The organism is Mastigocoleus sp. MO_188.B34, assembly GCF_030065675.1.
GTDB lineage: Bacteria > Cyanobacteriota > Cyanobacteriia > Cyanobacteriales > Nostocaceae > Mastigocoleus.
Genome location: NZ_JASJDK010000032.1, coordinates 1 through 49852 on the forward strand (window position 1 = coordinate 1; position 49852 = coordinate 49852).

A 49852-nucleotide genomic window follows, 5' to 3' on the forward strand; every position below is an offset into this window, starting at 1 on the left:
TGTAGAGCGGGTGAGGAGGGGTTGGGTTTTCCCCTCCACAAAACATAAAAGAAACTGACGCTCACAAAATCAAAAAGTACGGTTTTATAAGCTTTCGAGCACAAGTTTCTTAGGATAAGTTGCGGAAGCTAACGCCGACGCTGCAGGCTCTGCAACATCTCTACAGGATTGAACTGTTCAGAAATAAAATATGATTGCTATATCTATTTAGATAAGAATCAACCTATATCTATATAAATCAAATTAAATTTTATCCATTATTATCTTCATGACTACTTGAGAATAGAGCTTGAAGTTTAACTTAACAAGGGGTATTTGGGGGGATTTAGGAGGAGATGAAAATTACTAGCCTGAAATATACTACCCTACGAAATAAATTATGATTATTAAATGGTATATTTAATTGAATTATTACAAATACATATTTATCTTGATATAAGACGTTGGTTGTTAGTCAAACTATATAGTGATTAATCGTTTTGAAAGAAAATATCAATTAATTGTGTTAATTTACTTTTTTCACTAAAATAAGATTTTTGATATCGCTCTTCTTCAACAATTATTTTGCTAATTCGAGTTGACACGCAAAAAAATCATTCCTCCAGTAGTTGCACTGTATTTAGGAAGTTTGTTTTTAGTACTTAAAGGTATTTCATGTGATAAATTGAGCGAAGAAAGGCAGAGTAAAGAATACTTACTTATAATTAATACCAAATAGTCGTTCTAAGCTCAGTTCTTGATTAAAAGTAAGCCTTTCCTCCCACTCCCACATGTATTTATTTTGAGAGCAGATTGCAGCCTTTACAACCAAAAATGTGTTAGCAATTGGTCATAAACAAAGAAATCACACAATCTCGGAGCAATTCAGTTTTTGATTACTATTTTTTTGCACCCCGATTTCTACAGACAATCTGCGACAGAAGCAACTCCTACTTAGCTGCGACTCAACAACGTCCATGCCATAAAATTATGTACGTTCGTGTGAAGCTAACAACATTGTTTTCTGTTTTAACTCCCACCAATTTATTTGCCTTGGCTTGGAAACATCAAGACTCACGTCACACCTCTAAATCAAAGCTAATATTTTCCTGGAGGAGTAAATATTGTGTATCAAGGAACAGGAGATGAGTAGACACTATGTGACTATTTTCCACAAATCCCTGCACATTTACTGAAATAAAATTAAACTGTAAGTCTTAAGTAGAAAAAATTTAGAAATCATCTTTTTTCTCTAGCACTGGTGCCTTTATGTAAGGACAACAGTTAAAATCTACGAAATTACTCGTCATGAAAATGTTAAGAACACCTTGGTATCCTAAAATTCTTTTCTCATGTACCCTTACTTACATGCTCAAGTAGTAAAAGTTTGATTAAATATACATAACAAAATATTAATTTAATTTAACTTTTGTAAATGTTTTTGAATTTTATAGTCATTGTCATGGAGCAAAAATGTAAAAACTAAAAAAATTAATTTTTTGAATAATTATTCACCCCCATTCTTGCTGGCTAGTTAAATCCTTCTAGCTGGGTTAATATTGGGCTTTAATAGTTCGAATGTTAAACCAATCCAGATTGAAGAATTCAACTTAGATCCTTAGGGATTTCAAGGAAATTCTTCCGGGTATCTTACAGCGAACAAAGAGGTACCTTAAGGTGAAAGGGGACTTAAGTAATTACAAGCAAGTAAAGACAAAACATTCCAGTCAAGAAGCTTTTGGTTTATCTCTTTAACTTAACTTAATGAATTTATTATTTTGTGTAGATGACAGTCCTTCCAAAGTTGTCTCTAATCATTTATTTTCGATTAGAGCAACTTTTGCTACTTTACTTAAGATGACAATGATGTACTGAGGAGTCGTAAATTATTATGCAATTACTTCCACGACCTCAGAATGATAACCAACTATCCGAAAAGTTGGACGCTGAGCAACGTTTGGAACAACCAATGCTAAAAGTCATTGAAAAACCGGAGATCGCAACTAGTTCTAGTATGATCCCAGCTCCAGGCCCAGGTTTAGGTTACCCTGAGGATTCGAGACTGCGTCAAAGAGTAGCTATTTTTATCGACGGTGCCAACCTGTTTTATGCAGCAATGCATCTTGGATTAGAAATTGATTACACCAAACTACTACGTTGCTTGACTAGAGAACGGCATCTTCTAAGAGCTTATTTTTATACTGGTGTAGACCGAACTAACGAAAAACAACAAGGTTTTTTGTTATGGATGAGTCGTAATGGTTATCGGGTTGTAACTAAAGAACTTGTCCAGTTCCCTGATGGTTCCAAGAAGGCAAATCTAGATGTAGAGATTGCCATAGATATGATGAACTTTGCTAGATACTGCGATACTTTGATACTACTTAGTGGAGATGGTGATTTGACCTATGTGGTGGATAACATCACCTATCAAGGAGTTCATGTTGAGGTCGTTAGCTTATCTTCGATGACAAGTGAAAGTTTAATCAGGGTGGCTGACTTTTACACTGACTTGGAAAATATTAAGGGAGAAATCCAAAAAGAACCTGGAAGTTAGCTTATAACTTGGCAGTAATGTAAAAACTGCAACAAATAGTGAAAACTTTATAGGGGATTTATGCTAGGTTCTTATGTATCCATGGCAGAGTACTATATATGAATGCAGCAAATTTTTGCCGCATAGTAATAAATCATAAAATAGGGATTTATCAAAAATCTCATATTTTGCTTGTACGCTTGGGAAGAAATAAAAGCTAATATCCTTGAGGCTGTGAATAGAAATCTATCTAAATAAATTTATTTATCGACAACTGTAGACTGTTAGCAAAATAATGCATTATCCCCCCTCAAAAGCCAAAATTGCTATTTTCATAGTTATCTACGATGTGTATTTAATTACAACAAACTGTAGAAATTATAAAGACAAATAAGTTTTCAATCACTATGGGGTGTGCAGCGCATACTAGTTGAGAGTTAATTCATTCCTCTTATAAATAATCTGCATTCATTGGTAACCCGGAATCTCAACTCAGAACTACAGTTCAAGATAAATAAGTAGGTGGGTAAAGAAATTTGTTGTTCCTTATTTCTTCGTTTATTTCAATAACAGTTCTTAGGATTAAAAATTGATTTTCTACTGAGAGTGCTTTTACTTCACCAAACTATAAGAGTGTCATGGTAGTTAACTTCTCATTGTTAATCGCCAGCAAAAAGTGCTTGTACTCATCAATTTGTTTGGTATCGCTATCGCGACTAAACTTATTTGCCTAGATTCTAGTTCCAGAATGAGTACGTTCATAAATAAACATAACCCGGTTTTAACAAGTAACCGGGTGATAAAAATTTATTTATCGAGCGAGGATTTTCTGAGGAAATAGGTTTGAAAAAACCAGTAAATAAAGTCTAGTCAAGAAAACCCATTAAGTTATAGCTGTCATCAATTTCATTTGATGCTACTGGTCGGTTACCCATCACAGAATAGGTTTCTGATAATTGGATATTACTTGCAGCAATTGGACGAATTCCAGAAAGGTTCATTGTACTTACAACCTGAATGGTATTCGCAGCAATTGGACGAACTCCCATTAGATTAACTGTTTCTACTATTTCCAAGGAACTAGTACCAATAGGACGCGAACCGGCGATCGCCATAGTTCCTGCTACTTCGAGATCGCTGGTAGCAATTGGGCGAGTCCCAGCAACGATTAATTTACCATTTTCTTCGTTTTTGGGGTTAGATTCTTCATTTGTGGACATGTTAGCAGCTTTTCCTCCCTTATCATCTTTATTCAAAGCTTCACTTGAATTCTTTTCTACTTCCACTTTTAATTCTTCCTTATTTTGAGTCGGTTTTTGCCTAGAACTTGCTTTTTCTTCATTGCTGCTAACGCTCATAAGCTAATACCTCAAAATTGATAAATGAATTTTACTTAGGTTTTGAAAATGAAAATTTTGAAAGATTGAAATTTTACTTATTTATTAAATTTTAACTTTAAAAATCCTTGACTATATATAAGTATCTTCAAGTTTGATACATAAGTCAAACTTAATGATTAATATTTGTAAAGATTATTGTCTGTTTTTAGCATTTACAAGATGTCAATACCAATTGTAAATAAATTGGTTCGCTGAAAAAAATCAGCTTTAAGGGAGTCAGAGGTTAGAAAGTTAAGAATAGGAAAGAAGTCAGGATTCAGTTTTACTCTAAAGGGTAACAGTATTCGTTACGATGAGAAGGACTAAAAGCGTCTTAGAAATTTGATGGTAGACTTTTCTTTGCAAGCTCCTTTTCAACCAACAGGCGATCAACCAAAGGCAATAGCCCAACTTATTGATAGTATTAACTTTGGAAATCGTTTTCAAACTTTGCTGGGAGCTACTGGTACCGGAAAAACTCATACAGTAGCAAGAGTAATTGAGAATATTGGTAAGCCAACTTTAGTATTAGCTCACAATAAAACCCTTGCGGCTCAACTTTGTAATGAATTAAGGGGATTTTTTCCGAAAAATGCCGTTGAATACTTCGTCAGTTATTACGATTATTATCAACCAGAAGCCTATATCCCCGTTACCGATACTTATATTGAAAAAACTGCACAAATCAATGACGAAATTGATATGTTGCGACATTCTGCAACCCGTTCTTTATTTGAACGTCGAGATGTTGTTGTTGTAGCGTCAATTAGTTGTATTTATGGCTTAGGAATGCCAACAGAATACCTCAATGCAGCTATTCCCTTTGGGGTGGGAGTGGAAGTAAACCAACGTGAAGTTATTAGAAGTTTGGTATCAGTTCAATATAACCGTAACGACTTGGAAATGGGACGGGGACGCTTTCGAGTTCGCGGGGATGTTTTGGAAATTGGACCAGCATATGAAGATAGAATTATTCGAGTGGAATTTTTTGGTGATGAGATTGATGCGATTCGTTATGTTGATCCAATCACAGGAGAAATTCTTCAGAGTTTAGAAGCAGTAAATATCTATCCCGCACGTCACTTTGTCACTCCTAAAGATCGTTTGGAAGAAGCTTGCACTAATATTCAAACTGAATTAAAACAACACAAAGCCCAATTAGAAGAAGTCAGTAAATTACTCGAAGCACAGCGGATCGATCAACGTACTCGCTATGACCTAGAAATGTTACGGGAGGTCGGTTATTGTAATGGGGTGGAAAATTATTCCCGACATTTGGCTGGAAGACAACCAGGAGAACCACCAGAGTGTTTAATTGATTATTTCCCTAAGGATTGGCTATTAGTCATAGATGAGTCCCATGTTAGTGTTCCCCAATTGCGGGGTATGTATAATGGCGACCAAGCTCGGAAAAAAGTGTTAATCGATCATGGTTTTCGTCTCCCTAGTGCTGCTGATAATCGTCCTTTAAAAGCTGAAGAATTCTGGTTAAAAGTAAATCAGTGCATTTTTGTTTCGGCGACTCCAGGGAATTGGGAGATTGAAGTATCTGATGGTAATGTCATCGAACAAATTATTCGACCTACGGGTGTAGTTGACCCTGAAATTTTTGTACGTCCTACCGAAGGTCAAATTGATGATTTGTTAGGTGAAATTAAAGACCGGATTGACTTGAATGAACGAGTATTAATTACTACGTTAACTAAGAGGATGGCAGAAGATTTAACCGAATATTTAGAAGAGAAAAATATTCGAGTTAGGTATTTACATTCAGAGATTAATTCCATCCAAAGAATAGAAATTATTCAAGACTTACGGGAAGGCCATTTTGATGTTTTAGTTGGTGTTAACCTATTACGAGAAGGCTTGGACTTGCCAGAAGTTTCTCTTGTCGCAATTTTAGATGCAGATAAAGAAGGATTTTTGCGTACCGAACGTTCGTTAATTCAAACTATTGGTCGGGCAGCGCGTCATATCCGAGGGCAGGTTATTATGTATGCCGATCGCTTAACCGATAGTATGAAAAAAGCTATTGAAGAAACCGAACGTCGCCGTAAGATTCAAACTGAATATAATCAAGAAAATAATATTACGCCCCAACCAATTATTAAAAAGTCAAATAATGCTATTTTATCTTTCTTAGAAGTTTCCCGCAGAGTAAATCTACAGGACTTAGAAACTGTTGATGAAAATCTTAATGAATTACCTCTAGAAGATATTCCTGACTTGATTAATAAATTGGAAGCAGAAATGAAAGAAGCGGCAAAAAACCTAGAATTTGAGGAAGCTGCGAAGTTCAGGGATAGAATTAGAAAATTGCGTGATAAATTAGTAGGACGTTAAATAGTTCATTTTTTGTTTATGGCTTTTTTACTTTTAGTAGCAATTAGAGATAAATAATTGGGAATTGGGAGTCACTAAAATACATAAAATACAAATTTATAAGTCATATTTGTGTTTATGTTGGTTCTTTTTTTGTACAATTATTTAAATTTTTATTTTTCTATGTGCCTACTAATTTTATTATCATAATTAGTCTAACTCTGAGTTTTTATTTAGCTATTTGTGAATCCAGTTGTCATATTTTAAACAACTTAAATAAAATTATTTGTGTTATATTTAACTTGCTTTATTCCTAGTGGAAAGTGAGATTTTAAATAATGCTTAACACTATGATGTTTTGATATTAATACTTTTTAAGCTGTAATTAATGTTTACTCCCTGAATTGGACTCATCGATGAAACTTTAAAGTTCAGTCAAACGTCAATTGTGTCAAGCAATAATATAATGTGTGATTTAATCTAGATTGTGTTTCCATAGTCTAGATTAGTTGTTTGTAAAAATTAAAATCCAAATAGAAATACAAGTAAAAATAACTAAACTCCTAATTACTATGAAACTCCACTATCAGTTATCTAAACTACAAACACATTGTTTTAAGTCGCTTTTTATACTGTCATTTGCAATTGTATGTGCAATGTCTTTCGATACTCCGTTGCGCAATAAAAAACATCCCCTTCAACTGCCAAGTGCGATCGCACAACAATCAGGTCAAGGTCAACCACTACAAATTGATGGTGACCTAATACAATATGATAGTAAAACTCAGGTAGCAACAGCCCGTGGCAATGTGCAAATGTTGTATAAAGCACGAGGTATTCGAGCAACAGCAGCCCAAGCACAATTGTTTAATCGCGAACGTCGCATCGTTCTTAGTGGTGATGTGTATATTTTGCAAAATGGTGCTAATAGTATCCGGGCTGAAGTCGTCACATACTTAATTGATGAAGGGCGATTTGTTGCTCAACCAAAAGCGAACCAACAAGTACGATCTGTCTACATCGTAGATGATGCCAACCCTAATAGTAACAATACTACAGCAGCACCTTCCACTCCTGGTTTTAAACGCAGAAATTAGTATTGAAAACTCAATAAGGGGTGTATAAATTAGTTGTGAAAATTCTTTTAGATAATATACATAAATCTTACGGTAAGCGAGAGGTCGTCAAACGCGTTAATCTTTCTGTAGCGCAAGGAGAAGTGGTTGGTTTGCTCGGTCCGAATGGGGCTGGTAAAACAACGACCTTTTACATTACTTCCGGTTTAGAAAAACCAAATCAAGGAACGGTTTGGTTGGATAAGCAGGACATTACTCCCTTATCCATGCACAAACGAGCCAGACTTGGTATTGGTTATCTGGCACAGGAAGCGAGTGTTTTTCGTAACTTGAGTGTCCGGGATAATATCCTTCTAGTAATGGAGCAAACTAGCGTTCCATCGGAAGAATGGTCAATTCGCTTACAAACTTTACTAAAGGATCTAAGTTTAGAAAAAGTCGCTAATTCTAAAGGAATTCAACTTTCTGGAGGTGAACGGCGAAGAACAGAACTAGCAAGAGCTTTAGCTGCAGGAAAGGATGGACCCAAATTTCTACTTTTAGATGAACCATTTGCTGGAGTTGATCCGATCGCAGTTGCCGAAATTCAAGAAATTGTTGCTCAATTGCGCGATCGCCACATGGGAATTCTAATTACAGATCACAATGTTCGCGAAACCCTTGCTATTACCGATCGAGCTTATATCATGCGTGAGGGAGAAATTTTAGCTTCGGGAACTCCAGAAGAACTGTATGCAAATCCTTTAGTCAAACAGTATTATTTAGGCGATAATTTTCACGTCTAGCAAACACCGGATGAAAATTAGTTCCACATTTTGGTTAAAAATTTTGTCTGATGAGTAAGGGAAAAGGCAATGGGAAATGAAGAACAAATAAAAGGTAATATAACTCGATAGTAAATATCCAAACATTTTACTTGTCTGTCTATTTGTTTGTCATTTTTAATTAATTCCTATTGATTTACTTCCTCATTCCCAATACCCAATCTCTAATACCCAGAGGCTATGACTATAGCTACGCTACCTACGGAGCCGTCACCTGCGGATCTGCCGACGCCGCAGGCTCTATGCCGCAAGGCGGCGGCGGGCACGAGTGCTATCCCCATCCTCAGCAACTACTACTAATGGCTAAACAAAAGTCCTTTTATACCCTAAATTCGCTACTACCATTTTCGATAATGGATCGATACCTCGCAAGCGAATTACTACCACCATTTTTATTTGGTGTAGGGGCTTTTTCTTCTATTTTGGTATCAATTGGTGCTGTATTTGAACTAATAAGAAAGGTCGTTGAATCTGGTTTGCCCCTAACTCTTGCTGGACAAGTTTTTCTTTTAAGACTACCAGAATTCATTGTCTTAGCTTTTCCCATGTCCACGCTCCTTGCGACCTTAATGACCTATAGTCGCCTTTCCAGTCAAAGTGAATTGGTTGCTTTGCGTGGTTGCGGGGTCAGTGTCTATCGAATGGTTTTAACTGCAGTAATACTGAGTTTATTTGTAACGGGTCTTACCTTTATTTTTAATGAACAAATTGCACCAGTAGCAAAATATCAAGCAACAATAACTCTTAATAAAGCTTTAAAATCAGAAAGACCCACGTTTAAGCAAGCAAATATAATTTATCCGGAGTATCGCAGAGTCAAACAAGAGGACGGTAGTAAAGAAAAAGTTTTATCGCGTTTATTTTACGCCGATCAATTTGACGGTAACCGAATGAAAGGTTTGACAGTAATTGATCGCTCTCAAGAAGGTTTGGAAACTTTAAGTCAAATTGTTATTGCAGATTCTGGTAAATGGAATCCATCGGAAAATGTCTGGGATTTTTATGACGGTACTATATATTTGGTATCTTCTGACAGTTCCTATCGCAATATCATCAAGTTTGAACACCAAAAACTCAAATTACCCCGAACTCCGCTAGACGTAGCACAAAAAAGCCGAGATTATGGTGAGATGAATATTGCTCAAGCGTTGGAGCAATTGGAAATTGAACGTCTCAGAGGTGACGATAGAAAGATTCAGAAACTCAAAGTTAGAATTCAAGAAAAATTTTCTTTACCTTTCGTTTGTGTAGTTTTTGGGTTGATTGGTTCGGCGCTGGGAAGCGTACCCCAAAGAAGTGGGAAAGGTACAAGTTTCGCTCTTAGCATTGTAATCATATTCACTTACTATATAGTATCTTTTTTCGCTAGTGCCTTAGGGCAAGCAGGTATTCTTTCTCCGTTTATGGCAGCTTGGACATCCAACTTTTTGTGTTTGGGTATCGGTATCTTTTTATTGATGCGAATCGCAAAACGTTAGGTTCAGTTATCAGTTATCAGTTATCAGTTATCAGTTTTTGATTAGTGTTTCCTGGTTTTTATTTTCTGTTCACTGTTCACTGTTTACTGTTCACTGATAACTATTTAATCTTCATAATAAATACGACATTCTGGTGCATCTGGGTTTGCGGCACAGTATTCTTCAAAGGAAGCTTTGGTAGATATAATACTTTCAGCTTTTTGATTGATTGCTTGTGCTTGTAGTTCTTCAACCGCATCCCAAGCTGCAGTGCATACCTTAGAACTAGCACCATAAATTGCACAAATAGTGCGAGCTTCTTCTACTGCTTTTTGAATTACTTCTTCAAACAAAATAGCTTTGGGGCTATCAATAGTATCATTTTTAGTCAGAATATCTGTAACTGAAATTGTGCCTAATAATTCACCTTGAACTACAGGTGCGGTGTGGATACCGGTATTAGCGAACATTTTGGCTACATATTCTATACCCAGATCTGGATTGATGATAATACAGGGCTTGGACATAATTTCAAAGACCCTTACCTGTTTGGGGGATTTACCGTAAGCCGTTACCTTATAGATAATATCTGTTTCCGATACTATTCCATAAGCGTCATATTCATGACAGCGCTCGACAATCAAAGCTCGTATTCCATGATTTTTCATCAATGTAATTGCTTCTGCAACAGTCGCTGAACCCTTGATCGTAACTACCTCCTTGCTCATGATATCTTCGGCTTTCATCATTGCTTTAGCCTCCGGTTGTTAAACTAATTGGGGGTAATTATTAATTTGCTCAATCAATTACTTTTTTGATTGACAAGATTTAGGTGTTTACGATTTGGAGCTTAAGATTTAAAGCTTAGATTCAAAGTTGAGATTTAAAGTTGCAATTTAAAAATTACTGCTGCGATTATGTAAGTATTTTGAGATAAATATTTTTGAGATAATTTTGCCAGAATTTTACTAAAATTAACTAAAGTTTATAGATTTTCGCTATGAATTGAGCAGTTTGAAATATATGTTTTGAGTTTGAAATATCTATTTTGAAGTATGTAGCTTGGAGTTTTCTATTAAGTTTCCTCTAGCTGCAATATTTCTGTTTGACGATCGCTAGAGAAGATATAGACAAACTCACCCAAATATTAACCACATTCACATGGGGAATAAATTAAGAATGATGACATCTGTCTCAGGATTAGAGATGAATTATAAGGAATTGCAATTAAGTGACATACAACTAAAACATTGAGAATTAGCGTCAAGGAGTATTTCACTTCTAACTCCTGACTCCTGACTCCTGAATTTTTTATGTTTCCTATTTCCTTAGTTTGTTGAAACAGGAAAATACTATGAAAGAAAAAAGTAAAAACGGAGAGGGGGGGATTCGAACCCCCGTTGACGTTGCCGCCAAAACGCATTTCGAGTGCGCCGCATTCAACCACTCTGCCACCTCTCCAAACAAAAATATTTAATTGAAATAGACCTGAGTCTAGAAGAAACCAAAAGTTCCGCATTCTATTCTAACAAGAGTATCACGAGTTGAGAATAACCAACATATTCTTTTTTCTAATTTGTTCCCTATCTATATTTAATGCTTAACAAGAGTTAATTTTATACTTGCACTTGGTAGCAAATTCTGTAACGAGAACAAGATAAAAGGGAATTTAAGCCTAAATTTAAGAAAAAATAGACAATTATCCAAAATAAACATGTAATGCTTTTTCAAGACCTTAGAGACTATCAAATTCTATTCCTCACTTTGTTTTTAGTCTTGGGGATTGGGACAAGGGATTGGACTGTACGACCGGAATTAATTTTAATCGCTATTGCAACTTGCCTAATAACCCAATGGATCTTTAGTCGAGGAAATCAGTCTAAAGGTGATAGTTCAAATTCTTCTAACTCAAATTCTTCTAACTCAAATTCTTCTAGCTTGAATTTTTCTCACTCAAGTTTTGCTAACTTAGATTTCTTAAACTCCAATCTTTCCATCCGCAGCGCCTTAATTACTTCCCTAGGGTTAAGTTTGCTTTTGCGCGCTGACCATTGGACAACTATAGCCATCGCTGGATTTTTTGCAATCGCTAGTAAATTTATCTTTAAAGTAGGGAATAAACATTTTTTTAATCCAGCTAATTTTGGCATCATTGCAGCACTGATATTAACCAATGATGCTTGGGTATCCCCAGGACAGTGGGGGGAAGATTGGTGGTATGCAATGTTATTTCTTGGTGCTGGTGGAATAATTTTGCAAAAAGTTGGTCGCTGGGATACTACAGCAGCTTTTTTGGGTACTTATGCAGTTTTAGAAGGTATTCGTAATTTCTGGTTGGGTTGGACTTGGGATGTTTACTCACACCGTTTAATTAATGGATCTTTATTGCTGTTTGCTTTATTTATGGTGACCGATCCTCGTTCAATTCCTAATTCTCGTATCGGTAGGGTTATTTGGGCGATCTGCATCGCCACATTGACTTTTATTCTGAGGAATTATTTTTTGATGTCCACCGCTGTATTTTGGGCACTATTTTTACTTGCACCTTTAACAGTACTGTTTGATGCAATCTGGACTGCACAGCGATTTTCTTGGAGTAGTCAAGGAATTGGGGATTCAATCTTAGAGATTAGGGATTAGAAAGTATTAATTTTCTTTCCTATGTCCGTAACAAGTCAGCGCTTGATGGAGTAAGAAACAAGCAAAAGAACAAAATTAATCAATAATTGGGAATTGTATAAAAAGAAGTTTTTTCGTAAATATCAATCAAGAACTAAAAAATCAAAATGATACTCTCAATCAAACAAATATTTCGGGTATTAATTTCATTACTACTAAGTTTTGTCATACTGTTTTACTTTACCCCTGCAGCCTGGGCTTTTTGTGGATTTTATGTTGCTAAAGCTGATAGCAAACTATATAACCAAGCTTCTCAGGTTGTCATTGCTCGTAAAGACAATCGCACTGTGTTGACAATGGCAAATGATTATCAAGGTGATGTCAAGGATTTCGCTATGGTAGTTCCTGTTCCAACAGTGCTAAAAAAAGAACAAGTTAAAGTTGCAAAATCAAAAATTATTGAAAGATTAGATGCTTTTAGCGCACCACGTTTAGTTGAATATTTTGATGAAGATCCTTGCAACCCAATTTTATACGAAAGACAAGCATTAAGTGGTGCCAGTCGTGGTGCACCTAGACCAGCAGGGCGTTTGAAAAAAGCTGATAATTTAGGCGTGACTGTAGAAGCTAAGTTTAATGTTGGTGAATACGATATTGTTATTCTGAGTGCAAAAGAATCTAACGGTTTACAAACTTGGTTACGACGCAACGGCTACAAAATTCCTCGAGGAGCAAGAAGTTTACTGCAACCTTATATCCGTCAGGGGATGAAGTTCTTTGTTGCTAAAGTCAACTTAGATAAATTTGAGGAAAAAGGTTATCAATTCCTCCGTCCTTTGCAAATATCCTATGAATCTTCCAAATACATGCTTCCGATTCGTTTGGGGATGATCAACTCCACAGCAGAGCAAGACTTGTTGGTTTACATTATTTCCCCTAAAGGACAAGCAGAGGTTACTAACTATCGCACAGTAAAAGTTCCTTCAAATACTAATATCCCCGTATTTGTTAAAGATGAATTCAAGGATTTTTATAAATCTATGTTTAAAACAGCATATACCAAGGAAGACAAAAAAGTTGTTTTTCTTGAATATGCTTGGGATATGGGTACTTGCGATCCCTGTTCTGCTCAACCTCTCAACCGACAAGAACTCAAAGATGCTGGAGTATTTTGGTTAGACGAACCTGCTGTGGATCTACCAATCAATCCCAGAGGTCGACGTTTTCGTCGTCCTCACCCAAGTAACATTTTCATTACTCGCTTGCATGTCCGCTACACCCGCAATAAATTTCCTGAAGACTTGATGTTCCAAGAAACATCCAACAGACAAAACTTCCAAGGACGTTATGTTTTGCGACATCCTTTCAAAGGTGACTTAAACTGTAAAGCTGGTCGACAATATAAAAGGTCTTTACCTAGACGTTTTGAGAAAGAAGCACAAAATCTTGCCAAACTTACTAGTTGGAATATTCAAGATATTCGTAAGAAAATGAGTATCAATGAACAGCCTACTAACTCCTGGTGGCAAAGTTTATTGCAGTGGGTAGGATTTTAGTTTTTAGAATCCCCTAGCTACAGCTAGGGGAGCAATCAACTAAACACCACCACCAACTTGCTGTTGTTTTTGCTGATTAACCAGCGCAGCGTATAACCTATTGAGTGCATTAACATATGCTTGTGCTGATGCCACAATGATATCTGTATTTGCTGAGTGACCTGAGAAAACCCTTTCTTCGTATTGCAGACGAATAGTCACTTCCCCAATTGCATCTATACCCGCTGTTACTGACTGCACAGAAAATTCAATTAATTGATTGGGTACATTGATAACCCTGTTAATTGCTTTATATACAGCATCTACTGGTCCCGTACCAATTGCAGCATCAGTTAGTTCTTTACCATCAGGATTGCGAAGGGTTACTGTTGCTGTCGGACGACTGCGATCGCCACAGGAAACTTGTACTAATTCCAAACGAAATAGGTCTGGCGCTTGTTGAATTTCATCATTTACAAGTGCTTCTAAATCCCAATCAGTAATTTCCTTCTTTTTATCTCCGACTTCTTTAAATCTTACAAATGCTTTATTTAGATCGTTTTCTGATAGTTCAAAACCTAATTCTTTCAGACGAGTACGAAAAGCATTTCTACCTGAATGTTTGCCCAATACTATTTTATTAGTATTTAAACCTATCAATTGGGCATCCATTATTTCATAAGTTCGCTTATTTTTGAGTACTCCATCTTGATGAATTCCAGATTCATGAGCAAAAGCATTTGTACCAACAATTGCTTTATTTGGCTGGACTAATAAACCTGTTAAATTAGAAACTAAACGGGAAGTTTTATAAATTTGTTGAGTATCAATATTGGTTAATGGTTCTTCCGAGTTAGTAGGACGTCCTAAAAAGGGATTAAAATATTGTCGCCTTACATGTAGCGCCATTACTAATTCTTCTAAGGCTGCATTTCCTGCTCTTTCACCAATACCATTAATCGTACATTCTAACTGTCTAGCACCATTTTTTACTGCCTCTAAAAAATTAGCGACAGCTAAACCTAAATCGTTATGTCCATGTACAGAAATAATTGCTTGATCGATATTGGGAACATTATCTTTTATTCCTTTAATTAATGCTCCAAATTCACTAGGAGTTGTATAACCTACCGTGTCAGGAATGTTAATCGTAGTTGCTCCTGCTGCAATGGCTTGCTCTAAAACTTGATAAAGAAATTTTGGTTCGGAACGAGCAGCATCTTCAGGGGAAAATTCAATATCATCTGTAAAACTTTTGGCATAACTTACCATTTCCCCAGTAATTGATAGCACCTCCGATCTAGTTTTTTTCAACTTATATTCGAGGTGAATATCACTAGTCGCAATGAAGGTATGAATTCGTTGCTTTGCTGCAGCTTTGATTGCATCAGCGGCTGATTTGATATCTTCGTGACGTGCTCTAGCTAAACTGCAGATAACTGGACCATCGCTTGTTCCCACTGTTTCAGCAATCCTACTGACAGCTTCAAAATCTCCAGGACTAGCAAAGGCAAAGCCAGCCTCAATTATATCTACTCCCAAACGCGCTAACTGCTTTGCGATAGTAAGTTTCTCATCTATATTCAGAGTCGCTCCCGGACATTGCTCGCCATCTCTGAGGGTAGTATCAAAAATAATTATGCGTTCTGATTTGGTATCCATTATTGTATTTGTTTTTGTTTTTACTTGTTACTTAAAATACCTAATTCCTTAAGTTCTTTTTTATTTTTGTTAATAGTTATTAAGATTACTGACCTTCTACTTTCTCAATTGATTCTCTAACAGCATTCATATCTATATATCTATCGGTGGCATTACGTAATTCTCTTGCTATCATACCCTCAGTTGATACTACTGTAATATGAGTATTTTTTGAGCGTAATAGTTCAATAGCTCTTTCAAAATCACCATCTCCGCTGAACAAAACTACTCTGTCGTATTGGTCTACTGTATTAAACATATCTACGACTATTTCTATATCTAAATTTGCTTTTTGTGAGTAGCGACCAGAGACATCATCATAATATTCTTTAAGAATCTTAGTTCGGACTGTATATCCCAGACTAATAAGAGCATCTCGAAAACCTCGTTGATCCTGAGGGTCTTTTAAGCCAGTGTACCAGAATGCATTTACTAAAGTTGTACCTGGTTGCTCGTGTGCAAAGTATTCTAAAACTCTTCGGGGGTCAAAAAACCACCCATTCTTTTGTTGAGCATAGAACATATTATTCCCGTCTACAAAAATAGACAGGCGGTTGTGTGAGGTACCCATAATATATACACCTAAAAATATTTAAATCAATTTAGATTGAACAACAGATTATATCAATAATAAAATGGCTAATTTACTAATATATATAAAATATATTGTCATATAGAACCTTGATATAATTCATAAGGGCAAGTAAAAATAAAACTCAAACAATTTTTGTGTATCCCATAACTGCTTATACTTTTTCACATTTAGTAATCATAAAAAGTAGCTTGTAATCAAAATTGACTAATTTGGTTCTTCAGTTAGAACTGATTAATTACAGCATTAAGATGCTATACCTCAATCCAGTTTACTCTGAAAGCGGTATTCTCTTGGAACAGAGTGGAATTTACACTTTTTTGTCATGAGATGATCGTACTGCCACATAAGTTCATTTTTCCCACTTTGAGTGAGTATCATTCACTTGTAAGTGTTTTATTCAAGTCATAAAGCATAATATTTTCCTGTCCTAACTTCGACTAGAAGTTTAATGACTTACCTTGGTATGAATTAGGAAATTTTAAGTTCAAAACCTATCCAGGGAAGCTTATCTGACTTACCTTTAATTTTTTTGCCAAGATGATGACATCTCTGCATATTTTGTGTACATAAATTTTCTAAATAATCAATGTGTTGGATGAAACATGGTATACTGTATTTCAAAATTTTTCTGAGAAAATTAGGTAAAAAAATAAGCAATGTGGAGTAGATAATACAAATTTTTTTTCATTTGTATAAGATAATCATCTAAAATTAGAATATCAGGGTGTTTATACTAGAAAGCAATGTAAATAAAACAACAAAACATTAGCAGACCGTTCGAGAATCGCGGTATGGCAGAAGAACCTACATATACCTTAACCAAAGAAAATATCTCTGGTAGTAATCAAGCTGCAAATCAATCAGATAAGCCTATTACTAACCCAATATCGACAATTCAACCTCGGTTTATGAGTAAGTTGGGACATTTTCTTACGGTAGCTTGGACTATTGGTGCAGCGTTCCTGAGCTTTTCTGGGAATAGTTTGACCATTTCTCAGTCTTTAGAAAATCGTGCTCATGCAAGTTTTTACACTTTGCGCCAAAAGGAGACTCCCCCCAAAGAAATTATAATTTTGGAGATTGATGATAATTCTATCTCTTTACCAAGAGAAAGTTATCTACTTAACCCTAAAAACTATAGCCATTTAAAGGGACTTAAATCCTTTCCTTACAAAAGGGAAGTATATGCTCAGGTAATTGATAAGTTGATTGCTGCTGGAGCTCGTCATGTCGCATTACATATAGTCTTTGATAGCGCTAGTAGCTATGGAGCAAATGATGATCAAAAGCTGGCTTCTGCATTAAAACGCCATGGCTCGAAGGTAACTTTGGCTACTTTATATCAAGACAGTCAGTTCCTTTACGGTACGATAGATCGAATCATAACACCCTTATCTAAGTTTCAGAATTATCAATCATCAGTTAATATTGAAAATTTTCTTAAGGAGAAAGACGGTGAAATCCATAGACTATCTTACTCATTTGTTGAAACAGTAAAACAACAATTAAAAGAAGATGGTTTGCTAAAACAACAATTAAAAGAAGATGGTTTACTCGACGTTGATATAACTTCATTTGATCGAGCAGTGTTACGAGGTGCAAAAATTAATTATCCCGAACCCTTGGGCGATCGCATATATTTTTATGGTCCTCCAGGAACATTTGAGAGAAAATCATTTTGGGAAGTATTTGACCCGGAATTTTGGGATGCAAATTTCGACGCGGGAAAAATATTTAAAGATAAGATAGTTTTAATTGGAGCTACAGGTAAGCTTGCGAAGCAATTTCCCGTACCAGTCTCAAACAGTTTATTCTCTTCAACAAAAATGTTTGGGGTAGAAATTCATGCTAACGCGATCGCGACTTTGATGGAAGGAAAGGCGATTGCTCAAGGGATTGAAAGTAATGTAGGACGTGGTTTATTCACTTTATGTTTAGTGGGAGGAATAGCTTTATTTATTGCCAAAATTAAACGAGGAACAAAGAGATTTTTTGTAAGTATACTAGTTGCTACAACTTGGGGAGGAATAACCTACGCATTATTTTTTTATGGTAAGTTAATTTTTCCCACAGCAGTTCCAATAATAGGAATTATTGGTATAGGTTTTTCTTACTTAGGAGTAGAGCTAACAAGAGAATTGATACGAAAAAGCCAGCTAGTGGATATTTTCCGGAGATATTCCACAAGTCAGGTTGTTCGGGAAATTTTGAGTCAGCAAGAAGACCTCAAAGACTTGATCTACCAAAGACAGATGGAAATCTCAGGTAAAATTTTAGATGCTAGATACAGAATAGTTAAAGTTCTTGGCGCTGGTGGATTTAGCGAAACTTATATTGCTGAAGATTGCAAACGTCCTGGAAATCCCTTGTGTGTTGTTAAACAATTAAAACCAGTAAACGATAAACCCGCTCAATTGGAAGTCGCAAGACGACTATTTAATTCTGAAGCGAAAACTCTGGAAAAATTAGGTAAGCACAATCAAATACCTCAACTGTTAGCTTACTTCGAAGAAGAAGAAGAATTTTATTTAGTTCAAGAATATATCATGGGTCATCCCCTAAGCCGAGAAATTCCATCAGGCAAAATTCTTGATGAAAGAACAGTAATCCATATTTTAAAAGACTTACTACAAGTATTGGAATTCGTACATGCAAATGAGGTAATTCATCGCGATATTAAACCTAGTAATATTATCCGTCGAGAATCAGATAGAAAACTGGTATTAATTGATTTTGGTGCGGTGAAAGATGTAACGTCTCAATCAAAAGATGAGCTAGAGCAAACATCTTTTACCATTGGTATTGGTACCAAAGGTTATGCACCTAGCGAGCAATGTTTTGGACGTCCCCAGTACAATAGCGACATTTATGCAGCTGGTACAATCGCCATCAAAGCTTTGACAGGTAAAGCTCCCCACGAAATTCCAACCGATGGTTATGGAGAATTAAAATGGACAGATCGGGTGAATGTTAGTCCTGCTTTTGCAAAAATTATCAGTAAAATGGTGCTCAATGATTATAAAAGACGATATCAGTCAGTATCAGAAGTATTATCAGCGATCGCAAAGTTAGGAATGGGTAGACAAACAAACTACAATCACCACTTACCAACCGATAACATTACTTTAGCTGATACCGATATTCCAACTACACCTTGGGTAATTCCACCCGATGATGACGAGCAAAACTCAACTTCTATGTCCCCTACTGATGAGTGAATCAGTTATACATGTCCGGTAAAACACTTGCGATAAGGTTTCGTAGTAGCGCTTGAGCGCTAATATCTTTACTATGGCGCTAAAGCGCTACTACAAACAAAAGTATTTTTTCACAAGCAATTAAGCGGACATGATATTATCAGTTATCAATTACCTATTACCTATTACCTACAAACTAATCTTGGCGTAAACGGCTGGCAAAAATTGCTGCTTGAGTGCGATCGCGTAAATTTAAACGACTTAAAATACTATTAACATGATTTTTAACTGTACGTTCTGAGATAAAAAGTTTGCCAGCAATTTCACGGTTATTGAGTCCTTTGGCAATTAGTTGTAATACTTCTTTTTCTCTAGGTGTTAACTGCTCAAATTCTGGTGGAATTTCTACACTGGAAGTGGCAGTTATAACTTTTTCAAATAATCCAGGTCCCATTTGAGTGTAACCTTTATTCACCGCCCTGATTGCCTGCGCCAGTTCTTCAGATGGCGTGTCTTTGAGTAAATACCCCTTAGCACCAAATTTCATTGCTTGGGTAATGTAATCATCATCATCAAAAGTTGTCAGTACTAAAACTTTAATATTAGGTGCTTTTTGCTGCAAATTACGAATAGCTGCGACTCCATCCATAATTGGCATTCGCACATCCATAAGTACCACATCTGGCTGTAATACCAATGCTTGCTCTATCGCCAGCTTACCATTTTCAGCTTCGCCGACCACCTCAATGTCTTGCTTCGCTTGTAGAAGGCTACAGAGTCCTTCCCGGATAATACTTTGGTCGTCAACCAGTAAAACTCGGATCATGCTGTACTGATAGTGGAATCTCAATCTGAATTTTACAACCTTGATTGGGTTGACTGCTAAGTTGGAAACGACCTCCAAATGTTTCAACCCTTTCTCGCATTCCCCGGAGTCCAAATCCAGTAGTATTTTCATTGGGGTCAAAACCTTGACCGTTATCTTCTAATAATAAAGATATATATGTAATTCTTTCTCTTAAGTCTAATCTTACCCGTTCGGCATAACCATGTTTGGAAACATTAGTTAGTGCTTCTTGGACTACTCGATATAATGCTGTTGATATTTCATCTGGTAATGAAGATTGTAAATATATTTCAGATACAACCTTGGTTCCTGTAGTTCTTTCAAAGTCTTGGATTAAATTTATTAAAGCATCTGTGAGTGACTTACCTTGTAATGGGTTTTTTCTTAAAGTTGCAACTGAGTTACGAACATTTTGTAATGCTTCTTTCCCTAGTTGTCTGGCTTTATCTAAGTGTTGCTTTGCCTGTTCTAAATTTACATTAATCTGCATTGCTACATTCTCTAGCTGAATGCTTTGAGCTGTTAGAGAATGACCCACAGAATCATGAATTTCCCGAGCTATCCGATTACGTTCCTGCAAAGTAGCTTGATTTTCAATCAATAAAGCATATTCACGCAAACGTTGATTCGCAATGGCGAGCTTTTCGCGACTTTGTTTTTGTGCTAATAGTGTACCCACCAAAAGCATGACAAAAATCAAGACTAGACCAAAAAGCACTGCTGCATTGAGTTTCCAGTAAATCAGAAATTGTTGTGCTAAATCTGGTGATATCCTCCGAAATACTCGCGGTAATGGTCTACCCAAGGATACACCAAAGGGTCTAATCTGCATTACTGACATTAACTGCATGAGGATAAAAGAAATATAAGTAAATATTCCTACGGCTATACGTCCGCTCCAAGGAAACATTAAACAAGCGCGGATTGCAACAACTAATAACAACGCAGGAAAAACTCTTTCTCCTCTTCCTCCCCATAAAATAATCAGCCAACTTAAACCTAATCCCACACTGGTGTATACCCATTGCATGAGTCGCGACCCAAAAGGTAGTCGCAGTCCCATTAAAGCCAAAATTCCAAGACTTACTAAAATTCCAGGAGTAAAAATTATTGGTGGTTGATGAAACCGATGGGGTCTTAATAAGTGAGGTGGTGGTAAATATTCTCTAGGAATTTGTAATCTTGAAAATACTGCCAGAAAAGCAATCCCTAGTAATATTAATTCTAAATAAAATAAAAGACGAAACGGATGTTTTTTCCAACTCAACCGTTGCATAATCTAGTATAACCTAGCTGCAGCTATAGTTTGAACTTTATTACTATAAAGTAAATCATTTTTTAGCAACAGTAACCCTCGTCCTACTATAATTTACACCTCATAGGCCAAAAGTACTAGATAAATATAGTACCTCGGTAACTCATAGTTTAGGATTAGGGATTCATGCAGTTTATATAAGATATTTTATAGGATTTAATTGTTCGCAATCAAAGCGAATAAAGTTCAAAAAAGTAGAGTTCAAAACCGTAAAATTCAAAATCGTATTTTAACTATTACGAGGGATCTAATATGAATTGGCGTCAAATTTCTGTATTATTAGCAGCTTCAGTTATTCTACCAGCAGGTAGTGTTACTGCTAATCAGCTGAGTATTTCATCCACAAGTGTGAGTCAGAGCAATACATCTGTATATTCTGGCAAAATTGCTCAAGCTTCACCAGATGCTCCAAATTTCAAAAGGAGACGACGTGGTAAGGGAGGGATGAAGAAAATATTTCAGCAACTCAACCTAACTACCGAACAGCAAGAACGGATCAAAGCGATTCGTCAAGAATCCAAAGAAAATAATAGTAGTTTGCGTCAAGAAATGAGGCTAGCCAAAGAAGAAATGCGTAAACTGATGATACAAAATAAATCTTCTGATCGCGAACTCAGACAACAACATGAAAAAATTCAAAATCTGAAAAAAGAACTAGGAAATCAACGATTTGAATCAATGCTCAAAATTCGCCAAGTTCTTACTCCCGAACAACGTAGTAAAATGGCTGAATTAAAACAACAACGCTGGCAAAATCGTCGCAAACGTTGGCAAGGTAGACGTTACTAGGATGTACATATTCAGAGGCGTTACACCACAACGTCTCTAAATTTTTATTTACGAATGCAATTTCGATACTTTATAACTATTCAAATTAACACAGCTAATACAAAGCTAATAAATGTATTTAACTGTGGAATTACTGTTTAACTTTATTGGTTTTGCTTATCATATCCGCAAGGAATGCAAAAATTCCTAACTGCATAGAACTAAAAAATAACAAGAGCGTGAATTGCCTTAAGCTTTGGTGGCTAATAATATCTTGTATTAAAGTTAGGATAAAACCCCCAAATAATACACTTGCTATCGGTAATAAAAATCTTAAAGGTGCAAAGTAAATTCCTATGTAGATAATTAGTTGCATGAACTCTAAAGCATCTTGTATCGGATTAATTTCACCTTTTTTGACCTTATAGTGATAGTAAATAGGTTCGTAGTGCACAACATAGTTATTACTTAACATTGCCAAAGCTGTTGTAGTATTAAAACTACCTGTGTCGGGAATAGTATTGAGAAATTGTTCGACTACATCTTTACGAAAGACCCGTAAGCAACTATTTAAATCTGGTATTGAAGACATGGTCAGCCATTCAGCAATATAGGTTAAACACGAATTAGAAATTTGGCGAAATTTTGAGTCTTTCATCCCAACTCGAGCAGTTGCAACCATATCGGCTTGCAACATTAAACTGACCAGTTGGGGAATTTTTTCATTTGGATAAGTCCCATCAGCATCAGTTGTCACAATTAGTGGATACTTTGCTTGACTGATTCCGGTTTTAACTGCTGCACCATAGCCTAGGTGTCGCTGATGTTCAATTACTTTTACATCTAATTGCGATCGCAACAAATCGCCAGTACCATCACTAGAAGCATCATTAACTACAATAATTTCATATTCACAATTAGTGCGATCTAAATAGTCACGAAGGCTATTTAGGGTAAAACAAATCATATTTTCTTTATTGTAAGCAGGTATAACCACTGAAAAAGCTGGGTAAGCAATTTCATACCCTTGTGCTTGTATAGGCGATCTATCACGTAATTTCATAAAAGCAATGTCGCATAAAATATGTTGTTTATGATACAAGATAATTTCCGTTTGTGTATTTATATTTAGTAAAAAAATAAATTTTATGTTTACTGAACGTAGTGAAACTGTTTAAATACAGATAAGCTCGTTACAGGTAGTTCGCACATAACCTTCAAAGAACCAGAACGATTTTCATTTGAATATTCTTGGTTACTTTCACAAAATTAGATAATTTCAGTATATAAACTCACATAAACTTTCATGTTTGCAACTATTGAAATTTATCAGTTATATCTGAATCAAAGTATTTTTATCTGAAGAACTATAATTATTTATTATACATACTCCGAGTATGTTTACCAGAGTAAGATATCAAATCACAAACTATATGAAAACTCTTCAGTATAAAAAGATGCTATTGCTATTCAACCTCCCAGTTATTCCTCAGAATAGGCAATGCTATAAATAAAACAAAATACCAACCATACAAAAATGTGAGTGATAAAAGTATGATTTCTTAAAAAAATAACCCAACAAACTAGTATATCTGTCTTCAATTGGTAAAACCATAAATCATATGATTTACTAATAATTGTACTGTAAATATTTTCAAATAAAATTTAAGTTATACTATTTACATAATTTAGAGTTATGTTATTTGGGAGGGCTATTAAAATTGCTGTCAATAATCATACATCTAGCCCGATTATTCTCTCAAACAGCTATCTCAAACTTAAAAAAAAACCTTATTTTACAAGTTAAATAAACTTCAAGTTTACATAATCTTGCTTAATTGGTATGAAAGAGAAATAATAAATTTAAATTCATCTATAAAAGTGACTCAAGATAATTTTGATACAAATACTTCAAATACGATAAAAATAATTAAAGGAAACTCAAATATAGAATCATCAGTTTCAGAAAACCCAACATCAAAGCCTTCAATTACAGAACAGGCAATTACAGAACAAACTATTATAAAAACAATAGCAGAAACAGAAACAGAAACAGAAAAACTAACAAATAATTTAGATATTACTGATTCCTCTTCTCAAATTGAAAAACAAAAAGCCTTAGCAAGAGTTATTTCCCGTATTCGAGAATCTTTAGACTTAAAATCTATTTTCAACACAACTGTCACTGAAGTAAGACAACTTTTAAATGCAGATCGTGTTGGAGTATTTAGATTTTATCCAGGTAAAGATTGGGAAGGAGAATTTATTTATGAAAATGTAGGAGAAAAATGGAAATCAGGAACGGGAGAAAAAGTTTCTGATCGGTGTTTTAGCCTTCGATATGCCGAACTGTACAAGCAGGGAAGAGTCAATGCAATTGCTGATATTTATCAAGGTGATTACAAGCAATGTTATATCGATGTTTTAGAAAAATTTCAGATCCGTGCCAATGTTGTTGCACCCTTACTCAAAGGAGATCAACTCTGGGGATTATTGTGCATTCACCAATGTCGCGCTCCTCGTAACTGGCAAGAATCTGAAATTGAATTTGTTAGCTTAATTGCAGAGCATTTAGGTGTTGCGTTGCAACATATTGAATTATTCAGACATGCAAGACTTCATGTAGATTTACAAAAAGCATTAAATGGGGTGATTTCCCGAATTCGTAAGTCTTTAGATCTAGATAATATTTTTAAAATAACGGTAACTGAAGTTCGTCAACTACTTAAGACAGACCGAGTTGGAGTATTTCGCTTCGAGCCAAACTTGGACTGGGAAGGAGAATTTATTTATGAAGATGTGAGATCGCAGTGGTCTTCGGCATTATCTATCAAATTACGGGATACCTGCTTTGCTGCCGAATTTGCAGGGCTATATCAGGAAGGTCGAATCAGAGCAATATCTGATATATATGAAGCTGGCGTTAATAATTGCCACATTCAAATTTTGGAAAGATTCCAAGTACGTGCCAATGTGGTTGCACCTTTAATGAAAGGTGATAATTTATGGGGTTTGCTATGCATTCATAATTGCAGTAGTCCCAGAGACTGGGAAGACTTTGAAATTGAATTTGTGCAACAAATTGCCGAACACTTGGGCGTTGCATTACAACAAGCAGATTACCTCGAACAAGTAAAAGCCCAATCAGCACAATTAGCACAAGCAATAGAACGGGACAGAACAGCAAGATGGCAGAAAAATATAGCTATCACTGTTGAAAAAATTCGTCAGTCTCTCGACCTCGAAACCATTTTTCGGACGACCACCTCTGAACTCAGACAGCTGCTTAATGTTGATCGAGTAGCTATTTATCGTTTCAATGCTGATTGGAGTGGTGAATTTGTATCTGAATCAGTAGCAGATGGTTGGAATTGTTTGATACAGGAACAATCACAACTTTCGGACTTGCTTGCCGATATTAGTGAATGTAGCGTCAAAATATTTGCTAAGCCCCCGATGGTAGATACTTATTTACAAGATACGGCAGGAGGAAGTTTTGCGAAGGGCGAACTATTTCGTATTTGCAATGACATCTATAAGGCTGATTTTAAAGAGTGTTACATCAAAAGCTTAGAATTATTTCAAGCCAGGGCTTACATTATTGTTGCGATTTATCACAGTCAGAAACTTTGGGGATTGCTTGCAGTTTATCAAAACTCCGGACCTCGCGAATGGCACTCTGAAGAAGTCTACTTCCTTAACCAAGTTAGTACTCAGTTAGGTGTAGCTTTACAACAAGCAGAATACTTACAAAAATTAAAGCATCAAGCAGCAGAGCTATCAAAAGCAGCCGAACGGCAAAGAGCGCTCAAAACAACCGTAGAGAAAATTCGCCAGACCCTCGATATTGACACCATTTTTAAAGCTACCACCAAAGAAGTACGTCAATTATTAGACGTAGAGCGAGTAGCAATCTATCGCTTTTACCTCGATGGTAGTGGTGAATTTGTCGCAGATTCCATAGTTGATGGCTGGATGCCTGCAACTAAGCCGCAACCAGTAACCGAACGTTTATTGTTGCAAACTACGAAAGCTGGTAAATATCCACGTAATGAAGTATTTGTCCCGATTTCCCAAGGTGAAAAGCTGTGGGGATTATTAGTTGCTTACCAAAATTCCCAACCGCGTTACTGGCAAGATGAAGAACTTAGTTTGCTCGCACAAGTAGGCGTACAATTGGGGGTAGCATTACAGCAAGCAGAAGCATTAATACAGGTACAAGAACAAGCAGAACAACTAGCTCAAGCAGCGGAAAGAGAACGTAAAGCGGCACAGCGAGAACGAGCACTAGCAACAACGGTAGAAAAAATCCGCCAAACCCTTGATATAAATACCATTTTTGCCAATAGTACTCAAGAGAGCCAAAGACTTTTAGAAGTAGATAGAGTGGCAATTTATCGCTTCTACCCCGATTGGAGTGGGGAATTTGTTGCTGAATCAGTAGCTCCTGCTTGGAAGCCAGTACGGGAAATTATACCTGTAATTGCCGATCGCTTTTTGCAAGATAATCAGGGAGGCGAATATGCCAAGGGTAAGATTCTGGTTGTCAATGACATTTACAGCACAAATTATTCTGTTTGCCATATTGCTTTAATCGAGCAGATGCAGGCAAGAGCGTATATGATCGTACCGATTTTCCAAGGTGAAAAACTTTGGGGATTACTCGGAGCATACCAAAATACTGGACCCCGTGATTGGCAACAAGATGAGATAGACTTATTGCTTCAAGTTTCTACACAGTTAGGAATAGGTATCCAGCAAGCAGAATTACTCGAGCAGACCCAACAGCAAAAAGAAGAACTCAGCCAAACAATTAAAGAGTTACAGCGCGCTCAAACTCAGTTAATTCATAGCGAAAAAATGGCAGGCTTGGGTCAGTTAGTTGCTGGAGTCGCCCATGAGATTAACAACCCAATTAATTTTATTCACGGAAACATTGCCCATATAGATAATTATGTGTGCGACTTGCTCAATTTGCTCAACCTTTATCGAAGTGCTTATCCTCATCCAGAATCACATATTCAAGAACAAGCATCTGCAATTGATTTGAATCATCTGATCGAAGACCTACCCAAAATTACTGACTCAATGAAAATAGGTACGGGGCGGATTTTCTCTTTGGTGCAGTCCTTACGTACTTTTTCACGATTGGATGAAGAAGGAATGAAAGCCTTTAATATCCATGATGGTATTGACAGCACGTTATTGATTTTGCAACATCGGCTCAAACCTAGTATCAACGCGCCTGAAATTGAGATCTTTAAGGAATATGGCAATCTGCCCTTAGTGGAGTGTAATGGCGCTCAACTAAACCAGGTATTTACAAATATCCTCAGCAATGCTATGGACGCCATAGAAGCGATGTTAGTTGCGACTAATAATCGTAAACCCAAACAACCTAAAATTACTATCCGTACAGAAGTTATAGATGGAAATAGTATCCTAATTAGAATTGTGGATAATGGTTATGGAATTCCGGATGAATTGCAATCTCGTATTTTTGAACCATTTTTTACAACAAAGGAAATAGGTAAAGGTACTGGTTTGGGTTTATCCATTAGTTATCAGATTGTTGTTGAAAAACATGGCGGTCAATTTAGATGTTTTTCTGAACCCGATAAAGGTAGTGAATTTTGGATTGTGATTCCTATCAAAAGGTTAAATAGTTTGAATCATTGATAGTAAACCTTGAGGGGTTGGGAATTGGGAATTGGGGATTTGTGTAAGTTGATTTTGTGTAAATTATTTGTACGATTGCAATCGCTACAATTCTCAAGAAAACTCTTTGTTCTGTTCCCTGTTCCCTTTTCCCTGTTCCCTGTTTCCTGTTCCCCGTTCCCTTTTATTCTAAAAAAAATATCCCAACCAATATGCCCGTTGCTTCGCTATCAAACAACTCGACCATAGCAGGCGATAAAATTTTTCCCAGAATTTACTTGATTATTTAACCAAGCCCACATTTGGTCGCCAAAGGAAAAATGCCACCATTCTCTGGGATTACGGCAAAATCCTGCTTTTTCCATGATGCTACACAATAGTTTTCGTTTGGCATGATAGTCTTGCGATTGCGAATCATCACCCAAAGCATAGTAATCAGGAAGCGATCGGTCGGAAAGTTCATCGATGGGTGAGCCCATATTAATTATTTGTCCGCGTTCATTTACTAAAGTGACATCCACTGCAGCACCTGTGGAATGGGGAGGAGGTGTATTCTTGTCAAGGCTAGGTGTTGCCCAAATTTTGTATACTTCTTCCCACAATGCTTGAACTTGGATACTTGAAAGTTCGCTTTCTTCCAGTTTTCGTTCTTGCAAAGCTTGCTTGAAACTATAGTTGACCATAAATTCCTGCACCGCTACAGGACGATAAGCATCAAATATCTGAATGCGCCACTCTGGAAATAATTGGCAAAGATGATTTTGTGCAGTTATTAGCCTTTCAACAACACTTTTTCTTAAAAAATAGGGGGAATATTCTCCGTAGGGTGCACCTAACTTTATATAAGGATGGGGAGACTCCAATGCAAATTTTTCTAAGGGAATCTCAATCAAAGGTTCATTAGATTCAACGATAGGAATTTTATGATATGGTCTCATGTGAAGAAAAATAACTCTAACAATCTCTGAGATATTAGTTTTTCTAACTAAGAATACACTTTGATTTAGAGATATACGTATTGTTAAATTTACAAATGGGTTTTTAATTTGGTGACTGGCGCTGCAGTTTTAGGTTAGGACATTTTTTATTCCGTGTTCCCTTCTTGGCAAAATATAATGTCCTAACCCATAGGCTTACTGGAACTAACTTACGAGATCGGGGAATACTTCCCCTACAGCTGGATGTACCAGGCGGAAATTACTTACGTTTAAGCCTTTGGCTAATGCAGGATTACGATCCAAAGCTTTCATCCCCGAATTTGCTAATTGGAGAATATAAGGCAATGTACTATTATTTAATGCTTGAGTTGCAGTCCAAGGTACCGCCCCTGGCATATTGGGTACTCCATAATGTACCACTTCTTCTTCCAGATATATGGGTTTAGTATGGGATGTTGGGTGTAAAGTTTCGATACATCCACCTTGGTCTACAGCAACATCCACAATTACAGAACCAGGACGCATTTTTTGCACGAGTTCGCGGGATACTAATATTGGAGCTCTTTTTCCAGGTACCAACACAGCACCAATTAGTAAGTCTGTTTCCCTAACAGCAGCCTCAATATTGCTCGAATTGCTATAAATTAGTCCTACCCTAGAACCAAATAAAGTTTCTAGGTATGAAAGACGCTCAACATTAATATCAATAATTTCAACAGAAGCACCCATCCCAACGGCAATTTTTGCAGCTTCTGTTCCAACAACACCACCGCCTAAAATTGTCACTTTTCCTTGTTTGACTCCGGGGACTCCACCCAAAAGCACACCTCTACCACCTTGCTGCTTTTCTAGGAATCGCGCCCCAAATTGTACTGATAGGCGACCGGCAATAATACTCATTGGAGCTAGCAAAGGTAATTTATTGCTACCTGATTGTTCTACCGTTTCATAGGCGATCGCGCTAACTCCACAGTCAATTAAATGCTCGGTTAGTTTCCGGTCAGCAGCTAAATGTAAATACGTAAATAATATTTGACCTTTTTGAAGAAATTTATATTCTGGAACCAACGGTTCTTTAACCTTGACAACAAGCTCCCTATTCCATGCTTGCTCTGGATTTGGGACAATTTTAGCACCAGCGTCTACGTAGTCATTGTCCATAAAACCTGCACCAATACCTGCTGATGATTCAACAAATATGGTGTGACCTTTTTCTTTAAGTGCCCTAACACTGGAGGGACTCACCCCAACTCGAAACTCTTGGTCTTTAGTTTCCTTGGGAACACCAATTTCCATATATTTGCCTGCCTCTAAGTTTATTTTTCTTAAGTTTAGTTTGTCACTCTTGTCGGGATAATTACCGTATTCAAAATAGCCAACAAGATAATTTTTAATGGGTAATTTTTTGTTTTTTCTATCCCGTATATAATTATCTTCACCACCAATTTTGAATTTTCGTGCTTGACGACCCCGTTTAAATTTTTCAAAATATAAATATTATTTACTTTTTGTTAAGACTTCTGGCTGTGCTATGAGAGATACTAGTACCCAGGAGATTGCAATTTTTCTTAAATTTAATTAACAAATTGAATTAATTAAAAAATTAAAATTGTCTTTCTTAGCTTGCAAAAAGAATATTGTAGTGGTACCAAAAAGGAGGAAATAATGGTTTCAGATACACAGCCTAGCGTTACACCAAGACTAGAAGAACCAAAATTTGGTTTTAATGAGTATGCTGAGCGCTTAAATGGTCGTGCAGCAATGATTGGCTTTTTGATTATGATTGCAATTGAGTATTTCACCGACAAAGGTGTTTTAACTTGGCTTGGTCTTCAGTAAATTAATACCAAATGAATTCATTCTCGAATAATTCAAGGTAGCTAAGTTAACAAGTTGGTTAGATTGATGACTGTGATGCAGGCAAATATCTAGTTTGCCTGTATTCCAGATATCTATCTTTATAATGTTGACTTCACCAGTTGTCCGGAGAATTACACTCTCATGGTGAAGAAAATTTATAATAGTATATAGACTCTCATTAAAAGCACTGTCGAGCGGGTGAGTTATACTCAGTAAGTTTGCACACAAAGTGAACAAAAAAACAAATAAGCTGTGATGAATGCTGTATTACCTCGAGTTTTAAAATCAGCCTACCGAAAAGAACCTCTGATAAGCATATTTATGACTATTGGCATTGTGGATGCCGTAATTGGTGGATTTGATGATAGCTGGTCTTTGTTTGCTTTTGGTTTAGGGGCGTTGGGTGTTGCTCTAACATTTAAGTTGTGGCGAATGCAACAGCGTCCTCCTGTACCGGAAGAACCCCAAACCCAAGAGTATTATTTACCAGCGCAATCATCAAGCTCTGCTTTACCGATGCTGAGTATTGCGAAGAAAAAACCACCACAGTAAATTAGATATTTGAGAATTAGATATTTAATATTTGATGTTTGATATTTAATTTGATATTTGATATCCCAAAGTGGGAATGATAGGTGTATCGCCTTTCTTGTCAGCATTATGCAGGTAAGGCGAGTTTTTTGTTTTTATTTGACATGGTGTTGATATTAAACAGACATCAAGCCTATCATTTATATGAATAAGCATTACATTAAAGTTGCTCGAAGTATTCAACCTTTAAGAAAAAAATTTTTTAAGCACTCATTTACTAGGTATTTAGGCGTTATTAGTTTTATTGGTTGTACCGGATTATTCTTTTTTGGAGAAGTACTACCTGTAAGTTCTGCAAATGTTACACCTGAATTATTGCTCAAGTTGCGCAGGTCTTTAGCAAAACCTAAGTATATTGAATCTAACTTAGCCCAGCCTAAATTACTTTACACCTTAAAAGGACATACAGGTACTATAAAATCCTTAGCATTTGGTCCTAAAGGAAAGATGTTAGTTAGTGGTGGAGCAGAAAATGATGGTGTAATCCGTATATGGAATTTGAAAAAAGGTAAACGAATGGGGATCATTCGCAAAGCTCATCAAACTGCGGTATTATCCTTGCTAGTTTCGCCTGATGGTAACACTCTGGTTAGTTCTAGTAGCGATAACACTATTAATCTTTGGAGTCTTAATAACCTGAAATTTACCCGTTCCTTTGTCGGACATACAAGTAATATTCTTTCCCTTGCAGTATCTTCCAACAGCAAAATTTTAGTTAGCGGTGCTTTAGATGGAATTAAAATGTGGGATTTATTACAAAAACGTCCCTTGGGAACATTAACAAGATTTGGTAACCCCACGTACGCTGTTGCTATTAGTCCAAATAATCAAACCTTAGCTAGTGGTGACGATCGCGGAGAAATTCAATTATGGGATTTAAAAAGTGGTAAATTAATTCGTACTTTTGTCGCCCATTCTCGCTCGGTTACTTCTGTTGCATTTGCTCCTGGGGAAGGATCCCCTGATGGTATTAGTACCCTAGTTAGTGCTAGTGGCAATAATCGTACAATTAAACTATGGGACACCAAGACTGGTAAATTAACTCGTACTTTTCAAGAACATACAAGTAGAATTAACGCAATAGCCATTGACCCTACAGGAAATATAATGGCGAGTGCTCTTCAAGACGGAATTATGTTGTGGGATTTGAAAACAGGTAAATTACTTCACAAACTTCGCGGACATTCTGACTGGATAAGTGCAATAGCTTGGAGTCCAGATGGAAAAATGCTTGCTAGTGGAAGTTTTGATAAAGAAGTAAAAGTTTGGCAGTTTCAATAGATCAGTTAATTTAAATCATCAATAAACTCAATTAATGACTTCAATCAATTATATGAATTAATAATATTGAATCAACGAACTTAAATGATTAATGATAAAAACCTACTAAACCCACCGGAGCAGAACTATCAAATCTTTTTCCCACATAATTTAGCCACTGCTTGATGGTACCAATTGCTTCTGTAATCGTATTATCTGCGCCAATATAGTCCTGGTTTTTGATTTCCTCAAATGCTTGATAAGCAATGTTAGTTGTGATGTAGCCAAAAGCAGGGAGATCTTGAACAGATGGGATTGGTAAAGGTAAAGAACCATCAATCAATTTTACCAGTCGAAATTCTTTAACGATCCCCAGTTCTTCAAGAGCAAAATCTACTTCCTGTAGCCATTTGTAGGAACAGGGATAAAATGGCGCATTATTCAAAAAGTCCTCTTGAAAAACCTCACAATAAAGCTCGATCGCATAAGCATATATAGCCCCATATTTTTGATTTAAAGCTTCTCCTCGAATAATTTCTGCTAAAGCTTCAAGCAAAGAAGGCGCACCATGCTCAATTAACAGGCTAAATTCCCTGTTATATTTTACTATCCTGTTATGACACTGTTTTTGTACCAATGAAATCAATTTTTCATTACCAGAACCGTAAATAGAAGCCAGCTCGTCAATATTTATTGCATAAACTATTAAGCCGCAACTCAAATCGAGCATATTCTTTTGTCTTAGATAAATTCACCTTTTACTGATATTAGATAAAATTGGTCATTTCTCATACGGTATTGCATCACAATTAGAGATTGAAATAGGTCGTATCAATTCACCTCGACTAGCGATCGTCTATATGATTTTGTTTACTGTTTACTTAACGCCACATGACCCAAAAGTGATATTTGTTGAGCAACAAGAATGGAAATATTACTTTTTGGACGGGAGGACAAACATAATATGAAAGCGGTATTACTCGACTTTTATACATAGTGAGCTGAAGTAGTAAATGATACTTTAGCCCAGAGCCATATTTTGATTTAAAGGGAAGGATAATTGCAAGATAAATAGGAAATAAAGTACTGGAATTTTTGCATCAGTGAAGATAACAATTTACCCCTCAAACTAAAATTTATCTCGGAAAACTCCCAGAAGTTTTTTTACACTTGCGGATAAAAGGCTGTGAGAAATGAAGAATAAAGAATATGAGATTGCAAATAGGGGGCAAAATATTGATAAAAATTAAAGTAATTAGGATGTATATACTCACTTTCGCTGTATTTTTAGCTGTCATAACACAGGCAAATTATGCGAATTTTGAAAAAACTTTAGTTGAACTAACATCTAACAATTATTTTTATACATCATCAAATTTAGCTTCTAAGGTTCCAATTTATCAAAAGAAAGAGTTACCTTACCATTTAAAAGTACCTTCCCAATTTGAGAATATGTCTTTAGGAACACATCTGAATTATCCATCTACCCGTAAAGGAAATCAAATTGATGACTACCATGGTATCAAAGTTGCAGATCCATACCGTTGGTTAGAAGATCCAGATTCGGAAGAAACTAAAGCTTGGGTGGAAGCTCAAAATCAAGTTACGTTTGAATATCTTAATGGAATCCCAGCGCGAGACAAAATTAAGCAACGTTTAACCGCACTTTGGGACTATGAAAAATACGGCGTCCCTTTTAAAGAGGGAAATCGCTATTTTTACTTTAAGAATAACGGACTGCAAAATCAAAGCGTTCTTTACACCCTCAAGAATCTTGATGACGAACCCCAAGTTTTACTCGACCCCAACAAACTTTCAGAAGATGGGACAGTTGCGCTTTCTGGGTTATCAATTAGTGATGATGGTAAATTTTTAGCATACGGTATATCCAGTTCCGGTTCTGATTGGCAAGAATGGAAAGTCCGTGATATTGAAACAGTTCGAGATTTATCAGATAGTTTGCAATGGATTAAATTTTCCGGCGCATCCTGGACTCCTGATAGCAAAGGTTTTTTCTACAGCCGTTATGATGAACCGAATCAAAAAACTAAATTAGAAGATGTTAACTATTATCAAAAACTTTATTACCATCGCTTAGGAACTCCACAATCGGAAGATGTATTAATTTATCAGCGTCCTGACCAAAAAGAATGGGGTTTTAGTGGTAGAGTCAGCGATGATGGAAAATATTTAATTATTTCAGTTTGGTTGGGAACCGATCCCAAAAACCTACTTTTTTATAAAGATTTAACCGATCCAAATAGTGAAGTTATAGAACTTATTAGCGAATTTCATGCTAATTACAGTTTTATTGATAATAGCGATCGCATCTTTTATTTGCGTACAGATTTAAATGCGCCACGGGGAAGAATTATTGCAATTGACACTGAAAATCCTAGAGATCGAAATCAATGGCGAGAGATAATTCCTCAAACAGAGGAGACGCTGGAAAGTGCTGGGATTATTAACCATTGGTTTGTTGTTGATTATCTCAAAGATGCTCGCAGTCAAGTTAAAATTTTCGATTTACAAGGTAAGTTTATCCGGGAAGTAGAGCTTCCAGGAATTGGTTCGGTGGGTGGTTTTAATGGAAAACCTGAAGATACAGAAACTTTCTATAGCTTTACTAGTTTTACTACACCCGGAACTGTTTACCGTTACGACATGATTACTGGGAAAAGTAGTCTATTTCGTCAGCCAAAGGTAGATTTTAACCCGGAAAATTACGAAACTAAACAAGTTTTTTACCAGAGCAAAGATGGTACCCAAGTCCCAATGTTTATTACCTATAAGAAAGGTATTACATTAGATGGCAATAATCCTACCTTACTTTATGCCTATGGTGGCTTCAATATTTCCATTACTCCTAGTTTTTCCGTCAATAACTTGGTGTGGATGGAAATGGGAGGAGTATACGCAGTCGCCAATTTACGGGGTGGTGGTGAATACGGGGAAGAATGGCATCAAGCAGGAATGAAGTTGAATAAACAAAATGTTTTTGATGACTTTTTTGCTGCAGCTGAATGGTTAATCGCAAATAAATACACAAAGTCTGAGAAATTAGCGATCGCCGGTGGTAGTAATGGTGGTTTGCTAGTCGGTGCTTCCATAACTCAACGTCCAAATCTATTTGGTGCAGCTTTACCAGCAGTTGGGGTGATGGATATGTTGCGTTTCCATAAATTTACCATCGGTTGGGCGTGGATTTCAGAATATGGTTCCCCAGAAAACCCTGAGGAATTCAAAGTATTGTATAGCTACTCGCCACTACATAACCTCAAACCTGGTACCTCTTACCCCCCAACCTTAATTACTACTGCTGACCATGACGACAGGGTGGTTCCAGCACACAGCTTTAAATTTGCAGCAGCTTTACAAGCAGCACATACCGGGAATGCACCAGTATTAATTAGAATTGAAACCAAAGCCGGACATGGTGCAGGTAAACCAACGGCTAAAATTATTGCAGAAGCTGCAGATAAATGGGGTTTCCTGGTAAAAAACTTGGATATACAAGTTAATTAAGGGTTTAGTTTACCCACTCAAAATTGGAAAATAATTAACCTGTAGGATCCTTTGGGGTGATTTTTCAAGATATTTTCACTGAGAATTAAAAACTAAAAACTCTTGAAACATCGCCCCTATAATTTTTTCTTCTCAATTATGAAGTTGATTTTTGATTTTTTGATAATCAATAGTATAACCTCCATGTTAAATTTTCTTATATATTGTTATCTCAAAATAACTAGGGAAAAATATTTATTTTTAAAGCAATAAAAAACACTTTTACAAATATAGTTGGGTGTGCTTTTGTCAAGTTTGTAGTCAAATATATTACAAAAAAAATCATAATTTATTGACATAAAAAAACTGCCAAACTGGCAACATCATTTTTTTACTATCAGTTAATGTATGCATTAATGTATTTAATGGGCTTAATCAGAGGTGTAAGCAACTACCAAAATGCAACTAGGTTTGAATTTGTTTGAGGTGAAAATTTAGTAGGTAAATAGGCAAAATATAAGTGATTTCCTATTTTTCTTTTCTAAATTATTTAGTTTGCTTAAATGTAATTAATTGAGTAAATTAATTTATGCTCATTGCCTCAACGTTCTCTCCAATTCGATGAACGCTCTTCTTTTGTGGCTGGCATAAGCAATCTTAGTTATTGCGCCTCCCTTTGGGATTCCACATTGGCTGAAAACGTTCTGTTTAGCGCAAATCTGACTCCTTTCAAGCTCTAATAGTGATGAGTAAGGATAGTCCGAGATTGATAACCTCGATGACTGGAGTGATTAAACCCTAAACTCCTAACTAGTGTTAATCCTTACTCCTGACTTTTTATTTTTGGTAATTGGTAATTGGTAATTGGTAATTATTTATTCGTCAATAGTTAAGCATCAATTGGTAAATCTTGATGGGTGAAGGTTTTAGCGTTTGCACCGGTATATGTGGCACAGATATGAGAATCACCACGCATTTGATATTTATAGGTCACCAAACCTTCTAAACCAACAGGACCTCTTGGAGGCATTTGTTGAGTACTAATTCCTACTTCTGCGCCAAAACCATAACGGAAACCGTCAGCAAAACGGGTAGAACAATTATGATAAACTCCGGCTGCATTTACTAAAGCAAGAAAAGTATCTGCTGCTTCTTTATTTTCAGTGACGATCGCATCAGTATGCTTGGAACCGTAATCATTAATGTGAGCGATTGCATCTTCCAGAGTATCAACAATTCTAATGGATAATATTAGGTCGCTGTATTCTGTTTCCCAATCTTCTTCTGTTGCTGTTTTAATATTAGAAAAACTACTTGACAAAATATTACGAGTAAGTTCATCTCCTCTCAATTCCACATTTAATTCTTGCAAAATTGTTGCAACTTTTGGTAAAAATTGTGGAGCTATAGAACGATGAACTAATAAAGTTTCAATCGCGTTACAAGCCGCAGGATAGTGAGTTTTAGAATCAGCAGTAATAGTTACAGCTTTATCAATATCTGCAGTTGCATCTACATATAAATGACAAATACCATCAGCATGACCTAAAACAGGTATGCGGGTATTTTCTTGGACAAATCGGACAAAAGAGTTCGAACCCCGAGGAATTATTAAATCTACGTATCGATCCAACTTCAATAATTCCAAGGTTTCTTCCCTAGTAGTTAAAAGTTGCACTGCATCGGGATTAACAGCAGTTTGTGATAATCCTTTTTTGATTGCTTTAACTATTGCTTCGCAAGAATTAATTGCTTCTTTTCCACCTTTAAGAATTACACCATTACCTGATTTGATGGCTAAAGATGCAATTTGGATTGCCGCTTCCGGACGGGCTTCAAAAATTACCCCCAAAACACCCAAGGGACAAGTTACCCGTTTAAGAACTAAGCCAGTATCAATTTCTCGGTGAATTTGTAGCGCACCAACTGGATCTGCAAGTTTACCAACATCCCTGACTCCAGTGATTGTGTCTCTTAATTTGTGTTCATCTAACTGTAAACGTTTATAAAGTGGCTTAGCAATTCCTGCTTTAGTTGCGGCTTCACAATCTGCAATATTTGCAGATAAAATCTCATCTTTGGCAGATTCTAAAGCACTAGCAACAGCTTCTATGGCTTGGTTTTTCTGTTCTGTTGACAAAACAGCTAATTTCATAGCTGCTAGTCTTGTTTGTTTAGCAACGTTTATTAAATCGATGGAGTTTTTATGGGAAACAATCATAACAATGAATCGGAGCGCAATCTTATATTATCTTAGCGACTAGATTGTATTGCACATGGCGTTGTTGCCGCCGCGATGCTTGCACCAGAGGCTCCGCCGACGCCGCAGGCTCTGCGCTGCGCTAGCTGCGCTTATCGCCATCTTTCTTGTAGTAGCGGAATTAAAGTGATTGTGACTTAGGATTAGCAAAGCTCTTCCGGGTGTGAAGTAGTAACCCCAAACACCGAATTGTTATGAGTGCATAAGTCCTTGTTCCTCAAAAGATGTCAAATCCAGGAAAAATACCACAAAGCTTAATGAGGTCTTTTCATTAAATAGAAAAATATAAAGGGAAAGACTTTGCATCCTTGGGTTTGACATATACCCTTTGTTGTGGTTGTAAGTTTAACTCGTCAAACCTATCTCTGGTTAAATGCGCTGTGACAACTTGTCCATCATCCAAAGTCAATTCTGCTTGAATTTCCCACCCTAGATGGATTAAACGACTTACCCGAGCCGCAACTGTAGTTCCATTGGGAGATGTTTCCACAATTATATCTTGGGGACGTAAAAACATTTCTGGATGGGCGCTATCAAAGCCATTACTTTGAAATATATTGGAACTACTGGGTAATACATTTACCGGACCAATAAAACTCATTACGAAAGCTGTAGCAGGGCGATCGTAAATTTCTGCTGGGGTACCAATCTGTTCTACTCGTCCCTTATTCATAACCACAATTTCATCGGAAACTTCCATTGCTTCTTCTTGGTCATGGGTAACAAAAACTGTAGTAACATGAACTTCATCATGTAATTTACGCAACCATGCTCTTAAATCTTTACGAACTCTAGCATCAAGAGCACTAAATGGTTCGTCTAGAAGTAATACTTTTGGTTCTGGTGCTAAAGCCCTTGCTAGAGCTACCCTTTGTCTTTGTCCCCCAGATAGCTGGGAAGGATAGCGATCGCCAAGCCCACTCAGTTGGACTAACTCTAACAATTCTTCTACTCGCGCTTTAATTTTAGCTTTTGGTGCTTTACGAATTTCTAAACCGAAAGCAATATTTTTACGCACGGTCATATGCTTAAACAAAGCGTAATGCTGAAATAAAAACCCGATGTTTCGTTCTTGAACGCTTTGATAAGTAGCGTCTTTACCTGTAAGTAAAATTTTGCCGCTATCGGGTAATTCTAAACCAGCAATCAAGCGCAACAATGTAGACTTACCCGAACCAGATGGTCCTAATAATGCTACAAGCGAACCACTTCCAATCTCTAAACTAACGCTATCAACAGCTTTGAAGCTTCCAAACTGCTTGGATACGTTTTCTACTATTATGCCCACGCTTGTAGCACCTCGGAATTAATCTACGGTTTGTTGGTAGGGATACTGTATTTTACATATACCATATTATTGTTACTCGATTAAATGACTCGCTGTTATAGATTTAATGCTTTTTTTGTTACAAAGCAAAAATATTTGAATAATTAAATAGTGTTGTGTGATGTTGGTAGAGTTAGTTCCTAGATTGTGAATCTCTAGGACTACTAATAAGTTTTTGCTAACACTAAGGTAAGTAGGCAAGAAAAAAGTAAACTATGTAAAGAAATATAAAATACTCGTATTTGGCTCGTAGTAGCGCTTTAGCGCTAAAGCGCTATTACAAACAAGTTATGATTTTTCTTACTAACCTACTTACATATAAAAAAACTACAAATACAAACAGAGCTAAGAGTTAATTTGTGGTCTTCGTGCAAAAACTGGTTTTTGGTAAAAATTGACCTGGAATAAATTGAAACACAAAGATAGATTAATTACTTAAGTATGTAACAGCCATAAATTTATTACATATACCCGGTTGCTTTTTTCAAGGTTACTGGGCTTTGTTATTGATTGAGCTCTGAAATACTGACAATTATTTTTCCACATTTAAAGTAAACATATTCTTTTTCGCCTAATTAAAAATTAAATTACCTCTTTAGGACGACAGGATTACCCCTGCAGGTAAGTTTAATCGGCACAAACCAGTAATAATATATTTATTAGGTGTACAAATGTAAATTGGCTAAAGGAGGCGTCCGATATGTCTCGTCTCAATCAAACCTTTCAAAACTTTTTCATTCGTCTGGGAAGTTTTTTATCTGTTTTATTTAGAGGTATTTCGGGCTTTTTCGGCAAAAGATTTAGCTCTATAGGTAAATTATTCGGCTTTTCTTCAGAAACTAAATACTTTGTCGAATCCGAACAATCACAAGATGTTAAACCAACAATAGATACCACATCAAGCGTTAAAGATTTAACAAACACAGTGAACACAGCTAGGAGTAGTTTTAATAATCGTAAGCCTCGCAGAACTGATATGGATTATTTCATGGATATGGCTCAAAAAGTCAACAAAAACTAGAAATATCTGAACTTCATCTCAAAAATTGTAGAGTTGAATAAGAGAGTAAGGATTTCAAATTAATTAAATATTCCATTCTGTGGGGTGCTATTGGCATAGATGTAACACACTACCAACAAAATTAATCCTATCGATAATATGGATAGTTTGTCTTCTGGTGTTCTATAAAGTCTGAAACATTAGAGACGTAATATAATACGTCTCTATCCCTATTGTTTGTTACATTTAGAAACAAAAATCTCAAATTGATAACTTTCTGACTTTTATCTTTAGGACCTGACTATTTTTCGAAAAAAGAGTCAATATATAATTAGAGATATATTCAATTGACGTACTATGTTTCCTTTTTGGAATAATCATTGCTGTGGTGGTCAAACAGCTTCCTACAAGACTCATCAAGAACGTAAGCTGACATTTCTTAAAAGAATGCGGGACCATCTAGAAACAAGAATAGCAGCTCTAAACGCAGCTATTGAGAGTATAGAACGCCAGATGAATCAAGAGGATACAGCTTAACATTTGATTTTTAATTGACAAAATGCAATATCAATACATACTCGGTTTCCCCATAAACCGAGTTTTTTTAAGGGAAATTCATATTCCGTATTGCATGAAAAAATACTTGTATAGCAATCTTATTTATTTTTACCTGCGGTACGCTTACGCCTTCATCTTTAGATGCGGCTAACACGAATGATTTAGGATTGCTATATGAAAAATATCTGTATAAAAATTGCTTAAGTTAGTTATAGTATGAGATTTTATCCTTTTTCATCTTTACCAAAGTAAGAATTTGCTGGTATTCTTTGGAAGAATTGATTGTAAACTTAATGTTTTTTTCTAAATGGTGCTAATTCCCCAATTAGGAACTTCTAAATAAAAACATGTTCTGTAGTAATTTCTGATGTTTGACTATTAAAATAAACTGGGATTTACAACTGAAAATCTACGACCTATGACATATACCGCCAGGATCTAGTCATTAACTGTAAACCATTAGTTAATAGTAATTGTGAATCAAATTATGTAGAACAATCATTTTTAGAAGTTGCTTAATGTATATCCAAAACTTTAAGCTGAGGAAAATGCTAAAGCAATCATCTTAGAAAAGATAAATATTTAATTTAATTGGTTAAATCAATTCATAAGTAATATCAGGGATAGTATTTATATTAAATTAATGTTTTGTTCTCGATATTTAATTACTACTTTTTCTTCCATCGTTTTTTTTCCAATATTCTTAGTCTTTCTCGAGTCTGCTTCAGCACAAACTAAGTTTTCAGGAGAGCATTTAGCGGAAAATTTAACCTCTCGAAATTTAACTCCTCAGAATTTAACTCCTCAGAATTTAACTTTGGCTGCTCAGACATCTCCCAAAGCAAGATTATTTGTCCAATCTCCAAACTCTGCAGCCGATCTACCTCCAGAAAACAAGGTTGATCAATCTTCAGAAACTGAGGTTAATCAATCTACCAAAACGAATAATACTCAATCACCAGAAACAGAGATTAACCAAACAGTAACACCCGAGGTCGATCGCTCAGTGGAAACTGAAGTTGGTCAACCTTTAAAACCCAGTCAAAATAAATCTCCAGAAACTGGTGTTAATCAATCTCCGCAACCCGATGTAAATAAATCTTCAGCAACTGAAGTTAATCAATCTCTAAATTCTGAAGATAAAGCATTGAAGGAAGTGATGGCTGAATTCGATGCTTTACCTGGTGATGTTAGTTTCTTGGTTAAGGAAGGTGAATCAATATTAGTTCAGCTCAACAGTACGGAACCCCTTGCAGTCGCTTCAGCTTTTAAACTTGCTATTCTCAAAACACTCAAGTCAGAAATTGATTTGAATAAGCGTTCCTGGAATAAGATCGTAACAATTCAACCAGACTGGAAAAGTTTACCATCTGGTATCTTGCATGGTTGGGAAGATGGTTCGCCTTTAACACTTAAAAGTCTTGCGACTTTGATGATATCTGTAAGTGATAATACAGCGACAGATACTTTAATAAACTTGCTTGGGAGACAAGCAATAGAAGTAACCTCACCCCGTAATCGTCCTTTTCTCACAACTCGAGAACTTTTTGTTTTAAAAAGTCCGCAAAATAGAATGTTGCTCAATCGTTATCGTCAAGGGACAGAAACTCAGCGTCAGTCACTTTTACCTGAAATTGCTAAACTTCCACTTCCTACTATTAGCGAATTTGAGGAAAAAAACCCTGTTGCTATTGATGTGGAGTGGTTTTTTAGCGCCCAAGAATTATGTGGAATTATGACAGAAGTCGGAAACTTACCGTTAATGAGTATTAATCCGGGAATGGTTAATCCTAAGGATTGGGAAAAAGTTGCATTTAAAGGTGGTTCCGAACCTGGAGTTTTAAACCTCACTAGTTGGTTACAGGGAAAAAATGGTAAAAACTACTGTGTAGTTGCTACCTGGAATAATAAGGATGCACCTTTAGAACAGTCAAAATTTTCTAAACTCTATAAAGGAGTGTTATCTGTTCTTGCAAACAGAAAGTAAGCTTTATTAGTAACCATTGGGCTAAAAAATGTTTTCCCGTCTCTGTTTGACTATTTTTTCTGCCATTTTTTGGTTTTCTGGGTCTTTACTGTTTCCCGATTCAGCAAAAGCAGTAGTAAATTTACCACCACAGCACTTAGCTGAAACTGTTGTGCAAAATAAAACTTCTGCGGAAACGGTTTCTCCCAAAACAGCACTCGAGCGATTATTTACTGCAAAAGAAATCAAATCTTATTGGTTTGCACCCATTTTTGTGAATCAGATTCCTGTCGAGCAAGTAACGTTGATAATTGCGGACATTAAAAAGCAACTGGGAACCTATCAAGAAGTCAAACAAAATGGTAATGACTATTTGATTATTTTGAGTAAAGGTTCTGTCCCGACAAAAATAGTTTTAAATTCAAAAAAACAAATCACAGGATTATTATTTCAAGCCCCTAACCTTAAAATTGCTAGTCTAGAAAAAGCATTGGCTGAATTTAAGGCTTTACCGGGTAAAGTCAGTTTTTTAGTCAAGGAAGATGAATCAACATTAGCTGAACTTAATAGTAACAATCCACTTGCTGTCGGTTCAGCTTTCAAACTAGCCGTACTCCAAGCACTCCAGCAGGAAATTACTTTGGGAAAACGTTCTTGGAGTGATGTGGTCACATTTAATGCAGAATCCAAAAGCTTACCTTCAGGGATTTTACAGAATTGGCCAGATGGTTCGCTACTAACAATACAAACTCTTGCAACGTTGATGATATCTGTAAGTGACAACACAGCAACAGATATTTTAATCAATTTGCTGGGAAAAGATTCACTAGAATTGATTTCGCCTCGCAATCGTCCTTTTCTCACAACCCGCGAACTATTTGTTTTAAAAGGTTCCCAAAATCGTAAATTACTCGAGGATTATCGCAAAGCTAATTTAGCCAAACGTAAATCGCTTTTAGTCGAACTAGCAAAATTTCCACTTCCGGATGTTAGGGAATTTGAGGGGACTAACCCTGTTGCGATTGATAGTCTGGAGTGGTTTTTTACTGCAGAGGAGCTTTGTAGAGCAATTAAAGAAGTTGAAAACCTACCACTAATGGGGGTTAATCCTGGACTTGCGAATCCTAATGATTGGGAAAAAATTGCATTTAAAGGCGGTTCCGAACCTGGAGTTTTAAGTCTTACAAGTTGGTTACAAGGGAAAAACGGTAAAAATTACTGTGTAGTCGCTACTTGGAATAATAAGAATGCATCCTTAGATGAATCGAAATTTTTTGCGACCTACACTGGAGTATTATCCCTGCTTGCAGAACGAAAATAAACTTTCCTACTGATAAAACTCTGTGATTTTTATCCTAGGGCTGGGAAATGCTGAAATTGCTGTCCGACTAAAAGTAAGCGTGCTACACCTTCTGCTGCATCAGTTAATAAACGTGAAGCATCAGCCAGGGCTTCGCTCAGAAGACAAGGAGAATTTAAAATGCTAGCAAAATAATCGATGCCATACTGCAAATTATTCTCCGCACCTTGACCAACTGTTCCAGCTAGCACAATAACTGGTAGATTATAGCGTTTGGCTCTCTGAGCCACCTCAGCAGGAATTTTGCCACGGGGAGTTTGGTAATCAATACAACCTTCAGCAGTAATCACTAAATCTACTTTTGGAAGTAAACTGTCAAGTTCCAAATATTGCATAACAATTTCGTAACGCGGGTATAGCTTGGCAGATACTAGAGCCTGTAAGCCTGTACCCAAGCCACCAGAAGCTCCACTACCCGGCATTTCACGGACATCAAGACCTAAATCTGCTTTGATAACACTGGCGTAGCGATCAAGAGCGGAAGCCATTTGCTCTACCATCTCTGGTGATGCACCTTTTTGGGGACCAAAAACCCTCGCCACACCTTTTTCACCACATAAAAGATTATGCCAATTACAGGCTACATCAATTTGTACCTCAGAGAGGCGTGGATGGCGCTCTGATAAGTCAATATGCTTGAGTTTAATTAATTCACCACCACCAAATCCGATTTGATTTCCTGTTTCATCAAGCAACTTCACGCCCAAGGCTTGAGCCATTCCAGCACCACCATCATTAGTACCAGAGTCTCCACAACCAACTAGTATACGTTCCGCACCAGCATCTAAAGCTGCTTTGATTAACTCACCAACACCATAAGTTGTGGTTGCTAGAGGGTTTCTAACTTCTGGGGGAACGAGGCGCAATCCAGCAGCCGCAGCCATTTCTAAAATCGCTGTTTTCTGGCTAGTACCACCAAGAAAACCAAAATGAGAATCTACTGGTTTTCCTACAGGTCCTGTGACTCTTATAGGATGTAAAGTCCCTCCTGTAGCTTCCACTAAAGCTTTAGTAAAGCCTTCACCACCATCAACTAAGGGAGCTTTGAATATTTGAGCATTAGGCAAAACTTTGAGTATACCTGTGGAGATACAGTTAGCGACTCGATCAGCATCAAGACTTTCTTTAAATCCAGAGGGAGCAATTAAAATTTTTAGTGTCATTGTTCTTCAATAAGGCTTTTAGCCATTTTCTAGTGTTTGTTAAGGAATGTAGATTTGAAGTTAAATTTGAATTTTAAAGTGAATTTGTGATTGTTTATTTGAAATATCTGTTACTTGGAATAATTTCCTTTTCAATAGTTAATTAGAATTTATCTTTTAGAATCAATCGGTTGTAATTAAAGGGATAAACCGATCCAATTCCAGTAGGTGTAATAGAACAAGATCATTAGAGCAAAATGGACCACAATCAGTACAGCACTGAGACGAAGTAAATCTGATGGTTTATAAGTAGCCTCTCCACCCATTTCCTGATAGATTAGCAAAGCCTTAGAACTGACAGGGAAAGTGAGGCAATAGTCCATACCTAAAGTACTGAGAAATAATACTGCTATTGGGCTAAGATTCAAACTAGTAGCCAAATAAAGTAAAGGAGGAACCAAAACAGCTGCTCTGGCGGTGTGGGAAGTAATATAAAAATGAGATGTTAAAGAGATAATCGTCAGTAACAAGAAAATAACCAGATGAGATTTGGTTGTAGTAATATCAGTTAGAGCAAAAATATGACCAATAATCCATTCTGCGGCTCCAGAACTAATTAAGGACCGTCCCAAGACTAAAGCAGCACCGACAAAAATAATCAGGTTCCAGGAAACGGAATTTATTCCATCCTTCCACTTTATTACTCCAAAATTAGGCATAGTGAGCAGCATTGCTCCGAAAATACTCACAGTGGCAATTTCCAATCCGTGGAAACTCTGGGTTAACCAAAGAATAACTGTCAGTAAGACAATTACAAGGGTTTTAATTTCTAAAGATGTGAGAGGTTTTTGTGAAGTTTGCTGAACCTCTAATTTTTGATGTAGGCGTCTTTTGTTTAAAAACAAACGCATAATAACCCAACAGGAAATATAGCTAGCAATGACTCCAAAAGGTAAGCCATAAAGCATCCATTGACCAAAGGAAATTTGCTGTCCAGTAATTTGTAGTAGCAGGTCATTAGCTACTAAATGAGAGCCTGCACCCACAAAAGAAATTATCGTGGAAACCAAGATTATCGTCGGCATTAACAAAGCAAGGGCACGAGTAATACGCTTATCGTCCGTTGCGATTGCAATACTACGAAATATAGGGACAGTCACAGCAGCCCGACCAGAAGTAGAAGGAATCAAGAAAGAAAGAGGAATCAATACAGTAGTTAATAACCAGAATAGGCTACCAACGGTATTTGCTCGTGCTACCACAATTTCAGTTAACCGTTTTGCCAGACCAGTTTTCTGCACGGCACCTCCTAAAACAAAGGCACCAATCATTAACCAAACAACGTGGGATGCAAAGGCTCCGTAAAGCTGTTCCTGAGAAATTCCACCTGTAAAAACCAGGAAAATGACCGATCCTAAAGCAACGTAAGCTGTATTAATTGAGGTTGTTGACCATAATATTGCAGCTAACAGGAAAGCAAATATTGCCAGACGACCCTGTGTAGATAAAGTACTGGGTACTAAAACCCCTATCCCTGATATTAAGATTAAAGTTATTGGAATTAAGAAGGTTCTTACCCCACCCTTTTTTAAGGATGGTAAAATCTTACCCAAAGGTTTTGTTTTGATGGCAATCACTTTGACACCTCCTTCTTTATTTTGTTGGCTTTTGTCATAACCCTTAAATTGATTTCTTAGCCAACTCCGGGATTAAAATTTTAAACTTAACTCCTGATTAACCTCTATTTAAACTGGTGTTGATGAATCTTATGTAAGAAAAAAATGAGAAAATTCTCATAATTAAGTGCTGCTTTTGACAGTCAGAATCTATATAAGTTTTATTATCAAGCTTCTACCAAGCAATATATGAAATCAGCTCAAAATCTGCCAGCTTAAGAGAAAGAGTTATGATCGCAAACTTATAATTAGCTTTATTTTGTTATTCGAAGATACTTAAATATTGATTACAGTAATGCTACATAATATATATGCGCTGTCAGTTGCTTTACTGAATACAGCTATTTACTTTGTCAGAATAAAAGAATAACAGTTTCTTTTGTATTGATGTAGGAGTATATTTTTATTGCTTTCCGTTCCACGATCGCACTGGTAAATTAATAAAATCTACTTCATATTTCTCAACATCTATCCAGATAAATTTCACGTATTCAATATGGTCATATTTATTTGGGAATACCACCCAAGATATTAGATTAACCTCTTTACACCAGGCAATAAGTCAGAAGCTCTGATTTGTTACATTTTTTCGTATACCACATGATTTTACTATGGCTATAATTTGCGATCGCGTACAAATTTCCTGGTTGTCCCTTGCTTAAAATAACTAAAACTACCATCGGGGAAAAAAGTTATTGAGACAGCAACTGGTAGTGATATATTTGCCGAAGGCGGGTGTATACATAGTTATTTATATGGATCGAGCGATCGATATCGATATGTTTAATCAATTGCTAGGGTCAATAAATCGTCAAATTCTGTACTTTTCGCGACAAATTTCTATTTTAGGTAATTCTATTCAAGGTTTTGTATTAATTAGCTTTTTAGTATTTGCTCTGACTCTGAATACTGATTCTGCAGCTTTTGGACAAATTGCGACTCCCAACATTTTGAATAATTCTTCTTCCAGTCAAGGAAATATTGTTTACGCTCCAGTTACTTTAGATGGAAGACAACTCTTCCATATTGCAGCTAGAGAAGGAACAATTACCAATTCGACTCAAGATAGCATTTCACCATTACAAGTGCGAGTGAACATGTATGAGGAGAATATTTCCGAAATTCTTGCTAGACCCTTCAACCCCCGAACTTTAAGAGTTACTGTCACCAGGAATGAAGACCGAGTAGTAATTTTAGTTGGCGATCGACGCGATCGGGAAAGAACGCAAACTCTGATGACTGTTACCGAACTGGATGCTCAAATACATGGGGTTCCTGTCACATCTCTAGCCCAACGCTTTGCTCGAATTATTCGTCCAGCATTAATTCAAGCGCAGAGAGAACGCCAACCAGAGTTTTTACAAAGTCAGGCTTTAGTTTCTGGAGGAATTTTCTCGGGAATAGTTGTATTTACATTAATATTAACTGCTTGGTACAAAAGCTTGCTTAAAAAATGGCGAAAACTCCAAGAAGAAAAGCCCAGAGAAGAAGTTGAATCTGCAAGTGCGGGAGGAGAAACTGCACTGGATAAAGAGCAAAAAGCCGCACAAATGATGATTTACTGCGAGCAAAAGTTGGCTTGGCAACGTAAAGTAAATATTAACAACTTAAAAAGATGGTTACTAGTAATTACTTTGTTTACTGGTTGGGTACTAAGTTTAGCTCAAATTGCAGGGTTATTTCCTTTTACGCGCTGGCTACAAGATTGGTTACTAACTAAGCCTATATTATTAGCAATTATTATTGGCACCATTTTAATCATCAAATTTAGTGAAGTTATTACAGACTACTTATTCAAAAAATTTGTAGATTCACATTTACATATATCTAGCACCTCTCCAAGACAGATTTCACGACTTACAACTTTTTGTAATGCCCTTAAAGGTGCCATGAATTTCATTTGGATATTTATCGGTGTTTTATGGTTACTTGAAAAGTTAAATATTCCAATTTTTCCTATTCTAGCAGGTGCAGGGATTATTGGTTTTGCTCTTTCCTTCAGTTCCCAAAGTTTAATTAGAGATGTTATTAACGGCGTTATAATTTTGCTTGAAGATCAGTTTGCCCTTGGAGATATTATTGATGTTGGAACAACTGCGGGGGTCGTTGAAAACATGAATCTTCGTATGACGCAAATTCGCGATCCACAAGGACGTTTAAGCACAGTTCCCAACAATAGTATATCGACGGTACGCAATTTGACAAAAGATTGGTCGCGGATAGTTTTTACGGTAGAAATTGGTTTGGAAGAAGATATAGATCGAGCATTAGCAATGATTAGAAGTGTAGCTTGCCAAATGCAACATGATGAGGTCTGGAAAGTTGATGTTATTGACCCAGTTAATCTTTTAGGTGTCAATAACATTAGCCACAATGGGACAGAATTAGTATTATGGTTTAAAACCCAACCAGGAAGACAATTTGCTGTTGCTCGAGAGTTTCGTCGCCGTTTAAAGTATGCTTTTGACAAGCAAAATATTACTGTTGCTGCTCCCCATCAATCTGTACATTTAGAAAATTCTCCCGTCCTTAGATTAGTAACTGCACAAGGAGGGACGAGGAACAATTAGTAATTATTAATAATGATTTTTAACTGTAAGGG

General features: G+C 36.4%; 33 protein-coding genes and 1 tRNA gene. 19 read left to right on the forward strand and 15 right to left on the reverse strand.

Annotated features, from left to right (window positions below):
- Positions 1–1870: 1870 nt before the first annotated feature.
- Positions 1871–2536, forward strand: coding sequence for an NYN domain-containing protein (locus tag QNJ50_RS10270; protein ID WP_300634940.1), 666 nt, complete (start codon positions 1871–1873; stop codon positions 2534–2536).
- An 845-nt stretch (positions 2537–3381) separates the two neighbouring features.
- Here QNJ50_RS10270 and QNJ50_RS10275 read toward each other — a convergent pair.
- Entirely contained in the window at positions 3382–3873 is a 492-nt protein-coding gene (locus tag QNJ50_RS10275; protein ID WP_300634942.1) for a hypothetical protein, read from the reverse strand.
- A 366-nt stretch (positions 3874–4239) separates the two neighbouring features.
- On the opposite strand from QNJ50_RS10275, the gene uvrB reads away from it, so the two are divergent.
- From uvrB to QNJ50_RS10295, 4 genes are all read left to right on the forward strand, one after another.
- Positions 4240–6237: an excinuclease ABC subunit UvrB gene (gene uvrB, locus QNJ50_RS10280; protein ID WP_300634945.1), complete on the forward strand. Its 1998-nt coding sequence runs from the start codon at positions 4240–4242 to the stop codon at positions 6235–6237.
- 635 nt (positions 6238–6872) lie between these two features.
- On the forward strand, positions 6873–7313 hold the full coding sequence (locus QNJ50_RS10285; RefSeq protein WP_300634946.1) for an LptA/OstA family protein: 441 nt from the start codon (positions 6873–6875) through the stop codon (positions 7311–7313).
- 35 nt (positions 7314–7348) lie between these two features.
- Complete coding sequence (lptB, locus tag QNJ50_RS10290; RefSeq protein WP_300634947.1) at positions 7349–8077, forward strand: LPS export ABC transporter ATP-binding protein; 729 nt, start codon at positions 7349–7351, stop codon at positions 8075–8077.
- Between the two features lie 392 nt (positions 8078–8469).
- Positions 8470–9594 (forward strand): LptF/LptG family permease, encoded by a 1125-nt coding sequence (locus QNJ50_RS10295; protein WP_027841753.1) that lies wholly within the window; start codon positions 8470–8472, stop codon positions 9592–9594.
- Positions 9595–9698: 104 nt separating this feature from the next.
- On the opposite strand, the gene QNJ50_RS10300 is transcribed toward QNJ50_RS10295, so the two are convergent.
- Both QNJ50_RS10300 and QNJ50_RS10305 read right to left on the reverse strand, forming a co-directional pair.
- A complete protein-coding gene (locus QNJ50_RS10300) occupies positions 9699–10322 on the reverse strand; it encodes a CP12 domain-containing protein (RefSeq protein WP_300634948.1) in 624 nt (207 codons plus the stop codon).
- A 625-nt stretch (positions 10323–10947) separates the two neighbouring features.
- Positions 10948–11034: transfer RNA gene (locus QNJ50_RS10305), tRNA-Ser, on the reverse strand.
- A gap of 258 nt (positions 11035–11292) precedes the next feature.
- Here QNJ50_RS10305 and QNJ50_RS10310 point away from each other — a divergent pair.
- Positions 11293–12213, forward strand: coding sequence for an RnfABCDGE type electron transport complex subunit D (locus tag QNJ50_RS10310; RefSeq protein WP_300634949.1), 921 nt, complete (start codon positions 11293–11295; stop codon positions 12211–12213).
- A 146-nt stretch (positions 12214–12359) separates the two neighbouring features.
- The gene (locus QNJ50_RS10315; RefSeq protein ID WP_300634950.1) at positions 12360–13748 is read left to right on the forward strand and encodes a DUF2330 domain-containing protein; all 1389 of its coding nucleotides are present in this window, start codon (positions 12360–12362) and stop codon (positions 13746–13748) included.
- Positions 13749–13787: 39 nt separating this feature from the next.
- Here QNJ50_RS10315 and QNJ50_RS10320 read toward each other — a convergent pair whose 3' ends face one another.
- Together QNJ50_RS10320 and QNJ50_RS10325 are read right to left on the reverse strand one after the other, a co-directional pair.
- The gene (locus QNJ50_RS10320; protein ID WP_300634952.1) at positions 13788–15389 is read right to left on the reverse strand and encodes a 2-isopropylmalate synthase; all 1602 of its coding nucleotides are present in this window, start codon (positions 15387–15389) and stop codon (positions 13788–13790) included.
- Positions 15390–15474: 85 nt separating this feature from the next.
- Positions 15475–15999 carry an NYN domain-containing protein gene (locus tag QNJ50_RS10325; protein WP_027843026.1) on the reverse strand — a complete coding sequence of 175 codons (525 nt, stop codon included), beginning with the start codon at positions 15997–15999 and terminating at the stop codon, positions 15475–15477.
- 815 nt (positions 16000–16814) lie between these two features.
- Here QNJ50_RS10325 and QNJ50_RS10330 point away from each other — a divergent pair.
- Entirely contained in the window at positions 16815–19241 is a 2427-nt protein-coding gene (locus QNJ50_RS10330; protein ID WP_300634955.1) for a serine/threonine-protein kinase, read from the forward strand.
- Between the two features lie 175 nt (positions 19242–19416).
- Here QNJ50_RS10330 and QNJ50_RS10335 read toward each other — a convergent pair whose 3' ends face one another.
- On the reverse strand, positions 19417–20046 hold the full coding sequence (locus QNJ50_RS10335; RefSeq protein WP_300634956.1) for a response regulator transcription factor: 630 nt from the start codon (positions 20044–20046) through the stop codon (positions 19417–19419).
- Positions 20024–21343, reverse strand: a complete 1320-nt coding sequence (locus tag QNJ50_RS10340) for a sensor histidine kinase (RefSeq protein ID WP_300634958.1) — start codon at positions 21341–21343, stop codon at positions 20024–20026. The genes QNJ50_RS10335 and QNJ50_RS10340 overlap by 23 nt, the downstream gene beginning before the upstream one ends.
- 291 nt (positions 21344–21634) lie before the next feature.
- Here QNJ50_RS10340 and QNJ50_RS10345 point away from each other — a divergent pair, with 291 nt between their 5' ends.
- On the forward strand, positions 21635–22171 hold the full coding sequence (locus QNJ50_RS10345; RefSeq protein WP_300634960.1) for a Spy/CpxP family protein refolding chaperone: 537 nt from the start codon (positions 21635–21637) through the stop codon (positions 22169–22171).
- A 130-nt stretch (positions 22172–22301) separates the two neighbouring features.
- On the opposite strand, the gene QNJ50_RS10350 is transcribed toward QNJ50_RS10345, so the two are convergent.
- Positions 22302–23213 carry a glycosyltransferase family 2 protein gene (locus tag QNJ50_RS10350; protein ID WP_300634962.1) on the reverse strand — a complete coding sequence of 304 codons (912 nt, stop codon included), beginning with the start codon at positions 23211–23213 and terminating at the stop codon, positions 22302–22304.
- A gap of 818 nt (positions 23214–24031) precedes the next feature.
- On the opposite strand from QNJ50_RS10350, the gene QNJ50_RS10355 reads away from it, so the two are divergent.
- A complete protein-coding gene (locus QNJ50_RS10355) occupies positions 24032–27829 on the forward strand; it encodes a GAF domain-containing protein (protein ID WP_300634964.1) in 3798 nt (1265 codons plus the stop codon).
- A gap of 209 nt (positions 27830–28038) precedes the next feature.
- Here the strand turns inward: QNJ50_RS10355 and QNJ50_RS10360 are convergent, their stop codons facing one another.
- Together QNJ50_RS10360 and ald are read right to left on the reverse strand one after the other, a co-directional pair.
- On the reverse strand, positions 28039–28746 hold the full coding sequence (locus QNJ50_RS10360) for a M15 family metallopeptidase (RefSeq protein WP_300634966.1): 708 nt from the start codon (positions 28744–28746) through the stop codon (positions 28039–28041).
- A 204-nt stretch (positions 28747–28950) separates the two neighbouring features.
- Positions 28951–30042 (reverse strand): alanine dehydrogenase, encoded by a 1092-nt coding sequence (gene ald, locus QNJ50_RS10365; protein WP_300634968.1) that lies wholly within the window; start codon positions 30040–30042, stop codon positions 28951–28953.
- 369 nt (positions 30043–30411) lie between these two features.
- On the opposite strand from ald, the gene QNJ50_RS10370 reads away from it, so the two are divergent.
- From QNJ50_RS10370 to QNJ50_RS10380, 3 genes are all read left to right on the forward strand, one after another.
- Positions 30412–30585, forward strand: a complete 174-nt coding sequence (locus QNJ50_RS10370; protein WP_300634970.1) for a chlorophyll a/b-binding protein — start codon at positions 30412–30414, stop codon at positions 30583–30585.
- Positions 30586–30861: 276 nt separating this feature from the next.
- Entirely contained in the window at positions 30862–31158 is a 297-nt protein-coding gene (locus tag QNJ50_RS10375; protein WP_300634972.1) for a hypothetical protein, read from the forward strand.
- A 183-nt stretch (positions 31159–31341) separates the two neighbouring features.
- Positions 31342–32478: a WD40 repeat domain-containing protein gene (locus QNJ50_RS10380; RefSeq protein ID WP_300634974.1), complete on the forward strand. Its 1137-nt coding sequence runs from the start codon at positions 31342–31344 to the stop codon at positions 32476–32478.
- Between the two features lie 88 nt (positions 32479–32566).
- On the opposite strand, the gene QNJ50_RS10385 is transcribed toward QNJ50_RS10380, so the two are convergent.
- Complete coding sequence (locus QNJ50_RS10385; RefSeq protein ID WP_300634976.1) at positions 32567–33187, reverse strand: hypothetical protein; 621 nt, start codon at positions 33185–33187, stop codon at positions 32567–32569.
- Between the two features lie 722 nt (positions 33188–33909).
- Between QNJ50_RS10385 and QNJ50_RS10390 the strand changes: the two genes are divergently transcribed.
- The gene (locus QNJ50_RS10390) at positions 33910–35982 is read left to right on the forward strand and encodes a prolyl oligopeptidase family serine peptidase (RefSeq protein ID WP_300634996.1); all 2073 of its coding nucleotides are present in this window, start codon (positions 33910–33912) and stop codon (positions 35980–35982) included.
- A gap of 868 nt (positions 35983–36850) precedes the next feature.
- On the opposite strand, the gene QNJ50_RS10395 is transcribed toward QNJ50_RS10390, so the two are convergent.
- Entirely contained in the window at positions 36851–38182 is a 1332-nt protein-coding gene (locus QNJ50_RS10395) for a glutamate-5-semialdehyde dehydrogenase (protein ID WP_300634978.1), read from the reverse strand.
- A 310-nt stretch (positions 38183–38492) separates the two neighbouring features.
- Positions 38493–39509, reverse strand: a complete 1017-nt coding sequence (locus tag QNJ50_RS10400; RefSeq protein WP_300634980.1) for a sulfate/molybdate ABC transporter ATP-binding protein — start codon at positions 39507–39509, stop codon at positions 38493–38495.
- Positions 39510–40248: 739 nt separating this feature from the next.
- On the opposite strand from QNJ50_RS10400, the gene QNJ50_RS10405 reads away from it, so the two are divergent.
- The 4 genes from QNJ50_RS10405 (at position 40249) to QNJ50_RS10420 (ending at position 44393) form a co-directional block, all read left to right on the forward strand.
- Complete coding sequence (locus QNJ50_RS10405; protein WP_300634982.1) at positions 40249–40569, forward strand: threonine dehydratase; 321 nt, start codon at positions 40249–40251, stop codon at positions 40567–40569.
- A 336-nt stretch (positions 40570–40905) separates the two neighbouring features.
- On the forward strand, positions 40906–41085 hold the full coding sequence (locus tag QNJ50_RS10410) for an ABC transporter C-terminal domain-containing protein (RefSeq protein ID WP_300634984.1): 180 nt from the start codon (positions 40906–40908) through the stop codon (positions 41083–41085).
- A 664-nt stretch (positions 41086–41749) separates the two neighbouring features.
- A complete protein-coding gene (locus QNJ50_RS10415) occupies positions 41750–43093 on the forward strand; it encodes a serine hydrolase (RefSeq protein WP_300634986.1) in 1344 nt (447 codons plus the stop codon).
- Positions 43094–43121: 28 nt separating this feature from the next.
- Positions 43122–44393, forward strand: a complete 1272-nt coding sequence (locus QNJ50_RS10420) for a serine hydrolase (RefSeq protein WP_300634988.1) — start codon at positions 43122–43124, stop codon at positions 44391–44393.
- 29 nt (positions 44394–44422) lie between these two features.
- Here the strand turns inward: QNJ50_RS10420 and QNJ50_RS10425 are convergent, their stop codons facing one another.
- Both QNJ50_RS10425 and QNJ50_RS10430 read right to left on the reverse strand, forming a co-directional pair.
- Entirely contained in the window at positions 44423–45595 is a 1173-nt protein-coding gene (locus tag QNJ50_RS10425; protein ID WP_300634990.1) for a glycerate kinase, read from the reverse strand.
- Positions 45596–45771: 176 nt separating this feature from the next.
- A complete protein-coding gene (locus QNJ50_RS10430; protein WP_366914247.1) occupies positions 45772–47211 on the reverse strand; it encodes an SLC13 family permease in 1440 nt (479 codons plus the stop codon).
- Between the two features lie 734 nt (positions 47212–47945).
- Between QNJ50_RS10430 and QNJ50_RS10435 the strand changes: the two genes are divergently transcribed.
- Positions 47946–49820 (forward strand): mechanosensitive ion channel family protein, encoded by a 1875-nt coding sequence (locus QNJ50_RS10435; protein WP_300634992.1) that lies wholly within the window; start codon positions 47946–47948, stop codon positions 49818–49820.
- Positions 49821–49852: the final 32 nt, after the last annotated feature.

Coding starts and splice junctions, on each gene's coding strand:
- QNJ50_RS10270 (WP_300634940.1), top strand. CDS start 1,871: ATGCAATTACTTCCACGACCTCAGAATGATAACCAACTATCCGAAAAG.
- QNJ50_RS10275 (WP_300634942.1), bottom strand. CDS start 3,873: ATGAGCGTTAGCAGCAATGAAGAAAAAGCAAGTTCTAGGCAAAAACCG.
- uvrB (WP_300634945.1), top strand. CDS start 4,240: ATGGTAGACTTTTCTTTGCAAGCTCCTTTTCAACCAACAGGCGATCAA.
- QNJ50_RS10285 (WP_300634946.1), top strand. CDS start 6,873: ATGTCTTTCGATACTCCGTTGCGCAATAAAAAACATCCCCTTCAACTG.
- QNJ50_RS10295 (WP_027841753.1), top strand. CDS start 8,470: ATGGATCGATACCTCGCAAGCGAATTACTACCACCATTTTTATTTGGT.
- QNJ50_RS10300 (WP_300634948.1), bottom strand. CDS start 10,322: ATGATGAAAGCCGAAGATATCATGAGCAAGGAGGTAGTTACGATCAAG.
- QNJ50_RS10310 (WP_300634949.1), top strand. CDS start 11,293: ATGCTTTTTCAAGACCTTAGAGACTATCAAATTCTATTCCTCACTTTG.
- QNJ50_RS10315 (WP_300634950.1), top strand. CDS start 12,360: ATGATACTCTCAATCAAACAAATATTTCGGGTATTAATTTCATTACTA.
- QNJ50_RS10320 (WP_300634952.1), bottom strand. CDS start 15,389: ATGGATACCAAATCAGAACGCATAATTATTTTTGATACTACCCTCAGA.
- QNJ50_RS10325 (WP_027843026.1), bottom strand. CDS start 15,999: ATGGGTACCTCACACAACCGCCTGTCTATTTTTGTAGACGGGAATAAT.
- QNJ50_RS10330 (WP_300634955.1), top strand. CDS start 16,815: ATGGCAGAAGAACCTACATATACCTTAACCAAAGAAAATATCTCTGGT.
- QNJ50_RS10335 (WP_300634956.1), bottom strand. CDS start 20,046: ATGATCCGAGTTTTACTGGTTGACGACCAAAGTATTATCCGGGAAGGA.
- QNJ50_RS10340 (WP_300634958.1), bottom strand. CDS start 21,343: ATGCAACGGTTGAGTTGGAAAAAACATCCGTTTCGTCTTTTATTTTAT.
- QNJ50_RS10345 (WP_300634960.1), top strand. CDS start 21,635: ATGAATTGGCGTCAAATTTCTGTATTATTAGCAGCTTCAGTTATTCTA.
- QNJ50_RS10350 (WP_300634962.1), bottom strand. CDS start 23,213: ATGAAATTACGTGATAGATCGCCTATACAAGCACAAGGGTATGAAATT.
- QNJ50_RS10360 (WP_300634966.1), bottom strand. CDS start 28,746: ATGAGACCATATCATAAAATTCCTATCGTTGAATCTAATGAACCTTTG.
- ald (WP_300634968.1), bottom strand. CDS start 30,042: ATGGAAATTGGTGTTCCCAAGGAAACTAAAGACCAAGAGTTTCGAGTT.
- QNJ50_RS10370 (WP_300634970.1), top strand. CDS start 30,412: ATGGTTTCAGATACACAGCCTAGCGTTACACCAAGACTAGAAGAACCA.
- QNJ50_RS10375 (WP_300634972.1), top strand. CDS start 30,862: ATGAATGCTGTATTACCTCGAGTTTTAAAATCAGCCTACCGAAAAGAA.
- QNJ50_RS10380 (WP_300634974.1), top strand. CDS start 31,342: ATGAATAAGCATTACATTAAAGTTGCTCGAAGTATTCAACCTTTAAGA.
- QNJ50_RS10385 (WP_300634976.1), bottom strand. CDS start 33,187: ATGCTCGATTTGAGTTGCGGCTTAATAGTTTATGCAATAAATATTGAC.
- QNJ50_RS10390 (WP_300634996.1), top strand. CDS start 33,910: ATGTCTTTAGGAACACATCTGAATTATCCATCTACCCGTAAAGGAAAT.
- QNJ50_RS10395 (WP_300634978.1), bottom strand. CDS start 38,182: ATGATTGTTTCCCATAAAAACTCCATCGATTTAATAAACGTTGCTAAA.
- QNJ50_RS10405 (WP_300634982.1), top strand. CDS start 40,249: ATGTCTCGTCTCAATCAAACCTTTCAAAACTTTTTCATTCGTCTGGGA.
- QNJ50_RS10410 (WP_300634984.1), top strand. CDS start 40,906: ATGTTTCCTTTTTGGAATAATCATTGCTGTGGTGGTCAAACAGCTTCC.
- QNJ50_RS10415 (WP_300634986.1), top strand. CDS start 41,750: ATGTTTTGTTCTCGATATTTAATTACTACTTTTTCTTCCATCGTTTTT.
- QNJ50_RS10420 (WP_300634988.1), top strand. CDS start 43,122: ATGTTTTCCCGTCTCTGTTTGACTATTTTTTCTGCCATTTTTTGGTTT.
- QNJ50_RS10425 (WP_300634990.1), bottom strand. CDS start 45,595: ATGACACTAAAAATTTTAATTGCTCCCTCTGGATTTAAAGAAAGTCTT.